The organism is Desulforhabdus sp. TSK, assembly GCF_022836495.1.
Classification (GTDB): Bacteria; Desulfobacterota; Syntrophobacteria; order Syntrophobacterales; family Syntrophobacteraceae; genus Desulforhabdus.
Window position 1 is genome coordinate 1 of sequence record NZ_BQXM01000040.1, and the last position, 43,884, is coordinate 43,884.

38 protein-coding genes and 2 pseudogenes are annotated in these 43,884 nt (G+C 57.4%); 19 read left to right on the forward strand and 21 right to left on the reverse strand.

The window, feature by feature from the left end:
• Positions 1 to 155: 155 nt before the first annotated feature.
• The 3 genes and pseudogenes from MWC30_RS23100 to MWC30_RS18460 form a co-directional block, all read left to right on the forward strand.
• A pseudogene (locus tag MWC30_RS23100) lies at positions 156 to 260 on the forward strand (hypothetical protein); the annotation flags it as partial.
• Between the two features lie 52 nt (positions 261 to 312).
• Positions 313 to 834 (forward strand): hypothetical protein, encoded by a 522-nt coding sequence (locus MWC30_RS18455; protein WP_244085679.1) that lies wholly within the window; start codon positions 313 to 315, stop codon positions 832 to 834.
• Positions 835 to 1,161: 327 nt separating this feature from the next.
• Complete coding sequence (locus MWC30_RS18460) at positions 1,162 to 1,764, forward strand: MBL fold metallo-hydrolase (protein ID WP_244085680.1); 603 nt, start codon at positions 1,162 to 1,164, stop codon at positions 1,762 to 1,764.
• 101 nt (positions 1,765 to 1,865) lie between these two features.
• On the opposite strand, the gene MWC30_RS18465 is transcribed toward MWC30_RS18460, so the two are convergent.
• Complete coding sequence (locus MWC30_RS18465) at positions 1,866 to 3,290, reverse strand: sigma-54-dependent Fis family transcriptional regulator (protein WP_244085681.1); 1,425 nt, start codon at positions 3,288 to 3,290, stop codon at positions 1,866 to 1,868.
• 256 nt (positions 3,291 to 3,546) lie between these two features.
• On the opposite strand from MWC30_RS18465, the gene MWC30_RS18470 reads away from it, so the two are divergent.
• The 7 genes from MWC30_RS18470 to MWC30_RS18500 all read left to right on the forward strand — a co-directional run bounded on the left by MWC30_RS18470 (position 3,547) and on the right by MWC30_RS18500 (position 10,902).
• Complete coding sequence (locus MWC30_RS18470; protein WP_244085682.1) at positions 3,547 to 4,353, forward strand: hypothetical protein; 807 nt, start codon at positions 3,547 to 3,549, stop codon at positions 4,351 to 4,353.
• A gap of 173 nt (positions 4,354 to 4,526) precedes the next feature.
• Positions 4,527 to 5,159, forward strand: coding sequence for an acetate uptake transporter family protein (locus MWC30_RS18475; protein ID WP_244085683.1), 633 nt, complete (start codon positions 4,527 to 4,529; stop codon positions 5,157 to 5,159).
• Positions 5,160 to 5,266: 107 nt separating this feature from the next.
• Positions 5,267 to 5,629 (forward strand): transposase, encoded by a 363-nt coding sequence (locus MWC30_RS18480; protein ID WP_256461277.1) that lies wholly within the window; start codon positions 5,267 to 5,269, stop codon positions 5,627 to 5,629.
• A 379-nt stretch (positions 5,630 to 6,008) separates the two neighbouring features.
• Positions 6,009 to 8,096, forward strand: coding sequence for an acetate--CoA ligase family protein (locus MWC30_RS18485; protein WP_244085685.1), 2,088 nt, complete (start codon positions 6,009 to 6,011; stop codon positions 8,094 to 8,096).
• A 116-nt stretch (positions 8,097 to 8,212) separates the two neighbouring features.
• A complete protein-coding gene (locus tag MWC30_RS18490; RefSeq protein ID WP_244085686.1) occupies positions 8,213 to 9,364 on the forward strand; it encodes an NADH:flavin oxidoreductase in 1,152 nt (383 codons plus the stop codon).
• 30 nt (positions 9,365 to 9,394) lie between these two features.
• Positions 9,395 to 10,216 carry a DUF169 domain-containing protein gene (locus MWC30_RS18495; RefSeq protein WP_244085687.1) on the forward strand — a complete coding sequence of 274 codons (822 nt, stop codon included), beginning with the start codon at positions 9,395 to 9,397 and terminating at the stop codon, positions 10,214 to 10,216.
• 158 nt (positions 10,217 to 10,374) lie between these two features.
• On the forward strand, positions 10,375 to 10,902 hold the full coding sequence (locus tag MWC30_RS18500) for a phospholipid-binding protein MlaC (protein ID WP_244085688.1): 528 nt from the start codon (positions 10,375 to 10,377) through the stop codon (positions 10,900 to 10,902).
• 536 nt (positions 10,903 to 11,438) lie between these two features.
• Here the strand turns inward: MWC30_RS18500 and MWC30_RS18505 are convergent.
• From MWC30_RS18505 to MWC30_RS18595, 20 genes are all read right to left on the reverse strand, one after another.
• On the reverse strand, positions 11,439 to 12,560 hold the full coding sequence (locus tag MWC30_RS18505) for an ABC transporter permease (protein ID WP_244085689.1): 1,122 nt from the start codon (positions 12,558 to 12,560) through the stop codon (positions 11,439 to 11,441).
• 2 nt (positions 12,561 to 12,562) lie between these two features.
• On the reverse strand, positions 12,563 to 15,346 hold the full coding sequence (rbbA, locus tag MWC30_RS18510; protein ID WP_244085690.1) for a ribosome-associated ATPase/putative transporter RbbA: 2,784 nt from the start codon (positions 15,344 to 15,346) through the stop codon (positions 12,563 to 12,565).
• A 15-nt stretch (positions 15,347 to 15,361) separates the two neighbouring features.
• The gene (locus MWC30_RS18515) at positions 15,362 to 16,441 is read right to left on the reverse strand and encodes an HlyD family secretion protein (RefSeq protein ID WP_244085691.1); all 1,080 of its coding nucleotides are present in this window, start codon (positions 16,439 to 16,441) and stop codon (positions 15,362 to 15,364) included.
• A gap of 21 nt (positions 16,442 to 16,462) precedes the next feature.
• Positions 16,463 to 17,890, reverse strand: a complete 1,428-nt coding sequence (locus tag MWC30_RS18520) for an efflux transporter outer membrane subunit (RefSeq protein ID WP_244085692.1) — start codon at positions 17,888 to 17,890, stop codon at positions 16,463 to 16,465.
• A 2-nt stretch (positions 17,891 to 17,892) separates the two neighbouring features.
• The gene (locus tag MWC30_RS18525; protein ID WP_244085693.1) at positions 17,893 to 21,069 is read right to left on the reverse strand and encodes an efflux RND transporter permease subunit; all 3,177 of its coding nucleotides are present in this window, start codon (positions 21,067 to 21,069) and stop codon (positions 17,893 to 17,895) included.
• A gap of 12 nt (positions 21,070 to 21,081) precedes the next feature.
• Entirely contained in the window at positions 21,082 to 22,296 is a 1,215-nt protein-coding gene (locus MWC30_RS18530; RefSeq protein WP_244085694.1) for an efflux RND transporter periplasmic adaptor subunit, read from the reverse strand.
• A gap of 59 nt (positions 22,297 to 22,355) precedes the next feature.
• Positions 22,356 to 22,979, reverse strand: a complete 624-nt coding sequence (locus tag MWC30_RS18535; protein ID WP_244085695.1) for a TetR/AcrR family transcriptional regulator — start codon at positions 22,977 to 22,979, stop codon at positions 22,356 to 22,358.
• Positions 22,980 to 23,149: 170 nt separating this feature from the next.
• The gene (locus MWC30_RS23105; RefSeq protein WP_368860888.1) at positions 23,150 to 23,371 is read right to left on the reverse strand and encodes a CerR family C-terminal domain-containing protein; all 222 of its coding nucleotides are present in this window, start codon (positions 23,369 to 23,371) and stop codon (positions 23,150 to 23,152) included.
• Between the two features lie 11 nt (positions 23,372 to 23,382).
• Positions 23,383 to 24,951, reverse strand: coding sequence for a DHA2 family efflux MFS transporter permease subunit (locus tag MWC30_RS18540; protein WP_244085696.1), 1,569 nt, complete (start codon positions 24,949 to 24,951; stop codon positions 23,383 to 23,385).
• A 38-nt stretch (positions 24,952 to 24,989) separates the two neighbouring features.
• Positions 24,990 to 26,177, reverse strand: a complete 1,188-nt coding sequence (locus MWC30_RS18545) for an aldehyde dehydrogenase (protein WP_244085697.1) — start codon at positions 26,175 to 26,177, stop codon at positions 24,990 to 24,992.
• Positions 26,178 to 26,198: 21 nt separating this feature from the next.
• A complete protein-coding gene (locus MWC30_RS18550; RefSeq protein ID WP_244085698.1) occupies positions 26,199 to 27,353 on the reverse strand; it encodes a PAS domain-containing sensor histidine kinase in 1,155 nt (384 codons plus the stop codon).
• A gap of 48 nt (positions 27,354 to 27,401) precedes the next feature.
• A complete protein-coding gene (locus MWC30_RS18555; RefSeq protein WP_244085699.1) occupies positions 27,402 to 28,346 on the reverse strand; it encodes a universal stress protein in 945 nt (314 codons plus the stop codon).
• A gap of 17 nt (positions 28,347 to 28,363) precedes the next feature.
• Complete coding sequence (locus tag MWC30_RS18560) at positions 28,364 to 29,929, reverse strand: DHA2 family efflux MFS transporter permease subunit (RefSeq protein ID WP_244085700.1); 1,566 nt, start codon at positions 29,927 to 29,929, stop codon at positions 28,364 to 28,366.
• Positions 29,926 to 31,215, reverse strand: coding sequence for an HlyD family secretion protein (locus tag MWC30_RS18565; protein WP_244085701.1), 1,290 nt, complete (start codon positions 31,213 to 31,215; stop codon positions 29,926 to 29,928). The genes MWC30_RS18560 and MWC30_RS18565 overlap by 4 nt, the downstream gene beginning before the upstream one ends.
• A 66-nt stretch (positions 31,216 to 31,281) precedes the next feature.
• Positions 31,282 to 32,688 (reverse strand): TolC family protein, encoded by a 1,407-nt coding sequence (locus MWC30_RS18570; RefSeq protein WP_244085702.1) that lies wholly within the window; start codon positions 32,686 to 32,688, stop codon positions 31,282 to 31,284.
• 7 nt (positions 32,689 to 32,695) lie between these two features.
• Positions 32,696 to 33,319, reverse strand: coding sequence for a TetR/AcrR family transcriptional regulator (locus MWC30_RS18575; RefSeq protein ID WP_244085703.1), 624 nt, complete (start codon positions 33,317 to 33,319; stop codon positions 32,696 to 32,698).
• 199 nt (positions 33,320 to 33,518) lie between these two features.
• Positions 33,519 to 34,121 carry a tyrosine-type recombinase/integrase gene (locus MWC30_RS18580; protein ID WP_368860889.1) on the reverse strand — a complete coding sequence of 201 codons (603 nt, stop codon included), beginning with the start codon at positions 34,119 to 34,121 and terminating at the stop codon, positions 33,519 to 33,521.
• A complete protein-coding gene (locus tag MWC30_RS18585; protein WP_244085705.1) occupies positions 34,121 to 34,417 on the reverse strand; it encodes a hypothetical protein in 297 nt (98 codons plus the stop codon). Before MWC30_RS18585 ends, MWC30_RS18580 begins: the two co-directional genes overlap by 1 nt.
• Before the next feature lie 151 nt (positions 34,418 to 34,568).
• Positions 34,569 to 34,970, reverse strand: coding sequence for a hypothetical protein (locus MWC30_RS18590; protein WP_244085706.1), 402 nt, complete (start codon positions 34,968 to 34,970; stop codon positions 34,569 to 34,571).
• A 6-nt stretch (positions 34,971 to 34,976) separates the two neighbouring features.
• Positions 34,977 to 36,065 (reverse strand): hypothetical protein, encoded by a 1,089-nt coding sequence (locus MWC30_RS18595; RefSeq protein WP_244085707.1) that lies wholly within the window; start codon positions 36,063 to 36,065, stop codon positions 34,977 to 34,979.
• A 108-nt stretch (positions 36,066 to 36,173) separates the two neighbouring features.
• On the opposite strand from MWC30_RS18595, the gene MWC30_RS18600 reads away from it, so the two are divergent.
• The 9 genes and pseudogenes from MWC30_RS18600 to MWC30_RS18640 form a co-directional block, all read left to right on the forward strand.
• Positions 36,174 to 36,782: a hypothetical protein gene (locus tag MWC30_RS18600; protein WP_244085708.1), complete on the forward strand. Its 609-nt coding sequence runs from the start codon at positions 36,174 to 36,176 to the stop codon at positions 36,780 to 36,782.
• A 497-nt stretch (positions 36,783 to 37,279) separates the two neighbouring features.
• Complete coding sequence (locus MWC30_RS18605) at positions 37,280 to 38,554, forward strand: double-cubane-cluster-containing anaerobic reductase (protein ID WP_244085709.1); 1,275 nt, start codon at positions 37,280 to 37,282, stop codon at positions 38,552 to 38,554.
• Entirely contained in the window at positions 38,551 to 39,330 is a 780-nt protein-coding gene (locus MWC30_RS18610; protein WP_244085710.1) for an acyl-CoA dehydratase activase, read from the forward strand. The genes MWC30_RS18605 and MWC30_RS18610 overlap by 4 nt, the downstream gene beginning before the upstream one ends.
• A gap of 174 nt (positions 39,331 to 39,504) precedes the next feature.
• Positions 39,505 to 40,287, forward strand: coding sequence for a phosphate ABC transporter substrate-binding protein (locus tag MWC30_RS18615; RefSeq protein ID WP_368860890.1), 783 nt, complete (start codon positions 39,505 to 39,507; stop codon positions 40,285 to 40,287).
• A 112-nt stretch (positions 40,288 to 40,399) separates the two neighbouring features.
• A complete protein-coding gene (locus MWC30_RS18620; protein WP_244085712.1) occupies positions 40,400 to 40,984 on the forward strand; it encodes a PstC family ABC transporter permease in 585 nt (194 codons plus the stop codon).
• A 211-nt stretch (positions 40,985 to 41,195) separates the two neighbouring features.
• Positions 41,196 to 41,801 (forward strand): ABC transporter permease subunit, encoded by a 606-nt coding sequence (locus tag MWC30_RS18625; RefSeq protein ID WP_254006174.1) that lies wholly within the window; start codon positions 41,196 to 41,198, stop codon positions 41,799 to 41,801.
• A gap of 259 nt (positions 41,802 to 42,060) precedes the next feature.
• On the forward strand, positions 42,061 to 42,840 hold the full coding sequence (locus MWC30_RS18630; RefSeq protein WP_244085713.1) for a phosphate ABC transporter ATP-binding protein: 780 nt from the start codon (positions 42,061 to 42,063) through the stop codon (positions 42,838 to 42,840).
• Positions 42,841 to 42,863: 23 nt separating this feature from the next.
• Positions 42,864 to 43,337, forward strand: a complete 474-nt coding sequence (locus tag MWC30_RS18635; RefSeq protein ID WP_244085714.1) for an HAD family hydrolase — start codon at positions 42,864 to 42,866, stop codon at positions 43,335 to 43,337.
• A gap of 264 nt (positions 43,338 to 43,601) precedes the next feature.
• Positions 43,602 to 43,884 (forward strand): annotated as a pseudogene (locus tag MWC30_RS18640) (YedE-related selenium metabolism membrane protein); the annotation flags it as partial.

Genomic DNA, 43,884 nt, shown 5'->3' on the forward strand with positions numbered 1-43,884 from the left:
TCTCAGCCTATCTCTCCTTTAGTTTACTACAGGAGGCCATTGATCACATATTGAAGAACTTTGGAACGAAATACACAATCAACTTCTCCACCTAGAATGTTGTGAAACTTTTGCTTGGGTACTTAAATACTTTACAGTGAGGCGAAGGGGATTTCATGTGGGATGAAACGCAATTCATAACCATACAAGAAGCGAGTGAGCGTCTTTCATGCACAACGCGAACGGTGTTCACTCATATCAAAGCCGGCCGCCTGGAGACAAAAAAGGAAGGGAACCGAACATTCATCAGCATGGCATCCCTGCAGGCGTTCATTGATCGTGAAACCTTTTCATATGAGTCGTTACCAGACACTGCGGATAGTGGCCTCTGCCCTCAAACTCAAAGCCGCTTTGCGGGTCGAGCTCCTTTCGGATCTCAGGGGTTGCGGGCAGATCGTATTTGGATCCATCAAAGGCAATGACCCTCATTCCATGCCAACGATGGGAGGGATCACGAGGGAAGAGGCTGTAGGCCAAATCAACGGCTTGCGGCAAGAGATCTCGAAAGATCGTCCAGGGAACCTTCCTTCTGGCCTTGGTGAGGGCGCTTCGGTGCACGGGCTCGGCATCGGGCCACAATCCATTGCGAAGGGAATCATGGAAAAAATCGCCCGACTTGATGTCAACCCCCTTGCTTTTTCCGCTCGCAGTCAGGGAGAGAATGAAGGCAATGAGCTTGGGGAAAGGAAGCTTGCGATCGCGGGTAAAATCCTGTGGCAGCCGCTTGTCATGGTCGGCAATGTTTTTCGGGATAATGTTCAGAAAAGATGGGATGACATTGGCGAGTTGGCATGAACTTTCAAGGCAGGATCTGTGCCATCTTGATCAACTCCTCTGTAATTTTATTGGTTTACGATGCACCCGTTTGCAAACTTTGAGCGGTTCACAAGAGGGAGGCTTTCGCATACTCCCGCAAATGTCAAACTGTGGGAGTCCCCCGGCAAAGCCGGGGGTTTACCCAAGGGCAATTATCACAGCGACCACTGCGGACTGGCTGCAACAATCCGGGAAAGATCGGGGGCTGCAATCTACATGGCCAGCCAGGACTTCGAGCTGCTGGACGCATTTCGGTAACACCCCTAACTGATGACAGGCCCCGAGGAGTTCTATGTCGAGCACGGCATGCCCCGAAAGATCGTGCGCAGACTGGAAGCCGCAACGGCTTCGCTCATGGATTTGATCATCCCTTTTCGTCCCTATTATTTCTATCGCCACGGGGAAGAAATCGTAAAGGAGCCATACTCTTTCCTGCCCATTCACACTCCGGGGCACACGGTCGGCCACACCTGCATCTTCGAGCGGAGATCGGGGCTTCTTTTCAGTGGCGACCATGTACTGGAGACCATAGCTTCCAACATCCCCGCCCATCCCGCCAACCCCCTTCCCGATCCACTGCACTCCTACCTCGCCTCACTCGAAGAGCTGCGTTCCCTGAAGGTCTCGAACACCCTGCCGGCTCACGGCAACGCCATCGAGGATCTGCCCCGGAGAATCCAGGAGATCCTGGCCCACCACGAAGAGAGAAAGCAACGGGTGTTGGATGCGCTGGCAAGCGGCCCGGCCAACGCCTACGCCGTCTCTTCCATTATCTTCGGAAGCGATTTGGATCTCATGGACGAATGGCTCGCTTTCCTGGAAACTCTCGCGCACCTGGTGAATTTCGAGCATGCCCGGCGTGTCGCGAGAGTCTCCGAAGAATCGAGAACGTTTTTCCTGCTATCCTGACGGACGGTCCGCTAGGAAGCCCCAAGCAGGACGCAAAGCACGTAAAGACCGGCCCCGAGGGCGGCTATTAGGATCATTACGTCCCTTGACCGCTGTCCGCCTCATCTGCTTGTTTTGCGGCGAATTCCAATGTCGGCAAGGCTTATGCCGTATCTTTTGAGCCTGAAGTAGAGGGTTGCCCGGTGGATGTTGAGAAGAGCGGCCGCCTTGGTTCTGTTGCCTCCACTCCTCCGAAGGGCCTCGATGAGCTGCTCTTTCTCGGCATTGAAAACGGCCAGAAGAAGCGGACCGCCGGGAGCCTGTGTTATCGGCACGGTTCTTTCCTTCACATGCACGAGGCTTTCGGGAAGGTGCTCGGGCTCAATGGCCGATCCCGAACAGAGTGAGAGAGCCCGCTCCATGACGTTTTCGAGCTCACGGATATTTCCCGGCCACTCATGGACCATGAGCAAACGCATCGTTTCCGGTGCAATATGCTCGACACCGGACGATAATCTTTGCCGCAGCTTCATAAGGAAATGCCCGGCAAGGACCGGGATATCTTCCTTCACTTCCCTCAAGGGGGGAAGGGTGACCGTTATCACGTTCAGGCGATAAAAGAGGTCCTTCCTGAAGTAGCCCTCTCGTATACGCTCCTCGAGATCCCGATTGGTCGCGGCGATGAGCCTGAAATCGATCGTTTTGGGCCTTTGGGCTCCCAGGGGCTCGATTTCCTTTTCCTGCAGGACCCTGAGGAGCTTGGCCTGCAACCCCAGGGGCAGGTCTCCTATCTCGTCAAGAAAAATGGTCCCCTTGTGGGCAAGCTCGAATTTGCCCTGCTTTCCCGATTTGAGCGCTCCCGTGAATGCGCCGGCGCCATAGCCGAACAGCTCGGATTCGAAGAGCTCTGCCGGTATCGAGGCGCAATTGACCCGGATGAAGGGGCGATCCCGCCTGGAGCTCGCCTGGTGGATGGCGTGGGCGAAAATCTCCTTTCCCGTGCCGCTTTCGCCTGCGAGCAGAATGGGAATATCGGAGGGGGCGAGCCTCATGGCGATCTCTTTTGCCCGGTTGAGCTTTACGCTCTCCCCGATGAGGTCCTCAAACGAGTACCTCGCCTGGTAGATCTCCCGAATCTCGACCTCGTACCTTCGAACCGTGCTCTCGAGCTCCCGCATCTTGTGCTTGAGGGCTATGAAGACCTTGAGGTCGTGGAAGATCATCTTGCCGACCGCTCCGATTATCTTGTTGCCCTCTCTTATGGGATAGCGGTTCACGATCACCTTGCACCCCTTCATGTCGAAGGTGTCCCCAAATTCCGGTTTTCCGCTGTGAACCACTTCCGGCAGGCCGCTCTTTGGAACCACATCCCGAATGTGGCGTCCGACTGCCTCCTCGGCCGTAATGCCGTAGAAGGGCTCGTCCGCCTTGCTGAAGTGGCGGATGATTCCCTGATCGTCGATGATCACCGTGCCCTCGTAGGGGTTATCGAGAACCGCCTGCAGCAACCGCGGCGGAACACGAAGGAAATTGTAGCTTTCATCCATGATGCGCTCCTTCAACTTCCAAAGTCTGTAGAATACGATACGCCGTTCCTATTAGACATTCATTCGACATCTTCTGTCAATTGATTAGACATCCAGGATCGATTGAAGGACGGGAACGGCTCCACAGGCCAATGTATCCCATCATGATCCTTCGGCACGCCTCTTGCCTAACCTGTTCATAGCTTAGCTTGCGGGTCAGCATCGCCGGCGGCCGTGTTGCCGGCAATGGTCAACAATTCATGGGAGGAGTAGAGCCATGAATATGAACATGAGTCGATCGCAGCCCTACGAAAAGATGGGAAGTACGTGCCGAACGAGGGCGCCCGTTGAGAAGCGAATCAGGTGGACCGTTCCCAAAGCAGGTCCCTTCGGGGATGACCTGTACAGGGTGGGAGTCCTGCGAAAGAGCCTGGTGGAATCGGCGGCCGAGCTGTGGCGCACCTCCTATCCGGAAGTGTGCGGCTCACCCCATGAATTCCTTCTGGACCCCGATCGGTACGAACCCCTCATTGCCATGCGGGAAACCTGGGAAGAGGATTCGCAGAACAAGGTCTACTGCATGTCCGTTGTGGAAGAAGCCGCCATGGGAAAAGTCGTCGGGGCGACCCTTCTCACCAAGTTCGAGGCAAACCTCCAGGTAGAGTTCTCCCTTGCCGCGACTCACCCCGACTACCGAAGACGCGATCTCAGCGACGAGCTTCGGCGCTTCACTCGAATCATCGCCCTCGACTCCGGTGCGGAGTACTTCACGACATTTTGCGAGACCTGGCACGACATCACCCAGAACTGGTGCATTAAGGGAGGATGGAAGATTGCGGGGATCTTTCCCGGGAACTTCATCCGATGGAACGGTGAGGGTGAGGAGTACCGGGAGTGCACGGTGCATTTCTACAAGTTCGTGGGAAAGGGAGCGGAGTATGTCACCAGGCCGGAGGAATGGCGCCTGGCGCCTGAGGTGAGAGAGGTTTGGGAGGCGCTGGAACAGGTAAACCAAAAGATCGAGGATGTATTCCAGGCCAGGGTGCAGAAGGAGATGATGTGGTCCTATGCTTTGAGTCCGTAACTTCTTCTTTTGCCGCGCGTTGTATTTGGTGATTGCCGTCCGGCACACATGGAAGGGAGGTGGGAAATGCCTTGATAGCCCCTGACGGAGAAGGTTGAGGATGGAGTGAATTCTTAGTTTCGATGCGCTAGAACCTGATTGACCAAATCATTAATTAAATGAAAGGAACTGTCATGGCGACACAGCAGCACTCTTTCGCAAATCCCGCCCCGGCCGGACTGGGGGCACTGGCGATGGCCTGTTTTACCTTTTATGCGATGTTTACTGGGAAAGTCAGTCATGATGCTCTTCCCTTGCTGGCTTGCTGGCTGGTGGGAGGGGCTATCTGCCAGCTCACCTGCGGACTCATAGAGCTCAAGGACCATAACATCTCCGGCGGAAACGTTTTTCTTTTCTTCGGCGCCTTCTTCATGGCCACGGCGGCACTGGGCTGTGCCACCAAGTACGGATTGCTCAAGGCGGGACTCCCCTTCGATACGAAAATCGAGGGATGGGCGTGGTGTGCCAGTGCCGCATGGCTGACCCTTATGACGCCGAGTTATCTGAAGTCCACCAAGGCCCTCTTTTGGGCGGTTGCCCTGATCGATGTGGCACTCTGGTCCATCGTGATTATAGACTTGCAGCTCGGCAATAAAGCGATTTTTGCTCCCATTGTTGCATGGACCCTCCTTATTGCCGGATGTATCGGTCTCTATCTTGCCGCCGCCATCACTATCAATACCGTCTTCGAACGATCTATCTTCCCCGTGCCTGCCCCTCATGTATTGCCGACGGCCTCCGTCAAGCTCCAGACTGCAGCCGAATAACGTTGCCGCGTGGATTGGAGCAGCCCATGTACAAATGATTTCAGGCGAATGCAAACCTCTTTCGAGAGATTCAGCACTCGCTTCAACGGGGTGTTTGCGCGGCAGGAATCGGCCCGTCAGATGGCACAGTACCTTCGCGCCCTTCTACTTACCCGGCGCAGGACCGGTCCCAGACTTGCCGAGACTCTGTCGGAGATGCCGCGTCGGACAAGATGCAGAGGCTTCTCTACCTGGTGAACTGGGATGCCGATGCTGCCAGGGACATCTTGCAGGATCTGGCTGTGGAGAGGCTGGTGGATGGCAGGGGGGGCGCGGTTCTGAAACAGGCGTGCTTTGCCAAGAAGGGGTCCGGCTCTGTCGGCGTCGCGACCCAGTGGAACCCATGGAAAGAAAAAATGGAAAACTGTCAGATCGCGGCTTTACTGGTCCATGTAAGTACCCATACACAAGTTATCGAACATTTTAGTTAGCCTCGTACCTTTGCGTCATTCCGGCATGTTTCCAGCCGGAATCCAGTCTTTGCGCCGGCATGGATTCCGGCTCAAAGACTGCCGGAATGACGTGAAAGAGTTCGAAAACATGTGTTCAGGTACTTAAGTCCGCGAACAGAGGTGATTCTCGATCGCGGCCTGTTTTTGCCGGAGGAATGGATCCAGGACGTCGGGCGACGCCGGAAAGCAAAAGTACCGGCATCGGAGGCGCGAAACTCATGGATCTAAAGGAGCAAGGCGTCATCTGAAACCGGCTCGAGAGAAACGAACAAGTCCGGGGCACCGCGAACAGCCCCGCAATTCCCTCACCGCAAAGCCATCTTTGCGGTGAGTCGTTTTACATGATGAAGGGACGGGCATGCACAAGCTCTTTTCGGCACAGTCGGTTGTTGTGGTTGGAGTCTCCGAATCGGAGGACAATCTCGGGAAAAACATCGTGAGCAACCTGGTCCGCTTCGGCTACCAGGGGGAAATCCATACCGTTGGCCCCCGTGGAGGCGAGGTGCTGGGGCGGCCCATCCACCGGTCGGTTACGGAGTTGCCGGGGCCGGTGGACCTGGCGGTGATCCTCACGCCCGCCCGCTTCATCCCGGAAATCCTGGCCCAGTGCGGTGAAAAAGGCATTGAGCGCGCAGTCATCGAATCGGGTGGATTTCGGGAAATGGGGCCTGAGGGGGCGGCGCTCGAGAAGCAGGTGGTAGAAATCTGCTCCCGGTTTGGCATCCGTTTTGTGGGGCCCAACTGTATCGGCGTGGTCAACACCAAAACGGGACTCTATACGCCCTTTATCGCCCTGCCGACCCCCTACAGGCCGGGCAAGGCGAGCGTGTTCGCCCAAAGCGGAGGCGTGGGCCTTTCTTTTGGAGAGAGGCTGAGCTCTTCGGGCATCGGAGTGAACAAGATCGTGAGCATGGGAAACAAGCTGAGCCTCGATGAGACCGATTTTCTCACCTTCCTTCTAGGCGATCCCGAAACGGAGATCATCTATTTCTACCTCGAGGACTTCAAGCGCGGGCGGGAATTCGTCGAGGCGGCGCGAGGGAGCTCGAAGCCCGTCATCTTACATAAGTCCAACACGAGCCCGCTTAGCCGGGCCATTGCCCAGTCGCACACCGCCGCCCTGGCCGGAGACGACGCGGTGACGGATGCCGTCTGCGGGGAGGCGGGAATCGTGCGTGTCCACTCCGTTGCGGAGGCGATCAACGCCATGCGCGGCTTTTCCATGCCTCTCCTCAAAGGGAAAAATCTTGCCGTCATCTCCCGCTCGGGGGGACATGCGGTGGTTGCGGCCGATGCCTGTGCCCGTCACGGTTTCCATTTACCTTCCCTGGGCGAGCGGCTGCTTGAAATCGTTCGGGAGCGGCTTCGGGCCGGGGTGATCCGACTCGGAAACCCGATGGACCTCGGCGATCTCTACGATCTTCCCTTCTATCTGAAGGTGGTCGAAGGCGCCTTACGCCAGGACGATATCCATGGGGCCATCTTCATCCAGGTCTCCCAGATGCTCACCGAACGTGAAGCTTCCAGGCGCCTGCTCCAGGACCTGTGGAATCTTTCGATCCGATATGGCAAGCCTATCGCCCTTGTCGTGGAAATACCCTTCCAGGAGCGCGTGCATCTTTGGGAGACCCTCGAGTTTCCCTTCTTTCTCGAGCCCGTTGAAGCCGTCGAGGCCCTCTCGATCCAATGGGAGCATACAAATGCCTCGGCAATACGGCTCAATGAGACGATTTCCGCACCGGCCCCCGCTCCCTGGCTCGATGAGGTGAAAGCGTGGCTGCGTACCTTCGAGATCGAAAAGCGTCAACCTCTGCTCCACGAAAGTCTGGACCTCGTCAGCCGAATCGGAGCTCCGGTAGCGAACTGGGCGATGGCCAAAACTCTTTCCGATGCCCTCGGCACCGCCCGGGCCATGGGGTACCCCGTCGTTTTGAAAGCCGTGGCTTCCTCGCTTCTCCATAAATCCGAAAAGGGAGCCGTGGCAGTGGGCGTTTCCGGAGACGAGGAGCTCCGGAGAGATTGGACACGGCTAAGCGGCCTTGCCGGTGATGTTGTGGGGGTGGTGGTGCAGAAGATGGTTTTCTCCTCTCGGGAGCTCATCATTGGAGGAAAGCGAGACCCGTCCTTCGGCCCCGTCGTGCTCACCGGTCTCGGTGGCATAATGGTCGAAGTTTTTAGAGACGTCCGCACGCGGCTTGCTCCGGTCGGGATCGATACCGCGCTGCAAATGCTTCGGGAGTTGTCGGGAGCGCGCATACTCGGGCGGTTTCGAGGCATGCCAGAGGCGGATATCGAGGCGGCGGGCCGAGCTTTGGTGCTGATTTCAGAGCTGATGCATCACTTCCCGCAGATTGGTGAAGTGGATATCAATCCTATCTGCCTGCATGACAAAGGGAACGGGGCCGTGATCCTCGACGCACGTCTGCTGCTGTCCATGAACGGCTGAACCCTTACGAACCCTTGGAATTTCTTGACCCATGAAGCCAAATGTGGTAGTGATAATTAACTGATCGTTTACTAACTTAACTTAATTATGAAATAATGACCTCTGTGGAGGCATTCATGGATCAAAACATTATCCTCTTCAGTCCGCTGGAGCTTGCAGGCCTTCGGCTCAAAAACCGGATCACCATGGCTCCGCTCTTTCTCGGCTACGCCCATGCGGACGGCACGGTGAGCCCGCTTCTGCTCGACCACTACAGGGCGATGGCGATGTCCGGGGCCGCAATGATAGTCGTCGAAAACGCCGCCGTGCATCCTTCCGGCCTTGGATCTCCCTTCGTGCTGAGAGTCGATGCGGATAAGTACCTTTCGGGGCTCTCCACGCTTGCCAAAGCCATTCAGAAGGAAGGGGCGCTGGCTGTCCTTCAGATCAACCACGCCGGCCGGTACGCCTTCACACCCGAGAGGATCGCCCCATCGCCGGTACCCACGGGGGACGCGGTTCCACGGGGGATGACCGTCGAGGAGATCCACCTCATGGCCGAAGCCTATGCTTCCGCCGCACGGCGTGTGAAAGAGGCGGGATTTGACGGTGTCGAGATTCACGGCGGAACCGGCTACCTCCTTGTGCAGTTTCTGTCGCAACGCACCAACCGGCGCACCGATGCATTCGGAGGGAGCCTGGAGAACCGCATGCGCTTTCCCCTGATGGTGGTTGACGCCGTGCGGGCCGCCGTGGGTCCGGACTATCCGGTAGGCTACCGCTTTCTGGCCGATGAATGGCTCCCGGAGGGGCTTCATACCATCGAGACAGCCCCTCTTGCCATGGAGCTCGAACAAAGGCGGCCGGCTTATCTGTCCGTCATGGCCGGTACTTACGACTCCTTCTTTGCCCCCGACTACCTCGAGCAGGAAAAAAAAGAAGGCTACATGGCGCACTTTGCCGGAGCCATCAAGGCAGCCGTTCCGCACACGCCGATCATTGCGGCCGGAAGAATTCAAACCCCCGCGACCGCCGTGAAGATCCTTGAGGAGGGTACGGCGAACCTCATCGGGCTTGCCAGGGTCCTGTTTGCCGATCCCCTGTGGGTGAAGAAAGCGGCCGGTATCGTGAAAGAGTCCATCAATTCCTGCGAGGCCACCTGCTCCCTTTGCATGAAGCGCGTCATGAGTGGAAAGCCGGCCTTCTGCTCGAGGTGGGAAAAAACGGTTCGAGACGCGTTCCTGGCAAGGCTCAATGAGCCCGGCGCCGTCGAAAATGACCAGGATTAGGCTCATACGCAACCGGAAAGGAAACAGCATATGGAATCCAGGATCGCGGGAGCCATCGGCCTCAAGTACAACCCTGTCGCCGTTCTGATGAGTGAAGTAGCTCCGGAGAACGCTCTCCGGTTTAAGAAGGGCAAATGGGGATGCGTCATGTTCATGTTTGCAAATGCCGCCAGAGGCAAAACCGCGGCCTTCGATGCCGAGACCTACGGGTGTTGGGGAGGCGGAGTCGGTCTCGGGTTCGGCAATACATATTTGCACTTCCCTGGCGGGATTGAGTGCTTCGCCCACTTTCTTTCGAGCGGAAACGCCCGGTGGGAAAAAGGCAAGGAAGTCGGCAAGGTCCTGAGCGAATCGGCAGGAAGGGAATTCGCCGAGAACTTCCTCGAGGGTGAGGCTTATGTCAAATCACCGGAGCTGGTGAATCAGTTCCTGAGGGAGCTCCCGATGCGGAAGGTTCCAGCCCCTTATGTCCTGTTCAAGCCACTGAAGGACGTGGACCCGGGGTCGGAAAAACCGGCAACGGTCGTTTTTCTCGCGGACGCGGATCAACTGTCGGCCCTGGTGGTTCTGACCAACTACGGCAGGGACGGCTATGAAAACGTGATCATCCCCTTTGCCGCCGGATGTCAGACCATCGGCATCCTTCCCTTCAAGGAGGCGGAAGAGGGAAGACAGAGGGCAGTGGTAGGTCTAACCGACATCTCGGCCAGGAAGTACGTCCGAGCGCTCCTGGGAGAAAAGTACATGTCCTTCGCCGTGCCCTGGGAAATGTTTCTTGAAATGGAAAAAGATGTGCCGGGAAGCTTCCTTGAGAGGAAAACCTGGCGCTCGCTTATGAAACCCGGTGAGTAATGGATCGAAACTTGAGAGCCTCTCGATTTCTTTGCGCAAGGAAAGACAGGACGGTTATCGCTCCACGCCTCAGAAGATGCCTTGTAGTTGCGTTGGCTGTTGCTCTTGCTGGTGTCATCGGGCTTCCCCTTGTCCTGTCCGCCGCCGGAAGAACACCGATGGAAGTCATTCGGTCCGGTTCGGAGCGCGGGCTCGATATCATCAAGGGTGCACTCTCTGGCGGTGGTCCCAGTCTGAAAGAGCGCCGTGCAGAAATTCTTTGCATCGTAGATGAGTACTTCAACTTCGAAGAGATGGCCCGACGTTCCCTGGGACGCCCCTGGAAGGACCAGTCTCCCGATAACCAGCGGGAGTTTGTCCAGCTCTTCAAGCAGCTTCTCTTCAATGTCTACGTCTCTCGCGTGGAAGCGGCGGCTACCTCGGACACGCGAATCGCTTATGACCAGGAAAAGATCGAGGGTGACTATGCCAATATTGGGACTCGTGTAACCAGCCGGAATCAGCCCGATGTCCTGATCGAATACCGGCTGCGACGGATCGAGAACGGAGAATGGAAAACCTACGATGTAGTCATAGAGGGAATAAGCCTCGTGAACAACTACAGGCAGCAGTTCGGTTCAATCTTGAATAACGAGTCTTTTAAAGAGCTGTTGAACCGGTTGCGCGCGAAGGTTGCGGAACAATAATCGGTTCAAAGAGTGTTTCATCCTTGGCGGAGGGAAATTGATTTTATCCGGGTAATCGAAACCATGAGACTAATTCCAGGAGGTTAGCATGAAAAAGATCGCAACGTGTCTATTGATCCTTTCCCTGATGTTTGGTGTCGTAGGCTGTTCCACCATGTCTGAACTACAGCAACAACCAAATCCCGATGCAAAAAGCAACAGTCCCCACCCAACTTGGAAGCAATAGACCAACTAACGGCATGATCGACGGATCTGACATCTTGACGAAGCATTTGATCTGTGGGGTTTTGCACGGATTTGGGACCAGCTTGAGCGGGAAGTTTATCGAAGGATTGATGTAAAAAATAGATTTTGTGCAGAGAGCAACTCTATCCTCCTCCGCCTCGACCTGTAGACTTGCCTTGGCGAGACCGAGGCAAGTCTACACACGGTCTCATAGATCCTGCTTTTTTCTTTCAAAGCGTTAAGAGCCATCTCCAGGTTTTTGAGTCTTTCCGGCAGCAGCCAGTCCAACCCGGCTTCCGGCCCAATTAATCTCACGCCATACTTCCCAAGGTCTTGCGAAAGCGGCCCAGAGACACACTGAACAACACCGAGCCGATTGCCGTCAGCGCGCCGAATTGCGGCCACACCACATCCATGCCCGAGCCGCGAAAGAGAATCGATTGGGCGAGCATGACAAAATGGGTATTCGGTGCGGCCAGCATGATGAACTGCACCACTTCCGGCATGCTCTCCCGTGGCGTCGATGCGCCGGAAAGCATCTGGAGCGGCAACAGCACCAGCATCAGCAGCAGCCCGAACTGTGGCATCGACCGTGCGATGGTGCCAAGGAAGATTCCCATCGAGGTGGTGGCGAAAAGATGCAGCGCGGTACCGGCCAGGAAGAGCAGCATCGAGCCTTGAACGGGTACCGCCAGCAGCCCCCGGACGACGAAGTTGAGCGAAAAGGCCGAGGCGCAGAGCACGACGAGACCCATGGACCACACTTTTGCCGTCATGATCTCGAAGGGAGTGACGGGCATCACCAGGAGATGCTCTATGGTTCCGTGCTCGCGCTCGCGGATCAGCGCCGCACCGGTGAGCACGATGGAGAGCATGGTGATGTTGTTGATGACCTGCATGACCGCACCAAACCAGAACTTGGTCAGGTTGGGATTGAATCGGATGCGCAACGCCAGGTCGATGGGCGCCACGGTGTTCTCCCTGGAACGTTGAACGAAGGATCGCACCTCGCCGTCGACGATCGCCTGGATGTAGCCGCTGCCGTTGAATGCCTGGGTCATGCGGGTGGCATCGGCATTGAGCTGGAGCGCGGGGCGGCGTCCCGCCAGAACATCACGCTGAAATTCCGGAGGGATATCGACCCCGAAGGTGTAGAGGCCATCATCCATACCGATATCCATCTCCGGCTGGGTGACCAAGACGGGCGGCGTGAAGTAGGGTGGATAGAATGCGCTGATGATGCGCTCCGAAAGCGGTGAACCGTCCTCGTCCACGATGGCGATCGGCGCCTTGTTGAGCGTTTCGGGAATGGCGGTCGCCCTGGTGTAGATGGAAAGCGTGAAGGCATAGGCGATCAGCACCAGCATGATCGGGTCCCTCATCAGGCTGCGCACCTCTTTGATGCCCAGGTACACGATATTTGCCACGGCCATGGTCATCGCTCCTGCTTCTTCAATAATGCGGAGCTCAGAGTCAGCAGCACCGGCACGGCGATGAGCAGTGGAACGAAGGAGCCGTGCAGGTCTGTAAACTCCAAACCCTTGTTGAACACCCCTCGGGATATCGTCAGAAAGTGCGTCGTCGGGTAGATGTGTCCGATGAGCGCACCGGTTCCCTTGAGCGAGGAGACCGGATCGAGGATGCCCGAAAACTCGATGGTCGGCAGCATGGTGAGGACGGCGGTGCCGAAAATGGCGGCAATCTGGGTGCGCATGAAGCTGGAGATGAGCAGGCCCAGGGCCGTAGACGAGCCCACGTACAGCAGTGCGCTGGTGGCAAGCGTGGGGAAGCTGCCTTTGACCGGCACACCGAAGATCGTCACCGCAAGAACTGTCAGGAGCAGGAAGTTCAGCATGGCGAGCGCAACATAGGGCAGCTGCTTGCCCAGCAGGAATTCGAGCCGGGTAACCGGAGTCACGTAAAAATTCACGATGGATCCGAGCTCCTTTTCCCTCACTACCGAAAGCGCGGTCAGAATCGCGGGGATCAGCATCAGCAGAAGGGGGATCACCGCGGGCACCATGGCCGGCAGACTTCTAACGTCGGGGTTGTAGCGGAAACGGATTTCTATGGTCGCAGGAGTCCCAGGCGCCCCGGCGGTGGAATCGTAAGCGGCCCGGGCTGCCAGCCAGTGGGCGTGCATGCCCTGCACGTAGCTGCGCACGGTTTCGGCCCGTTGAGGCATGGCTCCATCGATCCAGGCCCCAACCGCCACGGGCGTGGAGCGTGCGATGTCCCGGGCAAATCCCGGCGGGATCTCGATGGCCAGACTGAGCTCGCCGGAGCGCATGCGCCGCTCCAGATCTTCATAATCGGCAATCGGCGCGCGCTCGGAGAAATAGTGCGATGCGGATAGATTCAACGCATAGTCGCGGCTGGTCGTGGTCTGATCGCGGTCCAGCACTGCGAAGGCAAGCTTCTCCACGTCCAGGTTGATGCCGTAACCCATGATGAACAACAGGATTGCGCTGCCGACGAGGGCCAGGATCGCACGGATCGGGTCGCGGCGCAGCTCCAAAGCCTCGCGCCGGCTGTAGCTCGCCATGCGCCTGAGGGAAAAGTATCCTTGCCCCTCCTGTTCATTGCGCCTGTCCTCTATCGGCCCGGAAATTGCCTCGGCTGCACCGCCTTCGGGCCCCCCCTCGACCGGCCCTTGGCCTTCGGGCGCAACGTCCTCGAGATAGCGGATGAAGGCGTCTTCCAGCGTGCTCGCGCCTCGCCTCTCAATCACCGAGGCGGGGGAATCGCTAACCAGCACCCGGCCCGCGTGCATCAGGGAGATGCGGTCACAGCGCTCGGCTTCGTTCATGAAATGGGTCGAGATAAAGATCGTGACCCCATCTCGGCGTGAGAGCTCGATCAGGATTTGCCAGAAGGCGTCGCGAGCGACGGGGTCCACTCCCGAGGTCGGCTCGTCGAGGATCAGCATCTCCGGCGCGTGGATCATCGCCACTGCCAGCGACAGGCGCTGGCGCTGCCCAAGGGGCAAATTGGCCGGCAATGCGTCCATCGCTCCGCTTAGCCCGAACCGCTCCGCCATTTCGGCGACACGGGCCGGAATCCGGCCGGCGGGAAGGTGAAACAGGCGCGCGTGCAGCTCGAGGTTCTGCCGCACGGTAAGCTCGGAGTAGAGCGAGAAGGACTGGGACATGTAGCCCACTCGGCGGCGCGTTTGAATGTCGTGCGGATCGACCGGATTTCCGAAAAGCCATGCCTGCCCTTCACTGGCCGGCAGCAGACCGGTGAGCATCTTCATCGTCGTGGTCTTCCCGCAGCCGTTTGAGCCGAGAAAACCGAAGATCTCGCCGCGATGAATGCGAAAGCTCACATGCTCGACCGCCGTAAAGTCCCCGAAGCGCATCGTGAGGTCCCTGGCCTCGATTGCGATGTCCTCTTCTTCCCCCCTGACTTGACGCGCCTGGATCTCCACGGGCTGATGGCCCTGGCGTCTTTCTTCCGGCAGCAGAGCGATGAAAGCTTGTTCGAGCGAGCGGGTGTGTGTACGGGCAAGCAGCTCCTGCGGTGAACCGGTAGCCAGCACCCGGCCTGTATCCATCGCCACCAGCCAGTCGAAGCGCAAGGCTTCCTCCATATAGGCCGTGGCAATCAGCACGCTCATACCCGGGCGGCCGGTGCGAATTCGCTCGATGAGCTCCCAGAATTGGCGCCGTGAGAGGGGATCGACCCCCGTGGTGGGCTCGTCGAGGATCAGGAGGTCGGGGTCGTGGATGAGGGCACAGCACAGCCCGAGCTTTTGTTTCATGCCGCCCGAGAGCTTGCCGGCGGGCCGTGCCGCAAAGGGTGCAAGACCGGTTGAGTCCAACAGAACGGAAATCCGCCGTTCCCGTTCGCTGCGGCCGTGGCCGAACAGGCGGGCGAAGAACTCGACGTTTTCTTGCACGGAAAGTGTGGCGAAAAGATTCTTTCCAAGCCCCTGAGGCATGTAGGCCACCCGCGGGCACACCCGGCGCCGGAGCCGCGCATCGGACATGTCGCCGCCCAGCACCTCGATCCGTCCTTTTTGTATCATGCGGGCTCCGGCAACAAGAGAGAGAAGGCTGGACTTACCGGCCCCATCCGGTCCGATCAGGCCTACCATTCTTCCGGCCGGCACGTCGAGCTCGATCGCATCCAGAGTTTGAGCCTTTCCGTAGCGCAGGCTCACCTCCGACATGCGAACAACCGGCGCCCGCTCTTCGCCGCTCTTTGCATCAGCCATCGGCTCTATCCTCACTCATTGCGGTAATTTCACCTGGAGATGGGGCGGCCATTCAGCCCGGGGATCCAGGCGAACATAGGCCATACCGGGCAGTCCGGTCTTGACCCGCGTGATATGGGCGCGAAGCAAATCGGCGGAAATACGGGCCTTGATGCGGAACATGAGCTTTTCGCGCTCGATGGCCGTTTCCACCGTCTTGGGTGTGAACTGAGCCACGTTGGCTACAAAAGAAACCTGCGCGGGAATTACGTACTGGGGTGCCGCGTCCAGCACCAGGCGCACTTCGGAGCCCAACGGAACGCGCCCGGCCGCCGCAGTGGGCAGGAAAAAAGTCATGTAGACATCGCTCAGATCGACCAGGCTCAACACCCGCCCTCCCGCTCCGAGCACCTCACCCGGTTGAGCTATGCGGTACTGCACGCGTCCGTCCCGTGGCGCCTTTAGATCGCTGTCGGCAATGTCGGCGCGGATGCGCTCACAGGTAGCCATTGCAGCCTCGACAGCCGACTCCGCTCCGAGCACTTCCGACTGCGCTGTGGCAATGGCAGCCTCGGTCGCAGCCACCTGCGCCCGCGCGGCAATGACGGCGGCCTCGTAGCTTTGGACGCGGGCCCGGTCGTCATCGGCCTCCTGGTGCGAAACCCCGCCTTCACGGGCCAGCACCGAGGTTCGGCCCGCGCGCTTTCGAGCTGCATCGAGCTCCGCCTGACGCTGGACCACCACGGCCTGAGAGGCCGCTTTTTCGCTCTCGCGCTGAGCGAGACGGCTGCGGGCGGTCGCTACCGCATTCTGTGCCTGCCTCCACTGCGCTTCGGCCTGACGGAGCTGGGCCTGGAGAACCTCGGTATCCATTTGGGCGACGACCTGGCCGGCAGTAACAAAATCTCCCTCATCGACGAGAACCGTCTTGATCCGGCCTGCCAGTTTGGCCGCCACATCGATCTCGGTGGCTTCGATGCGCCCGTTGCCGCCAGCGATCACCCCGCTGTTTCCCTTGCCACTAAAATGAAACTGCCAGGCAAGCAGGACAGCGGCCGAGACGATCACACCGCCCCACGCGGCCTTTATAAACCATGTCCACCTTCGCGTTCCCATCCATGCGCTCCTTGTCGGATGTCAGTATTCCTCGTCGCCCCCCCCGCCCAGCACCGCGTAGAGGCGCACCTGGTTGGTGAGCTTTGAGAGCTGGATGGATATGAGCTGCTGCTGGGCGGCGTAGAGGGAACGCTGCGCATCCAGCACGTTCAGGTAGATGTCGGTCCCCTTCTCGTACCGGGCATTGGAGAGCTTATAGGTTCTCTCGGTGGCATCCAGCAAAGACAATTGAGCCTCCAGTTGGTTTCCCACGGTCCCCTTTGTTGCGAGCGCATCGGCGACATCCCTGAATGCAGACTGAATCACACTCTCGTATTGAGTGATCGCAATCTCCTTATCTACCTTGCTTACCTTGAGTCCGGACCATGTCCTGGCATCAAAGATCGGCAGCACAATCTGAGGCGCATAGTTCCATGCGAGCGAGCCGGATTTGAAAAGCCCGGAGAGATCGCCGCTCGCACTCCCTATGGCAGTAGTCAGCGAAATGCGCGGGAAAAAAGCGGCACGGGCGGCGCCGATATTGGCGTTGGCGGCCTTGAGCGTGTGCTCCGCCTGAACAATATCGGGACGACTCAGAAGCACCTCGGAGGAGATGCCGGGTGAGACATCGGGAAGCGGTGAAACTGTGCTCAGCGCCTCGGGCAGCAGGTCGGCAGGCACGGGGGAGCCCACCAGGAGGTTCAGGGCGTTTTCATCCTGGGCGGCCAGTTCGGTAAACCTCGCCACGTCCACCCGCGCCGTATCCACCCGCGTTTGAACCTGCCTGAGATCCAGCTCGGGTGCGAGTCCGACTTCAAAGCGCCGTTTGATCAGGTTGTAGGCCGCCTGCTGGGTTTCCAGGGTGTATTTGGACAGTTGGAGGTTTTCCCTGTCTGCGGCAAGGGTCAGGTAGGCGTTGGCAACCTCTGAAATGAGCAGGATCTGCGCGCTGCGACGGGCCTGTTCCGTAGAGAAGAACTCCTCCAGCGCTCGCTTGCTCAGGCTACGGATGCGCCCGAAAAAATCAATTTCCCAGGAGCTGATCCCCACGTCGGCGCTGTATTGCTTCAATATCACAGCACCGGACGCTGACCCCGATCCGCCGGAAATATCACCCGGCACGCGCTCCCGGATGTGCATCGCGCTGGCATCAACCGTCGGCAGGAGCTCTGCTCGCTGGACGCGGTACAACGCCCGGGCTCTCTCGACATTCAGGGCGGCCACCCGCAGGTCGCGGTTATTTTCCAAAGCCGTTGCAATGACTTCTTCGAGCCGCTCATCGGTGAAAAATTCCCTCCACTGAAGGTCCGAGGCAAGCGGCTCGCTCCCACCGGCTTGGGCCTCCTTGTATGCCACGCCGCTCGGCCACGCGGCGGGAACCGGGGCTTCGGGCCTTTCATACTTGGGAATCATCGTGCAACCGTTGAGGCAAACAAGCACGCTCACGATCATCAAGGTCTTTTTTGTCATAATCAGTGCCCCTGCTCACTCGCTAGATTCGGATCATGTTCGGTAGTCTGCTTGGCTCGTTTCTTCCCGAGCAGGCTGGATACCAGGACATAGAAAAGGGGAATGAACAGCAGGTCGATGAAGGTCCCCGACATCATTCCACCGACAACGGCGGTTCCAATGGCATTCTGTGCCCCCGCCCCGGCTCCGCCGGTCAACGCGAGGGGAAGAACACCGAAGAAAAAGGCCAGCGAGGTCATCAGTACCGGACGAAGCCGGGTTTTGATCGCACCCAAAGTTGCCTCGACAAGGCCGGCCCCTCGCGCTATGCGCTCCCTCGCAAACTGGATGATGAGGATGGCGTTTTTCGTCGAAAGCCCCAGCGTGGTAAGACACCCAATCTGAAAGTAGACGTCGTTGGGCAGACCACGCAAGGTTGTGGCAATGGTTGCGCCCAAGAGCCCCAGAGGCAGCATCAGCAAATTTGCCAGGGGAATGGTCCAACTCTCGTACAAGGCCGCCACGCACAGGAAAATGACCAGAACGGAAAAGGCGTAGAGCAGAGGCGCCTGGGACTTTGACATCCGTTCCTGGTAAGAGAGTCCGGCCCAGTCAAAGCCAATGCCTTTAGGCAACTTTGATGTGATCTCCTCCATGACCTGCATGGCTTCTCCCGAGCTCCTCCCCGGTGCGGGCTCCCCCCAGATGTTTATCGACGGAAAGCTGTTGAATCGCTCCAAAAGAGGCGGCCCGTAGAACCAGTGGCCGGTGGCGAACGATGAAAAAGGCGTCATCATTCCCGAAGTGTTTCGAATGTAGAGCCGCTCCAGGTCCTTTGGAAGCATGCGGTACGGTGAATCGGCCTGGATGTAGACCCGTTTGACACGGCCGGCCTGAATGAAGTCGTTCACATAGGCTCCGCCGAATGCCGAAGAGATGGTCCTGTGGATGGAGTCGATGGGAACTCCCAGGGCACCCGCCTTTTCCCAATCCACATCGATTCGGTATTGGGAAACATCATCGAGTCCGGCCGGCCGGACACGAACCAGCCTCGGGTCCTTCATGGCCATGCCGAGCAACTGGTTTCGGGCGGCCATCAAAGCTTCATGGCCAAGTCCACCGCGGTCCTGCAACTGAAAGTCAAACCCGCCGGCCCGTCCGAGCTCCATGACCGCCGGAGGCGGAAAGGCAAAAACCCTTGCGTTGCGTATTTTGGAAAACTTCGCCATGGCCCGCTTCACGATGGCATTCACTTTCAGGTCCGCCCGCTGGCGCAGGTCCCAATCCTTGAGGCTGACGAAGCTCAGCCCCACGTTCTGGCCGTTTCCTGCAAATCCCCGGCCCGCTAAGGTGAAACAGGCCGCCACGGCATCCTTCTCATCTTCCAGGAAATACTTTCGCACCTGAGTCATGACCTCCTCGGTCTGCTCGAGAGTCGAGCCGGCGGGCAGCGTTGCCTGGGCAAACATGAGGCCCTGATCCTCCTCCGGGAGATAGGCTGTGGGCAATCGAGTAAACAGATATCCCATGGCAGCAACCAGGATAAGGTAGATGGCCAGGTAGGGAAGCTTCCTGGCGAGCATATGTCCGACTATCTTTTCATACATGTTCCTGCCCCTTCGGAACGTTCTGTCGAACCACCTAAAAAAGGGCCGGAAGAGAAAGAAAGCGGCTTCCGCGGGCTCATGCCCCTTTGGTACGGGCTTGAGGAGCGATGCGCAAAGAACCGGGCTCAGGATCAGGGCCACTACGACGGAGAGGAGCATGGCCGAGACGATGGTCACGGAAAACTGCCGGTAGATGACACCCGTGGAGCCGCCGAAAAACGCCATGGGGCCAAACACCGCCGAGAGCACCAAACTGATACCGACAAGGGCGCTGGTGATCTCTTCCATTGACTTTCGGGTTGCCTCCTTGGGCGAGAGGCCTTCCTCGGCCATGACTCGCTCGACGTTTTCCACCACGACGATGGCGTCGTCCACCAGGAGCCCGATGGCCAACACCATGGCGAACATGGTCAGCATGTTGATGGAGTATCCCAATGCCCCCAAAACCCCGAAGGTCCCCAGGAGCACCACAGGTACCGCCAGGGTGGGTACAAGTGTTGCCCGGATGTTTCCCAGAAAAATGTACATGATCAGGAAGACCAGCAGGACCGCTTCGAAAAGGGTTTTGACCACCTCCTTGATGGCCACCTTCACGAAGGGAGTGGTGTCCATGGGGTAGATGACCTTCATACCGGGAGGAAAGTACTTGGAAAGCTCGTTCATCTTCGCCTTGACGGCATCGGCGGTGGCCAGGGCATTGGCGCCGGGGGCCTGCCGCACGGCCAGGCCGGAGGCGGGCCTTCCGTTATAGAGTGTCAGGCTCCCGTATCTTTCGGTACCCAGCTCCGTTCGGCCCACATCACGAACTCGCACGATGGAGCCATCCGGGTTTGTGCGTACCGGGATGGCGGCGAATTCCTCCGGGGTCTTGAGCAGGTTCTGGACGATGATCGAAGCATTCAACCGCTGGCCTTCCTCCGCCGGAGCACCTCCGAACTGGCCTGCCGAAATTTCGACGTTGTAAGCCTGGAGTGCCCGGATGACGTCTTCCATGGTGAGGTTGTAACCGGTAAGCTTGTCGGGATTGATCCAGACCCGCATGGAATACTGCGTGCTGAAAATTTCCACTTCCCCGACCCCCGGAACTCGCGCCAGCACCTGCTGGATGCTCGACTGACCGTAGTCGGCCAGGTCAAATTCGTCCATGCTGCCGTCTTCCGAGGTCAGCCCGACAATGATGAGATAGTTTCGGGTCGATTTGCTGACCTTGACGCCCTGTTGCTGTACGACATCGGGCAAGCTTGCATAGGCGAGCTGGAGCTTGTTTTGCACCTGTGCCCAGGCGAGATCCGGATCGGTTCCCGGAGCGAAGGTGAGCTCTATTCTCCCGCTCCCCGAAGCATCGCTGGTGCCCGTCATGTAGAGCAGCCTGTCGAATCCGGTCATCTTCTGCTCGATGATCTGGATCACGCTGTCTTCGACGGTTTGCGCGGAGGCGCCTGGGTAGAAGGCGTCGATTGCGATGGATGGAGGAGCGATGGGCGGATACTGGGAGATGGGCAAATTGAAAATCGCCAGACCGCCGGCCACCATGATGATGATGGCAATGACCCAGGCAAAGACCGGACGGTCCAGGAAAAACTTTGATAGCATCGAGGTCCTCCGTTATTTCGATTCCACGACTGTTTGCTTTACGTTCGTTGCTTCGACCGCACCTTTCGGGCTCTCCATGGGAACGGCCTTCACGGCGGCGCCCGGCCGTATGTTCAGCATGCCCTCGACAATCACCTGCTCTCCACCCGAGAGGCCGGAAGAGACGAGCCACTTGTCGCCGATGGCGCGGTTGAGCTTCAGCATCCTCTGCTGGGCCTTTCCCGTCTCATCCACGACCAGCGCATAGGGTTCTCCCTTCGGCGTTCGATTCACCCCTTGCTGGGGAACAAGGATGGCCTGCTCGGCGATACCCTCCTGCACGACGGCTCGCACGAACATTCCCGGCAAGAGCATATGGTCCGGGTTAGGAACGACGATGCGCACCGTGAAAGATCCGGTTGTCGGGTCCACCGTCACGTCGCGAAATTGAAGCATGCCCTCCAGGGGATACGGCGCTCCATCGTCCATGAGAATGCGGACTGATTTCCCGTTTTTCCCATCCGCGCTGAGCTGGCCGGTTTCCATGTTGCGCTTCAAACGCAGGAGCTCGTTGGACGATTGGGTCACATCCACATAAATGGGATCGAGCTGCTGAATGGTTGCAAGCGAGGTGGGCTGATAGGCCGTAACCAGCGCACCGTCGGTCACACTGGATCGCCCGATACGCCCCGAGATGGGTGCCGTGACACGGGTGTAACCCAAGTTGATGCGGGCCGCTTCAACCTGCGTCTTCCAGTATTCGATTTCGGCCTGGGCCTGCTGCACGGCGGCTGTCGCATCGTCGTAATCCTGTCTGCTCACCGCCTTGTCTACCAATAGTTCCTTGTAGCGGTCGGCCTTCGATCGGATCGCCGGCAAATTGGCCTGGGCCTTCCCGAGGGAGGCTTTTGCCGAGTCATGGGCCACCTGGAAGGGAGCGGGATCGATCTGGTAGAGGAGCTCGCCGGCTTTCACATCGGAGCCCTCTTTGAACATCCGCTTCTGTATGATGCCGTTGACCTGCGGCCGGATTTCCGAAACAAGATACGCCGAGGTGCGGCCAGGCAGCTCTGTGTTCAGTTCGATTTTCTGCGCTTCGATGGTCACGGTGGCCGCTTCCGGGACCGGGGCCTGCGCGGCCGGCTGCTGTCCGTGGCTGCTATCACAGCCCGACAGCCAAAGAAGGCTCGATAGAACCATCAATGCCGCAGTCCATTTAAACGCCTGGTAAGTGTTGCCGGATTGCATTGGAGACCTCCTAAATATCTGTCATGAGTATATATTTGGTTCGGAGACACTCGATAGAGTCACGAGTCCGCCAGTCCTTTGAAGAAAATATCCAAAACAGCGTCCGGATCATCCGGATAGGGATAACGCTCGGGCGCATCGAGCCAGAGAAGAAGAAAAGCGTTGACGGTGCTGTCGAGAGCCACGGCCAAATGGTAGGGAGTGGCAATGGGCTTGAACCGTTTGCTCCCGATTCCGCTCTCAAAAATCGAGGCAAGCCGCTCCAGGAGATCGTAATAGCCCTTCCGCACATCCTCATCCAGACCCGCCTTGATGTTGAAGCTCGCCCCCCGGCTCTCGGCAAGGTAGAGGCGAACGAAGGGAAGATTGTCGCGAAAAAGCTCCCCTTTGGTACGGACGAAATTCCTCAGCTTTTCAATCTCGTCGTCCGATTTTTCAGCCGACAGCGCAAAGGCCTCGTGGAACTTCTCGCATTGCTCCAAAACGAGGGCTTTGTATAGATCCTCCTTGTTCTGAAAGAACTTGTAGAGTGTTCCGATGGCGAACTCGGCCTTTGCGGCCACCTCGTGCATCGAAACATTATGGTACCCCTTCTCCGAGAACAGATTGAGGGCGGCCGCAAGTATCTCTTGACGCTGCCGCAATTTCTCTCTCTCCCGTCTGGGGAGCTTGCCGTTTTCCATCGCCTGGCCTCCTGCAAAGCTATTGGTTCGAGAAGTATGAACATGACGTCAAAGTATATAATTTTAATTCATACTTCTCAAGACAAATCTCAACGGAGCTCCAGCCGCAAATGGAGGCGGTTTCGCGAGGAGCTTGCGGGAATTCCGGTCGTTTGGCACCGCCTTCTTCCTCACCGATGGGGCATATGCAAGCCCCCCTTTGCCAGTTCCTTCACGCCTGCCATCGAGAATTGTGTGATGTGATGCGCTAGACTTTCAACGAATGCGTCATGGAATGTAAGGTGGTGAAGCTTTGTAACGATTTGCCGGGCATTATGGTAGAAGACGCATTGCCCGACGATGCTCAAGGAATGCGCATATCGGGTGTTGACCTCGTCAACGTGAAAAGGCATCGTCACGCTCCTCAATCCGAAGCCACCGCTCCACCGCCCCCGGGCTTCCCAGGCTTCTTGAAAAAGAATACGAGGGGAATGCCCAAAAAGGCAACGTAGCCGAGCAGGCGGAAGTTGTCGACGAAGGCATACAGCGTGGACTGTTCCACCAGCAGCCCGTACATGGCCCCGTAAGCCTTCCGGGTTGCCGTAACGACGTCCCCCTGGGAGAGGAAGAGCTGCCGGAGGTGCTCGAGCCATTCCCGGTAAGCGGGATCGTAGGGCGTGAGGTGCGAGACCAGGGTGGCTTGGTGCGTCTGGGCGGCCCGGGCGAGCATGGTGGTAACGATGGCGATTCCGATGCTGCCGCCCATGTTGCGCATGAGGTTGTAGAGGCCCGTCGCGGTCCCCATCCGTTCGTTGGGAAGGCTTCCCATGGCGATGGTCGTGAGGGGCACGAAAATGAATCCCATGGCTGCTCCGATGATGATGTTGGGCAAAACGACGCTCGCCATGGATATGTCGAGATTGATCCTTCCAAGCATGAAACCGGCGGCGGCGAGGGCGAGAAAGCCTCCGACGATCATGAGCCGCCCATCGACCCTTTTTACGAGACGTCCCGCAAGGGTGACCGAAAAGAGCGCTCCCATGCCCCGCGGCGTGATGGCGAGGCCGCTTTGAAGCGCCGGGTAGCCCATGAGCTCCTGCAGAAACAGTGGGAGCATCACGAGCGTTCCGTAAAGGATTATCCCGTAGAGGGTCGCCGTCATGATGCCGATCGAGAAGTTACGATTGGCGAGGATGCGAATATCGACGATGGGGTGCTTCACCCGGATTTCCCAGAGGAAAAAGCCGATCAGGGAAACAATGGAAATCCCCGTGGACCAGCGAATCCAGAGGGCGGAGAACCAGTCGTCCTGCTGCCCTTTGTCGAGGATCAACTGCAACGTTCCAAGACTTATCGCCATGAGGATGAATCCGACGTAATCGATCTTACCGCCTATGCCTCCCCTGACGTAGGGAGGGTCTTCGATAAGGAGCTGGGTCAGCACGACCGCCAGGACGCCCACGGGGAGGTTTATGTAAAAGACCCAGCGCCAGGAGTAGTTATCGGTAAGCCATCCTCCAAGGGTAGGACCAACAATGGGAGCCACGATCACGCCCAGGGCATAGACCGCCATGGCCTCGCCGCGCTGCACCGGAGGAAAACTTTCCAGAAGGACCGCCTGAGAAACCGGGAGCAGCGCCCCACCGCTTGCTCCCTGAACGATCCGGGCCAGGATGAGCAACGGGAGAGAAAAAGCGGCGCCGCAAGCCACCGATGAGACGGTGAAAATAACAATACTTGCCATGAGAAACCGTTTTCTTCCGAAGTAGAGGCTCATCCAGCCCGTTATGGGCAAAACGATCGCATTGGCCACCAGGTAGCTCGTGAGCACCCAGGTGGCCTCCTCACTGCTTGCCGACAGGCTCCCCGCTATCTGGGGAAGCGCGACATTGGCCACCGAAGTATCCAGGGCGACCATGAAGGTCGGAAGAATCGTCGCTACCGCAATGATCCAGGGGTTGACCGTAGATGACCGTTGTTGCAATGAGCTCATACGCTTCCCTTTTCAGATACCGGATAATCGAGACAGCATCAATCATCCATGGACACCGAAGTCTCCGTGCTCAGAAGATTCGGCCCCTGCTTCATGCAAAACTTTCCCCCTGCCGTCTCCCAGATCCATCCCGAGTAGCCGTACCCCCCGACGGGCTTGGTGACGAAGGCTCCCCGCCATGAGGTGGGCCGGGTCTCGTTGTATGCTACCGTGCCGAATCTGCCGAAAGTGTAGCTATTCACCGGATGGCAATAGTCCTCCTCGCCCTTGAGGGTTTGCGCGACCACCTGCCCATCCCCGCCTCCGAACACGGCGGCACGAAGGCCGTACTTGTGGCTTCTCGCCCTATCGAGGACTTCCCGCTTGGAAGCGAAACTGGAGGTGAAAGCCACCGGGCCGAAGACCTCCTCGCGCATCCCGAGCATTCGATCGGTGGCGTTTTTCACAACGGTGGGGTAAACGAGGTTTCCTTCGTTCCTGCCTCCGACCAGGACTTCAGCCCCCAGCCGCATAGCCTCCGCAAGCTGCTCGCCGATTCGCTTTACGGCGAGGTCGCTTGCCACCGGCGAGACATCGGTGCGCTCGTCGGCGGGGTCTCCCACCTGGAGGCGCTTCACCCGGTCTACGAACATCGCCAAAAACTCATCATAGATGGATTCATGGATGTAGATCCTCTTGGGCGCGGTGCAGGCCTGACCCGAGTACATGAACTTTCCCGCCATGAGGTCGGTTAGCGCAAGCTCCAGGTCCGCGTCCGGAAAGACGATGAAGGGGTCCGAGCCCGGCCCCTCGAAAACGAGCTTCTTTCCTGTCTCTCTGAAGGCATGCTCGTAGGGCAGGATGTTTTCATCGAAGCCGAAGACCACGACAGCGGCCACATCGGACTCTCTCAGGGATTCCTCCATGAAGACCCGGCCCCCGCCCTGGTAGAACGTGACGTCATCACCGAAAATGGGTCGGTAGATGCTTTCGGTGAGCTTCATCACGTCACGCCCCTTGGAAGAGAATTTGACGGTCACACGGTTTCCGACAAGGTAGATGGATAGGATAGCCGTATTGACCCAGGCACTGCCGTTGTAGGAGAGCATGAGGGAAACCCGCGAGCCCGGACCTCCCAGCGGTTTTCTCGCCGACAAAAGTCTTTCCGTCTCCTCGAACATCTTGAGCCTGTCGATGGCAAGCTCCACCATCTGGTCCCTGTGCTCTTTCAGTGCGCCCTCCAGCATGAGGACCTTCTCGAATCTTTCTCAAAAGACATCTTCTTTCTCCTTGCAAATGGTGAAAACAAAGTTCGAACCAGTCCGGTCCGCTTCATACCAGATGTCTCCCCCGTGTCTGCGGATGATCTCCTTTACCAGGTACAGTCCGAGCCCTACGCCTTGAGACGAGTCTTCAGCGCCGATACGGTCGAATTTCGTGAAGAGCTTCTCCCGATGCTCTTCCGAAACGGGCTCTCCCGTGTTGTAGACATTGAGCCGATAGCGGTCGCCCTGGTCCTCATAGCCAAATGCTATCGTGCACCCTTTGCCGCCGTATTGGACGGCATTTCTGAAAAGGTTTCGATACACACTCTTGAGCCATCTCCTTCCGGCATGGAGAGAGACGGCCCCTGCCGGAACACTCCCCAAACGGTTGTCAATCGTGACGCCCGCGGCCTGGATCTCATCGGCGAGCTCTTCCAAAACGGGATCGATGATCTCCTTCCTCAGGTCGAGAGATTCTTTCTGCATCCCGTGAAACCCCTCCACCGCAACGGCCCTGGACAGGCAATCCTCGACGATCCCGTGCAGCCGGACTGCCTGTGACATCAAGCCATTGAGAGTCCTCGCCACCCTCTCCTCCATGGCGCCGAACGAGCCGCGCACAAGGAGCTTCAGGCCGGCCCCCATCGAGATGAGCGGACCTCTCAGATCGTGAGACATGATCATGAGCATGTTCAACATGTGATCGTTCATCTTTAGAATGCGGCTTTCGGACTCTTCGAGAGCTTGCAGACAGTGCCTTCGCTCGGTAACATCCCGCACAAGCCCATCGCAGACGAGCGTCCCGTCGGGCTCCGTCCGAAGCCTCGCCGTAACGGAGCTGGTAAGGTAGCTCCCGTCCTTCCTCTGCATCTCCACCTCGACGTCCTTGATGAATCCCTCCGCTTCTATCCTTTGCCACAGGAGATGCCAGTCCTCGGCATTGCGAAAGAAGGAGGCCATGGAGCATGTCTTGCTCATATCCTCCCTGCACGCATGGTAAAACAGTTCTGCTCCCGCCTCGTTGACCTCGATAAGACGACCGTCTGCAGCCGCAACGAACATTATATGGGGGAAGCTTTCGAAAAAACTTTTGTACCTGGTGGTCTCCGAGCCCGATGTGTCCTCGTTCCCAGGCCGTAACGGATTGCGGGGTATCATTGCGCAAACCTCCTTATGGAAAGATGCCTGACGCTGCTTCCAATTTCGTTACGGCACGATCCAGACGGCGAGACCCTCCCCGCCGCTGAGCACCTTGCTGGTCACTCGGCCCATGAGGAATTCGCGCACAGCCGAGATTCCCCGCCTGCCCATGATAATGGTGCCGTAGCCCTCCTCTCTTGCGACATTGAGAATTTCCGCCGCACGGCTGTGCCCCCCGATCCTGCAGATATTTCCGATTTTTCGGGCATCGACGCCCGCTCTTTCGAGGCACTCCCCGTAAGATTCAAACATGCTCGTGACCCTCTGCTTGAGACTCTCCATCAGTTGCTCTTCGAGCTCTTCTCCCGGCTGAAGAGGAGTAGGTCCGAGAGTGGGCAAAAAACCGCGCACCACATGGCAAAGAGTCACCTCGGCTCCGCCGGCGGCCAGGAAGGGAGCGGCGTATTGGACGGCTTTCCGGGCATTATCCGAAACATCCACGGCAAGCAGTACCTTACGGGACCGAATTTCGCCTCCTACGATCCATACGGGAACGTCGTGGACCCTTTGTACGATTTTGTCCGAAACGCTCCCGAGAAGCATGCTCTCGACTTTGCCAAGCCCCCTTCTTCCCATCACTACGCCGTCGTAGCCCCTCGACGCCTCACAGACGATGTCCCTGGCAATTCCTTCCTTCCATTGGCGCAGCGAGACCCCGACGCGATCTTCGGAAAATCCTTCCCCTAAAAGAACCTCCCTGCAATCTTCGAGAAATCCCTCGGCTTCGCGCCTGCTCTCCAACAGGCACTGGTCGTATCTCTCCTTCATCTGCTGCATGAACTCCTCGTTCATGGGAATTTGCCAGAACACCTCATCCGGCCCCACGGGCAGAATGAAGAGCAGCCGCACCTCGAGGCTAGAACCCGAGCACTGGCGAGCCACATAGGTTACCGCGTCGAGGGCATGCCGGGAGCCGTCAACCGCGATTAGGAGTCTTTTGTGTGTCCGCATCCGATTTTCCTTTTTATTCAATGGACCCCTCCGGGTATACCCGCGGGCCGTCCTCCGTAGTCTCGCATGAAGAGCGTCAGAGGAATCACGACGGCGGTCAACCAGGCAAAGAGCCAGAAGATGTCATTGAACGAGAGCATGTTCGCCTGCCGAAGCAGCTCCCGGTAGATACCGGCCAGAAGAAGGGGTGAAGTGGCGCCGCCCGAATCCGGTCCGGGAATGGCATCGAGAAGACGCGCGGCGTAATCTCGCAGGGCGGGGTTGAACGGTGTCACATTCTCGACGAGAAAGCTCTGGTGGAGCTGTGAGCGTTGAGAGAGCAGCGTGGCGCTCACAGCAACACCAAAGCTTCCCCCGAGGTTTCTCAAGAGGTTGAACACCCCCGAAGCGTTCCCCATTTGCTCCTTCGGGATGTTCACGTAAGTGGAGGCGGCGAGGGGTACGAAAAAGAGACCCATGCCAAATCCCTGTACAATACGGGGCCATGCAATTGAAAAAAAGTCGGCCTGAAGGTTGAGCTTGCTCATGAGATGTAGTGAATAGGCCATGACGGCCAGGCCCAATGCGAGCAGCCCCTTTGGGCTCACCCCCTTTTTCATGAGTGCGCCGGCAACCGGCATGACCAATAGACTGGCCACCCCCCCGGGGCCCAATGCCAGGCCCGCCCAGACCGCCGTATATCCCATGAGGGTCTGGGCATAGAGGGGCAGCAGAATAATCCCCCCGAAAAGACAGAAAAAGCCTGTGAACATGATGATGTTTCCAGCTGCGAACGTGCGGTCTTTGAACACCTTGAGATTCACTACGGGATGCTCGGCCCTCAGCTCGACAAGAACGAAAAGGACCAAAGCAACGGCGGAAACCATGGTCAAAAGGACTATGAAATTCGACTCGAACCAATCCTCCCGCTCGCCCTTGTCGAGAACAATCTGCAGGCATCCCAGGCCGAGGGCGATCAAAAACAGGCCCCATTTGTCGATATGCAGGGCGGCTCGACGGATATAGGGGGGATCGTGGATAAGGAAAGCCGCCAGGAGCACCGCCAGTACGCCAAAGGGCAGGTTGATATAGAAGACCCAGCGCCAGGCCCAGTTGTCCGTAATCCAGCCTCCAACCACGGGACCGAGAATTGGGGCGAACACAACCCCCATGCCGAAGACCGCCATGGCCAGGCCGTGCTCCGCGACCGGAAAGGCTTCGAGCAATATGGCCTGGGAGAGAGGCTGCAGCCCGCCGCCTCCGATTCCTTGCAGGATGCGGGCAATCACCAGGACCTCCAGGGAAGGGGCGGCCCCGCAAAGGAGCGAGCTGAAGGTGAAAAGCACAATGGAAAAGATGAGGTAGCGCTTCCGCCCGAAGACGCTCGAGAGCCATCCCGTGATGGGAATGATGATGGCGTTGGCGACCAGGTAACTCGTGAGCACCCAGGTTACCTCGTCAACCCCGGCGCTGAGGCTTCCCTGTATGTGTGGAAGCGAAACGTTGACAACGCTCGTGTCCATCACCTCGAGAAAGGTCGGCAGGATCACCGTGAGGGCGACAATCCACTTGCTGGTATGAGGCGCCGCACCGGGTGAGGTCATTGGAGCTTGTGACCCCGGGGGCTGTCGATCGAGGTGGCGACCCGAAGCGTCGGCCCGCTCTTGTCGCCCGTAAATATACTCACTTCGAGGGATGCCCCGACGCGCAGCGGGAATTGGGCTGGCGGCGGAGCATTCAGGAGGATCTTCACCGGTATACGCTGCACCACCTTGATCCAGTTGCCCGTTGCATTTTCGGGAGGCAGCAGGGAAAAGGCCGCCCCCGTCCCCGCCCGAATGCCCTCGACCTTGCCCTCGTAGGTGTGCCCGGGATAAATGTCGGCCTTTATCTCGACAGGCTGGCCGATGCGCACGTCTCGAAGCTGAGTCTCCTTGAAATTGGCCTCGACGTAGACTTCCTTCAGGGGAATCACGGCAAGGAGAGGTTGGCCGGGCTGAACCCGCTCGCCCACCTGGATTCTCTTTTGGGCGACATAGCCCGAAATGGGGGCCGCAATGGTGCAATAGGAAAGGTTCAGCTCGGCCGTTTCGAGCTGAGCCCGGGTCTCCGCGAGCTTCGCCCTGAGGGCCGCAAGGTTTTTCTTTTCCATGTCCACCCGAAGCCGGTTTGCCTTGGCCGCGTCCCTCTGGGCCTTGACCCGGTCGATTTCCTGGAGCGCACCTGCAAGGGAGGCCTTGGCGGCCGCTATCTGGGCGGCGGTTGCCTCATACTGCGCCCTGCTCTTCTTGAAGGCCGTACTCGTTTTGTCCCGCTGCTGCTCGGAGCCCGCGCCTTCCTTAAAAAGGTTGGAATAGCGCTCGAAGTCCTTCCCGGCATGGTTGAACTCGGCTTCGGCCGCGACCCGGTTCCGATCGAGCTCATCGATCCGGTGGCGAAGCTCTCTCTCCTTGTCCTGAGTGCCCAGAACCGCCGCTTCGGCGGCAGTGAGCTGGGCGCTCGTCTGGCTGTCCGTGAGGCCGATATTTACCTCGGCCACCTCGATCTCGGCCTGGGTGCGCGCCAGGGCCGCGCTCTGCTTGTCCACCTCCGCCTGAAAGTCCCTCGGATCAAGATGCACGAGGACGGCGCCTGCCACGACCTCGTCGTCATTTTCAACCGAGATGCAACTGATGCTCCCCGCCACGCGGCTGCTCACGGCGGCGTTGTCGGCAACGACGTAGGCATTGTCCGTGGAAACCCGATTGCGCATGAAAAACCACCAGTAGCCAAGGGAAAGCCCCGCTCCGACCAGGCAGACCAAAAGGAGCCAGAAAACCTTGGAATTCTTCTTTCGTTTCTGATTAGCCTCGTTCAATTGTCCCTGGCTGGAATCTACCCTCTCTGCCATACCCGTCCTCCCGTTCGATCCAACCTGCACAGCCTTGAATCGGCTGCCAGTATTTTTCAACAAATGTCACAAACTCTCCCCAACGGCCCGTTCCAGGTCCACCCATGCAAGCTGGTAGCCGTAAAGCGCCTGGAAATAGTTGGTGCGGGCCTGGGCAAGATAGACCTCGGAGTCCAGCACTTCGGTGGAAATAACGACCTGTTGCCGATACTGGAGGGTTGTCATGCGCAGGTTCTCTTCGGCCTGCTTTACGGCCACGCGGGCAGTGGCCAGGTTTCGCGCGGCGACCTGAAGCTGCTCGTAGGAATCCTTGACCTCGATCCGGACCTGTTTCAAAAGATCCTGTTCCCTTTTCTTGAGAGCCTCCCTCCTGTGGCCCCACTGGCTCGCCTCGGCCCGCATCTTGCCTCCTTCGAAGAGGTTCCAGTCCATCCGGATTCCAACGGCCGCGTTGTTGTCGTTTGCAAAGTTGTTCTCCGTGGCAAGGAAATCCTCGCCTTCCCGGTAATAGGTTCCGAAAAGAGAGAGGTGCGGGTAGGCGGAGCTTCGGGCAAGACGCGCTCCCTGCTCTGTTTCGCGGATGGAGGCGGATGTGGCGGAGAGCTCGGGGCGCGCCTTTTCAGCCCGGTTCGAGAGCGCATCGAGAGTGGGCACATCCGCTGCCTTTCCATCCGGTGAAGGAAGCTTGTCCCATTCGGCAAGATCGAGCTCCGTTCCTTCATCGAGTCCAAGAAGGCGGTTCAGCCGGGCGCGCGTGATGAGCAGCTGCTTTGAAGCGGTGGCTTCCCTTTGTTTTGCGTCCGCAAGGGCGACTTCGGCTTTGAGCACATCGTTTTCGGCTGTGAGCCCTTGGCGGAAAAGGGCCTTGGCGTCCCTGAGATGCGCCTCCAGTTGGGCCACACTTTCGGTGACGACTTCGAGGCTCCTTTGGGCGAAGAGGACTTGAAGGAAGACGCCCCGAATGTCACGTTTGAGGTTCAAACGGGTTTCCTCCTTCCTGAAACCCGCCACGTTTCGCTCCTCTTTGGCTATTTCGTATTGCGCCTTGACACCGAAGCCCCGAAAGAGTGGCTGGGTGAGGGTTCCCTCCCAGCGGTTGACATCCCTGGAGCTGACCTCGACCTCATTGCCGGCTGTGCCGGGACTGCCCTGGATCTTGATGACAGGTGTGTCCTTCCAGCGCGTATACTCGTAGGAAGTATCGAGGCGAGGCAGAAAGCCCGCCCGCGCCATGTCCACACCCTTTTTAGCGGCATTGAGGTCCTCGTCGGCTGCCTGGAAGACGGGATTGTGGACAAGGCCAAAGTCCACGGCGCCTTCGATGGTCAGGGGCTGGGGTGGAAGGGCTTGCGGGTCGGGGCTTTCCTGCCCTGAGACGGCAGGACCTGCCGCAAACATCAGAAGGACCGACGCGAAGATCAGTGCGCTCAGGAAGAAGCTTCTCCGGATTCCCCCATGTCTTGCAGAACGCATAGGCTTTTCAATCCTCCATGATCCCTTTACAGAAGAGATCGACGGTTAGGTTCTTGAGATCTTCGATTTCAGCACTCTGGATTCCTGGGTCTTTGTAGATTCCCTGGAGGAGAGTGAGGAAATGGACCATTCCGATGAGAAGGCGGGCCAAAACCTGAGGGTCCATGGTTTTCATGACACCGTCCCTCATGCGTTTCTCGAAGTAAGAGCTCAGGAAGAGGAAGTAATCCTGCAGGGGTTCTTCCACAAACTTGCGGGCAAACTCATGGTCTTCGAGAGCGCTGAAAAGGAGTATGCGCAGGAAGGAATTATCCCTTCTCTGCTCCTGGAGGTAATTTCCCACAATGGTCTCAAGCACCTCCCGGTCTTGCCCGGCCTCGGCGGCCTGTGTCGGAAAATAGAGATGCCTGGTTGTTTCGAGCCTCTTTTCGAGGATCGCATCGTAGAGCACCTCTTTGCTCGGGAAGTGGTTATAGATCATGGCCTCGCTGATTCCGGCCGCCCGAGCAAGCAGGCGCATGGAGGACCCATGGAAGCCGTGTATCGAGAAGACCTCCGTCGCGGTCCGCAGGATCTTTTCTCGCCTTTCGTCGCCCTTGAGCCTGGTTTTCTTTTTTACTTTCTCATTCACGATCCGGCCCTCTGATTTGGGTTCATGGTCATAATTAAGTTAACGATCACTAATTTACCCAAAGACGGAGGTGGTGTAAAGCATTTCGTATGAATGGCAGGTGGAACGAAAAGGTGCTTTTCGGTCAGGATTGGGCTCCGGGGTAACGCCGGGGAGTCGGTTGGCCTGCTAAAACCTGGGTGGGGGGGGCGTCGAAGGCTCAGATCTCATTCATCAGTACCTCGCTCACTTCATCACTCGTGAGGCCTAGATACCTCATGGTGGTCGTGGGGCTGGAATGATTGAACCGCTTGGCCAGGACCTCGAAGCCAACACCATACTTGGTCCTCTGGATGAATCCAAACGTTTTCCTCAGGGTGTGTGCTCCGTAGTTCCCGTGGTTTAGATTGATCGTGGCGGTCCATTTCTTGATCAGTGCATTGACGGCTTGAATCGTGATGGGCTCCCTTGTTTTGCGGCTCGCAAAAAGATAATCGTCATCTCGAGGCCTGACTTTCTCCAGGTAGTTTCGAAGGGCCTTGTGGACGGCCTTGTTGACCATGAGAATATTTTGCTTTCCGGTCTTCACCTCCTTGATCGTGATGTACTCGCCGGGTTTGAGAGATTTCACGTCCTTTACCTTCACGATAAGGAGGTCCCCCGCCCGAAGGCCGTTATTGATTCCCATGGTAAAGAGCAGCAAATCCCTTGGCGTTCTAGACAGAAGCTGTTTAATGGTCTGGATGTCTTCGCTTCGACGGATGGGATCCACCCGGATCTTCTGACCTTTCCTGGGATGGTTGGGGTTTTTGTTTCGTTCCATCATGCGCCTTCTTTGGACAGCAGGTGCTTTAAGGTGTATTTCCGGGGAGAACGGCGCTTGGGATCGGTCTTTTCCCTGATGCGCCGGTTAAAAAAGCGTTCTGCCTCATCGAGTGAGACAAACTCCCACGTCCTTTCGTCCCACACTCTTCCCCTCGCTGCGCTCGCCTTGCGGACTCGATACTTCCCGCAATGCTCCTTGATCCAAATCGAATAGAAAGTTTGCCGCAGAGTGTCGAAAACGACCAGGTGGGCATTTTTGACAACCTTGGGTCCGGATGCTTCGATTGGGATCATGGATGCTGCCTTTTCGAGTCAGATTGGCTCCAAATCCACCTCTGCAAACCTGATGTTAACTTCTAGTATAGATATGACATTATAGTTAATAAAAAAATGCGGAAGGAATCGGATGCGGCTCTTTTGGAACGACGCGTTGCTCACCCCCTTGTCATGCTGCGCAGGCGAAACCGCCGCATGCGCAGTGATTGCGTTGGTGCTCCCGGCTTTGGTGAAATGCCCAGTAGGCGTCAAAGTCGCCGCTTGACCGCAGGGAACGAATCTTGAGCACCGCTTCTGCTCTTTTCAGGCGCCAGCGTGCCCCTGTCCGGTCCATTCGGTCCTTAATCAAATGTCGGCAGGCGCCCTCAATGACACCGGTGGCAATGGGAAGCCCATCCGACAGGTACCGGTCATATTCCAGTATGGGTCGGTATTTTTCAAGGTAATCTGAGCACTTGTCTACGGCCTTGCGTTTGTCGGAGCTCAACTGGTGAAACGTCGCGCCTTGGCGCAATCCGCAGGCCACCTCAGCGGCCTTGCCCTGCAGGATCTTGAGGGCCCGCTCAGCCACCCAGTTTTAGACCTCAACGCTCCCTGCGGCATGGAAACCATAGGCCGCCTTCCAGAGGTATTCCAGAACATGGATGAAATCCAGGATCAGGGACACATCCGGTCGATGCCGATGAATCAAGCCAAGGACAAGATCGAGTTGTTTCTCGCCTCCGTCAACCAGGATCGCCCATGGGCGCTTCTTTTCCGGATCGCGCCGCAGGGCTTCGTCAAACATGTCCTGGATCACATCCTCCTGTTCCTGCTCCACACAGGCCCAGACCCGTTTATGGGTGGCTCGCGGACGGGCAGGCGTATCCTCATTCGGGCACAATCCCATGACCTCCTCGGGGCTGCGCTCGTGAGCCTTGATGTCATAGACGGCTGCAACGGTTGCCATGCGCTTGCGATTGAGCTTCTCTCCGGGATTGAGCCGGGCTCCGGGACGCCGCACGGACTCTTCGGCAGCTTTGCGCGTGGCGGCTCGAAGATCCTCCTTGCGCATGACAATCCCTTTTTGATCGACAGTCATCACCAGAATATCCGACGTCAGCCGGACTTTCTCGGTCTTTCCAGCCGAATAGAACTCATCAAAATCCTGCGCAGCGACAACCGCGATCTCCTCCAGTTGTCGTTTGGGGACCTTTCCGCCTTTTGTTTTGTGAATATTGGCCACCGCTTCATCAAACGAATTCACGGCCGCTTCTTCCGCCACTCGATATCTGAGTCCGTGGGAGTACCGATCCTTGGGCAGATTGAGCTGCGCATCCAACGGAAACATGCTGGGCACTCCAGGGCGACTGTATCCCTTCCGTCTGCTCGTCACCTCTCCGAACAAGGTCATCAATTGCCGCTCACAACTCGGTCTGCAATGAGTCAGTGGAGTACCTTCAGGACTGGTCACATCAGATCTTCGCGGTTCCCGGTTTGTCCGAAGGTCGAGGTAGGCCTGCATGAGGCGCCTCAGCAGTTCGGTCCCCTCTCTAAAAATCAGGGTCTCTATGGGACCGTGCTGCATCTGCCCTGCTGTCTCCCCGATAAGCTGGGAGACCAGAGACTCGAACTGTTCACAAGCCGGACCGAACATCTCGCTTTCCATCGGGTACGCCAGGATCATCAAAGGACCTCCTTGGGTTATGGGTTCCCAACGTACATTCCCATAATGGAGGCCAGATGTCCATAGGCTTGACATTTCAACAATACTTCATGCGCGGGAGGCCGCTCTTTGACCCTCGTTCCAAAAGATCCGCACCCAATTCACATGAAAGGGCTGGCTTATTTGCACATCCTCCTGACTCATCATGGAAAGGAAATATCCTGCTGGGATCTCTACCATAACTTTAGCACATCGAGTGAGGGTACCGATATAGGTCAAGCTTACAACAATAAGCTGGAAGTTGCAGGGAGCACTGAACAGAAAGTCTCGGACAGCAAGGCCATAAATGCGGTCAAAAAGGCGTTGAAGGAACAAACCGAAGATCTGAAGGCCCTGGAATATGACACCTCCTTGAATCCGGAAGAGAAGCTGACCAGAAAGGAAGGTCTCACTTCTCAAATCAACAAGCTGAAGGATTATCTTGATGGCAGCCGTGGTACGTTTTCAACATCAAGTGCTGACCAGGGTAAGAACGTCAATCTGCGAACAAACGTGAAGAGATCCATCGATTCTGTCTTAAGAAAGCTTTCGGCGATTTGTCCTGAGGCTGCCACGTTTTTGAATAAGGAAACCGTTTCAACAGGCTATTCCTGCAGCTATGACCCTAAAACTTCACCGATCCCTCGCTGGACACTATCTCCCCCGTCGAGCAGCTCCAGATATGATCAGAATACCTGAATTTATTACTTTAAAAACATATAGGAGAGAAATGGAATAAGCCGGTCTTGGGAGCTTTCTTTCCAGTCTAATCCTGATCTAATCCTACTTCTGAGCAAAAACAGTGCCCTTCACAGGGCCATTTTCACATAACCATCCCTTCCGGTGGTGAAAGCATGGCCCCTCCGAAAAGGATCAGTCTCTATCCCAGCATGGGGCTGCTTTCGCTCAGCGAGCACCTACCCCACCAACTCCGCTAATTGGTTCGGAATCTAAGACTTCATGGAGTTCTGTTCGGAAGCACATTTGAGCCTGCTCCGGGTACTTGCCTCAAGCTCATTGCTGGACTCAATGCATTTCTCTATTTCCATTGATATTACCAATTGGAAAAATAGGGAATGATCCAGTATATGTTTCAGGTTACCCCCAGCCTACATCAACGGAATGCTGTGCTGCGTGTGAGCATGCAGGGTGGGAGCATTCACCGGACAATTCCATAGCTCAGGGAGGCTTTCTTTATGTCAACACCACACGACGCAATGTGGGAGAAACTCAATCTGGACCTGGACGCTCATGCCGGGCTGCTCCAGGTTCTCGGGAAGTTCTATGGGGACATTTATATGAGCCAGACCGGTCGGCTCAAGGGAATGGAGTACCTCGATTTCGTCCTTTCCGAGGTGCACGGGCTTCGGATAAAGGAACTACAAGATGCCAAGGCTCAGGGGAAGAAGGTGATCGGAACCTTTTGTGTCTTTGTTCCTGAAGAAATAGTGCTGGCGGCCGATGGAGTCCAAGTGGGGCTCTGTGCGGGGGCCGAAGCCGGGAAAGATGCCGCGGAGAAGGTCCTCCCCAGGAATACGTGCGCTCTCATCAAGTCCTTTGTGGGCTTCAAGCTCTCGAGGCTTTGCCCATTCATCGAATCCTGTGACCTTGTAGTGGGGGAAACGACCTGTGACGGCAAGAAGAAAGCCTACGAGATCTTTGCCGATTACGCGCCAGTCTACGTGATGGAAATTCCCCAGATGAAGAATGCCTGCGACCGGGAACTCTGGCGGGCCGAAGTGCTGCGCTTCAAGGATAAGGTCGAGGAGGTTACCGGAAAGAGCATCATGGCCCCCAGACTTCGCGAAGCGATCCGCCTGGTGAACGACAGGCGCAAGGTTCTGCAGAGGCTAAATAGGCTGAGGGCTGCCAGCCCTGTGCCGATTTCGGGCCGAGATGCTCTGCTCATAAATCAGATCAGCTTCTACGATGATCCCGTACGGTTCACCGAAAAGATCGGCCACCTTTGCGATGAGCTTGAAGAGCAGGTTAACTCTGGTAAGGGAATCGTACCGAAGGAGACGCCGCGCCTCATGCTCTCGGGATGTCCCATGGCCGTTCCCAACTGGAAGCTCCCGTATGTGATCGAATCATCGGGTGCGGTCATTATCGGAGAAGAATCGTGCATCGGGACTCGCAACATCAGAGACCTTGTCGATGAGAGTGGAGAGAGCCTGGATGATCTTCTGAACGCCATTGTGGATCGCTACATGCGGATCGATTGTGCCTGCTTTACGCCCAACATGGAGCGAATGGACAACATCGTGAGCATGGCCAGGGACCTCAAGGCAGACGGTGTCATCCACTACGGGCTCTCCTTCTGCCAGCCCTACGCCATTGAGGCCTTCAAGGTCGAAAAGGCGCTCAAGGCCGCCGACATCCCCATGCTTTCCATCGAAACGGATTACAGCATGGAGGACGTCGAGCAGCTCAAGACGCGTGTCGAGGCTTTCGTGGAGATGGTTCGTTGAAAGAGAATATTGCCGGGATCGACATCGGGTCTCGCTCCATCGAGCTGGTCGTATTGAATGGCTGTGGTCCTCCGGTTCATCAGGTTAAGGTGCCAACGACCTTTGATCCGCTCGCTCAATGCAGAAGGCTCATGGGGGAGGTGAGCGCGGGAAGGGTTGTCGCTACAGGATACGGCAGGAAGCTTTTTGCTGATTTTGCAGAGGATATGGACGTTACCACCATAACCGAGATCCAGGCGTATGCACTGGGTGCAAGGTTCCTTTTTCCCGAGGCGCGAACCGTCCTCGACATCGGCGGTCAGGATACAAAGGTCATCTCGCTTCTTACCAACGGAAAGGTAGGCAAGTTCGAGATGAATGACCGCTGTGCCGCGGGGACCGGAAAGTTCCTCGAATTCATGGCAACCGCCCTGCAGGTTCCGCTGGAATCCTTCGGTGAGTATGCCCTCGGGTCTGATAAGCGCATCCAGATCAACAGCATGTGCACAGTCTTTGCCGAAAGTGAGGCTACATCCCTCATGGCTCGGGGAGAAAAGGCGGAAAACATCGCCATGGGGCTCCACCTGGCCATCGTACAGCGAACGCTTGCCATGCTCCGGCGCGTCGGCATGGAATCTCCGCTGGTTTTTGCCGGAGGCGTGGCTCACAACGTGTGCGTGAGGAAGACCATCGAGGAACAGCTCGAAGAGAAGCTGCTCATTCCCGAGAATCCGGACATGGTGGGTGCTCTCGGAGCAGCGCTTTATGGGAAGGGCTTGCAGCCAGGGACACAGTAGAACGGTCTTACCGGGGCATATCAGAGGCAAAAGATTTGAAGCGTCCGCGCGCGCAGGGCCGGAAATACGATAACCAGCATAGCAGACAAAGGTTTATAGGGAGGGGTAGAGTATGGGTTTTTGCGCAAGCGCATCGATGTGGTTGCCATTCTTTCGGTTTTCTTTCTTCTCGGTTTGTTCCAGCCCGCTGCCCTTTGCGGCGCCCTGGACGGGTTTGCGGGGCTTGAAGGGAGCATAAGCATTGCTGGGGGCACGGCACACATACCCGTTATGACCGATGCAGCCAAGGAGATCATGACTTTCAACCCGAAGATCCGGATTACCGTTGAAGGCGGGGGCTCGGGAGCCGGAGTCCAGAAAGTCGGGGAAGGGTTGGTGGATATTGGAAACACAGGCCGGGCTATATCCGAAGAGGAAATCGCCAAGTACGGCCTCAAATCCTTTGCCTTTGCCCTCGATGGAGTCGCTGCCGCGGTTCATCCGCAAAACCCCGTGGAAAACCTCTCCCAGCAGCAGGTGCGGGATATCTTTGCAGGAACCATCACCGGCTGGAAAGACGTCGGGGGAAAGGATGGCTCCATTCACCTTTTCAGTCGTGACGAGGCAAGCGGCACGCGCGAGGTCTTCTGGGAGAAGCTTTTGAAAAAGGGACCGGTCGCCGGAACAGCCAACATCGTTCCCTCTAATGGGGCCATGAAGATCGCCATTTCCCAGGACAAAGACGCCATAGGCTATGTGGGTATCGGGCACGTGGACCAAAGCCTCAAGGCCGTCAATCTTGAATCTGTTGCCGCCACTCAGGAAAACGCCATGAACGGAAGCTATCCCGTGGTTCGAAAGCTCTACATGAATACCAAGGGAGAGCCTTCCAAGCTCATAAAAGCCTTCATCGACTACATCATGAGCCCTGAAGGTTCTGAAATCATCAAAAAGCACGGCTACATTCCGCTAAAGTAGTATGGATCGCTTGCATAGGAATATCGGGATGGGGATGGAGGCGAATCGTGTCGGCCTGATCTCCGAAAGATGGATTCAATGGAGCCTTTCAATCGCCACAGGAATTTCCGCCGTGGCGATTCTTTTCATGCTCGCTCTGCTCGTCTATTTCTGCCTGCCTCTTATCACCTCGGGCGGAATGAGCGCAATTCTGTCATGGGAATGGAAGCCTTTTTCGGGTCATTTCGGAATCCTTCCCATGTGCGTCGGCTCCCTTCTTCTTTCGGTGTTTGCTCTGGGTCTGGCATTTCCAACGGCCATGGGAATCTGCGGCTTTGTGGCCGTCCTTGCCCCGAGGGGCCTCGCCCGTTTCCTTCTGGCTCTGGTCCATTTCATGACGAGCATCCCCACTGTCATCTACGGCTTCGTTTCCGTCTTCCTGCTCGTTCCCCTCGTGAGGGTCTGGCTAAAGGCAGGCACAGGCTTTTCCTTTCTAACGGCGGGGCTCACATTGGGCCTGCTCATCCTTCCAACCATCGTCCTCATATTCCATGCAAGGCTCCAGCAGATCGATCCCACGCTTCGGCTCGCAGCGGAGGCCATGGGGCTCACCCCCGCCCGCCAGTTTCTTCACGTGCTCATTCCCGCATCCTCGCGAGGCCTTGTCGTTGCCGCCATACTGGGATTTGGAAGGGCCGTGGGGGACACCCTGATCTAGCTCATGCTTGCAGGAAACGCTCCGCAGGTCCCGGGCTCTCTTTTTGACTCCGTCCGAACGCTCACGGCACACATCGCCCTGGTTGTCGCAACAGACAGCCAGAGCATGTCCTACAGGTCCGTTTTTGCATCGGGTCTTATCCTCTTTCTGCTCATGGGCGGAGCCAATTTTTTCATCCGAAGACTGGATAACAGCACAGGAAAGAAGCGCCATGAAAAGGACTCTTGATCTGCTCATGACCCCCTACGCCTGGCTCTGTGCCATTGGGGTATTCCTGGCCACCTCGCTTCTCCTGATTTTCCTGCTCAAACGGGGATTGGGCTTCATCGATTCGAAGCTGTTTTTCGGTGATACTCCTTGGCTTTCGGCCATAACGGGAGCGCGGCCGGTGTTTGAAGGCATATGGCCTGCGGTTGTGGGGACTCTCCTTCTGGTCATACTCTCATCGGCCATCGCCATCCCGGTTGGTGTTGCAAGCGGCGTCTATCTCTCCAAATACGCTCCGGAGCGCGCCCGCTCTTTACTGGGATTTGCCGTGGATGTACTGTCCGGCACCCCTTCCATCGTCATGGGGCTTTTTGGGTTCACTATGATTCTTTTCCTTCGTAATACCATAGTCCCGCAGGCAAGACCGTCCCTCTTTCTTGCAACGGTGTGTATCGCGCTGCTCATTTTGCCCTATGTGATCCGTACGACCCAGACGGATCTTGAAGGCATACCGGAGCATCTGCGGCTGCTCGGGCCAGGCCTTGGACTCACCCACTGGCACAAAATATCAGGCACGTCCTGCTGCCCCTCTCAAGCCGGGGAATCCTGAGCGGGGCCATACTCGCCATCGGAAGGGCCTCGGAGGACACGGCTGTTATTCTCCTTACCGGAGTCGTCGCCCGCGCCGGCCTTCCCGCGAGCCTTTGGGACAAGTTCGAGGCGCTCCCCTTTCGCATCTGCTACCTGGCAGCCGAGCATCGAAGCCAAGCGGAGCTCGATCAGGGATTCGGTACGGCTCTCGTCCTCCTTGTCCTGACCGGCTCTCTCTTCCTGGCTGCTTCTTCTCTGCACGCAAGATTCGAGAAGCGATGGAAAACACATTAGCGCCTTCCCCCAGGGCGACAGCTACGATTCGAGACCTCTCAGTTGCTTTCTCGGGAAAGACCGTCTTGAGCTCCGTCAACCTGACCCTTTGCCCGGGAGAGCTCACAGTCATCGTGGGGCCTTCGGGGTCGGGTAAATCCACTCTCCTTCGGGCCATCAACCGGTTGAACGAGCTCTTCCCGGGGTGCCGGACCCGGGGGGATGTCTGGGTCAGTCTCGATGGCCGATGCGGAAACGTCTACGACGGCTTCCTGCCCCTTCCGGAGCTTCGCAGGAAGGCTGGAATGGTTTTTCAGACTCCCGGCGTACGCCCTTTTTCCATCCGAAAGAATCTCGCCATGCCGCTTAAAACCACGCTTGGCATCACCGGGAGTACACTGGCGGAGCGCATCGAATGGGCGCTGCGCGAAGCCTCGCTTTGCGAGGAAGTGAAAGATAGACTCAATGATGGCGCCATAACCCTTTCAGGCGGCCAGCAGCAACGCCTCTGCCTTGCCCGTGCACTGGCCCTGGAACCTCAAATTCTCCTGCTAGACGAACCCACGGCATCCCTTGACTTCAGAGCCACACAGAAGATTGAGCAGCTCTTGAAAAGACTTAAAGAACGTTATACCGTCTTGGCCGTTTCCCATAGCCTCAGCCAGACTCGACGTCTGGCCGACAAGGTCTATGTCCTCCGTGAAGGAGTTGTCGGGCAAGAGATATCCGGAGAGTGCTGGCAAGATCCTAAAGCGTTTGAGAAGCTCATTGAAGATGCCTTCTGAGCTTGGCGCAAGGAGAACGAAGTATGCTTGAAATCCATATCCCGGGAGATGAGCGGCCCATGCATCTTTCCCACCTGGTTCTGGACTATAACGGAACCGTCGCATGCGACGGAGAGATCATTTCAGGAGTCAGAGAGCGCCTTGAGACCCTCTCCGCGCATCTCGAGATTCACATCCTCACGGCGGACACTTTTGGAAGCGTTCATGAAACGCTTGCCGGTATCTCCTGCGGGCTTTCGATCATCCCTCGCGAAGGGCAAGCTCAGGCGAAACTGCGCTACGTTGAGCAGTTGGGTCTCGCAAGTTCCGTCTGTGTTGGAAACGGCCGCAACGACGGACTGATGCTTCGAGAGGCGGTTTTGGGGATAGCGGTGGTGCAAACGGAGGGAGCTGCCATGAGTGCAATTCTGGCAGCCGACGTCGTGACCTCCAATATTCTGGATGCACTGGATCTTTTGCTCCATCCATTGAGGCTCATGGCGACACTTCGGTCATAAATGAGCCCTCTCAGTTCAGGAATCTCGATCGGATGGAGCTTTGTTTCGTGTGTCCCGTGACGGGAAAGGATTACGCCTCGGAAAACTGGCGGATCGTGGGTGAGCTCTACGTGCGCGAGGAGGTGGGGGGGAAGCCGGATGTTTGTGGGAAGGGTGGCAGTGGAGTGTTCCTATTGCGGGAACACCCACTCCTATTCGGTGGAGCAGTTGGTCTGCCCCTGGTCGCAGGCCGGGGGGTAAGTTCATCTATCGAAGGAGGAGGACGTGGAAAGCACGAAGAATGTCTTTGCGACGAAAGCGGGCATCATCGCGGTCGGTGCTGTCATCGGGGTGTTGGCCGCCCTGCTGCAAAAGCTGGGAAACCCCGGCAACATGGGCATTTGCGTGGCCTGCTTCGATCGGGATATCACGGGCGCTTTAGGCATGCACCGGGCGGAGCTGGTGCAGTACCTGAGGCCGGAGATCCTGGGGTTTGTGCTGGGGTCTTTTGCTGCCGCCCTGGCGCTCGGTGAGTTCAAATCCAGGGGAGGTTCGGCGCCCCTGGCAA

Excerpts from the sequence above, each read along its gene's own strand:
- MWC30_RS18515 (WP_244085691.1), bottom strand. The coding sequence starts at position 16,441 with ATGGGAACGCGAAGGTGGACATGGTTTATAAAGGCCGCGTGGGGCGGT.
- rbbA (WP_244085690.1), bottom strand. The coding sequence starts at position 15,346 with ATGGCTGATGCAAAGAGCGGCGAAGAGCGGGCGCCGGTTGTTCGCATG.
- MWC30_RS23105 (WP_368860888.1), bottom strand. The coding sequence starts at position 23,371 with ATGCCTTTTCACGTTGACGAGGTCAACACCCGATATGCGCATTCCTTG.
- MWC30_RS18530 (WP_244085694.1), bottom strand. The coding sequence starts at position 22,296 with ATGCAATCCGGCAACACTTACCAGGCGTTTAAATGGACTGCGGCATTG.
- MWC30_RS18490 (WP_244085686.1), top strand. The coding sequence starts at position 8,213 with ATGGATCAAAACATTATCCTCTTCAGTCCGCTGGAGCTTGCAGGCCTT.
- MWC30_RS18535 (WP_244085695.1), bottom strand. The coding sequence starts at position 22,979 with ATGGAAAACGGCAAGCTCCCCAGACGGGAGAGAGAGAAATTGCGGCAG.
- MWC30_RS18520 (WP_244085692.1), bottom strand. The coding sequence starts at position 17,890 with ATGACAAAAAAGACCTTGATGATCGTGAGCGTGCTTGTTTGCCTCAAC.
- MWC30_RS18630 (WP_244085713.1), top strand. The coding sequence starts at position 42,061 with ATGGAAAACACATTAGCGCCTTCCCCCAGGGCGACAGCTACGATTCGA.
- MWC30_RS18470 (WP_244085682.1), top strand. The coding sequence starts at position 3,547 with ATGAATATGAACATGAGTCGATCGCAGCCCTACGAAAAGATGGGAAGT.
- MWC30_RS18625 (WP_254006174.1), top strand. The coding sequence starts at position 41,196 with ATGAAAAGGACTCTTGATCTGCTCATGACCCCCTACGCCTGGCTCTGT.
- MWC30_RS18555 (WP_244085699.1), bottom strand. The coding sequence starts at position 28,346 with ATGCGGACACACAAAAGACTCCTAATCGCGGTTGACGGCTCCCGGCAT.
- MWC30_RS18475 (WP_244085683.1), top strand. The coding sequence starts at position 4,527 with ATGGCGACACAGCAGCACTCTTTCGCAAATCCCGCCCCGGCCGGACTG.
- MWC30_RS18540 (WP_244085696.1), bottom strand. The coding sequence starts at position 24,951 with ATGAGCTCATTGCAACAACGGTCATCTACGGTCAACCCCTGGATCATT.
- MWC30_RS18595 (WP_244085707.1), bottom strand. The coding sequence starts at position 36,065 with ATGATCCTGGCGTACCCGATGGAAAGCGAGATGTTCGGTCCGGCTTGT.
- MWC30_RS18560 (WP_244085700.1), bottom strand. The coding sequence starts at position 29,929 with ATGACCTCACCCGGTGCGGCGCCTCATACCAGCAAGTGGATTGTCGCC.
- MWC30_RS18605 (WP_244085709.1), top strand. The coding sequence starts at position 37,280 with ATGTCAACACCACACGACGCAATGTGGGAGAAACTCAATCTGGACCTG.
- MWC30_RS18460 (WP_244085680.1), top strand. The coding sequence starts at position 1,162 with ATGCCCCGAAAGATCGTGCGCAGACTGGAAGCCGCAACGGCTTCGCTC.
- MWC30_RS18505 (WP_244085689.1), bottom strand. The coding sequence starts at position 12,560 with ATGGCCGTGGCAAATATCGTGTACCTGGGCATCAAAGAGGTGCGCAGC.
- MWC30_RS18580 (WP_368860889.1), bottom strand. The coding sequence starts at position 34,121 with ATGGAACGAAACAAAAACCCCAACCATCCCAGGAAAGGTCAGAAGATC.
- MWC30_RS18525 (WP_244085693.1), bottom strand. The coding sequence starts at position 21,069 with ATGCTATCAAAGTTTTTCCTGGACCGTCCGGTCTTTGCCTGGGTCATT.
- MWC30_RS18565 (WP_244085701.1), bottom strand. The coding sequence starts at position 31,215 with ATGGCAGAGAGGGTAGATTCCAGCCAGGGACAATTGAACGAGGCTAAT.
- MWC30_RS18500 (WP_244085688.1), top strand. The coding sequence starts at position 10,375 with ATGGAAGTCATTCGGTCCGGTTCGGAGCGCGGGCTCGATATCATCAAG.
- MWC30_RS18585 (WP_244085705.1), bottom strand. The coding sequence starts at position 34,417 with ATGATCCCAATCGAAGCATCCGGACCCAAGGTTGTCAAAAATGCCCAC.
- MWC30_RS18550 (WP_244085698.1), bottom strand. The coding sequence starts at position 27,353 with ATGATACCCCGCAATCCGTTACGGCCTGGGAACGAGGACACATCGGGC.
- MWC30_RS18495 (WP_244085687.1), top strand. The coding sequence starts at position 9,395 with ATGGAATCCAGGATCGCGGGAGCCATCGGCCTCAAGTACAACCCTGTC.
- MWC30_RS18545 (WP_244085697.1), bottom strand. The coding sequence starts at position 26,177 with ATGCTGGAGGGCGCACTGAAAGAGCACAGGGACCAGATGGTGGAGCTT.
- MWC30_RS18570 (WP_244085702.1), bottom strand. The coding sequence starts at position 32,688 with ATGCGTTCTGCAAGACATGGGGGAATCCGGAGAAGCTTCTTCCTGAGC.
- MWC30_RS18485 (WP_244085685.1), top strand. The coding sequence starts at position 6,009 with ATGCACAAGCTCTTTTCGGCACAGTCGGTTGTTGTGGTTGGAGTCTCC.
- MWC30_RS18635 (WP_244085714.1), top strand. The coding sequence starts at position 42,864 with ATGCTTGAAATCCATATCCCGGGAGATGAGCGGCCCATGCATCTTTCC.
- MWC30_RS18465 (WP_244085681.1), bottom strand. The coding sequence starts at position 3,290 with ATGGATGAAAGCTACAATTTCCTTCGTGTTCCGCCGCGGTTGCTGCAG.